This is a genomic window from Acinetobacter sp. S40 (genome assembly GCF_016624705.1).
Taxonomy (GTDB): domain Bacteria; phylum Pseudomonadota; class Gammaproteobacteria; order Pseudomonadales; family Moraxellaceae; genus Acinetobacter.
This window is the reverse complement of the sequence record NZ_JACVTU010000019.1, coordinates 1-41,587: the sequence shown is the minus strand read 5'-3', so window position 1 is coordinate 41,587 and position 41,587 is coordinate 1. Positions and strand designations below refer to the sequence as shown.

Here is a 41,587-nt window from a genome sequence, read left to right as displayed (position 1 = left end):
GTAATGTCCAAAAGCATCCAGTTGAGTGAGATACACCACTTCATCAGCGATTGGACTGCTTCCAGTATCATAGGCATGAGACAACTTTATTTTGAAGCTGCTTCAAATGCTTCTGAACTTATCCCATCGAAATACGAATGACGTCTGATTCGATTGTAAAACATCTCGTTATAATCAAATACATTTGCACGAACCATTTCTCCTATTTTATAGATCCTTTTTTAATTCTTTTTTCAAGCTACTACAAAAGATTCAACAACAGTATTATCACATGAGCAACCGCGCAAGGCCTCTGTGACTCATACTTAGAACCAACTTATGCTTCTGACAGAATCACTACTATATATACTGTGAGCCTTAGTCTGAGTGCATGATCACAGGTTTATTCAGCCTGCGTGCCATACCGCCATTAAAAGTGCATCTAATACGATATCCTTAGCTAGCGTAGGTTTCATTGACCAACCAATGACTTTTCTCAAATATAAATCAATAACCACTGCCAGATATAACCAGCCCGGTCATGCGAATATTATTTATATTAGTCATCTTAGAAATATCATTTCTTAAGGTACCCGGCGTGTTTAACAAACCCTGGACTTGAATGGTTAGGTGGTACAATCTGAGGAAGCACGACCATAGCTTTTATGCGTCTTATATCCTCGAATAGCAACAATGCTATCCCAGCGTGATGCGATGATAACTATAGATGCTTATAACCCACATCGTAAAAAAACGGATAAACAGCTTCATCTTTAAATTCTGGGGTATATTGTTGTCCACTCATAATGTTCCCTCCTATGAAGAAAATAGACTATATTTGTCAAAGAGAGGAATAGCAGTCCAATCCCATCACTTCAGCCAAGCCAATTCATGCATTAAAGCTCTCTTACATCGGATTTAGCCAGTTTAAATTTAGATTTGATGATCATGTCCTGTATTCATCTAAGTTGGAAACTTCATCGCAACTTTGTTTGTTTTTCAGGCCTCTCTAGCTCGAATAATCATGTTAGTCGCTGTAGCATGTGCATATAGCTTACCCTCTTCATCACGTAAATAACCCTCAGAAATCACTAAATTTTTTCCAATATTAATGACCTTCCCTTCAGCAATCAGTTTTTTATTAAATGGCATGGGACGACACATTTTAATCGCTAAATCTGTGGTGCCATAAGCTTCGCCGACAGCCAAGACGGTATGTGTGGCACAGCCTGTCACCGAGTCAAGTACAGTTGCTGCAAAACCCCCATGTACCCCCCCTAAAGGATTGGTATGGCGTTCATCCGCAATAGCTTCAAACACAATTCGCCCTTGCTCAACTTCGAGTGGTTGCATCGGCATAGTTTTGGCAATGCCTGGTGCTGGAAACAAACCTTTGGCAAAAGCTTGCATAATTTCTAATCCTGTCATTTTTTTAAGATCCATAATCACTTATCTCCTGAATCATCTTTTTAAAATTGATAAAAACTACAAGTCTCACTGCATTGAAATAAACCTTTCTATTTAAGCAAGCCTAAACACTATACATAATTAAGTTCTAAAATAGAACTTGATATATGGAAAAATTTTAAGCCTTTGAATCTATTTAAAATTCTTCAATATTTAAGCTTTGAAAAACTAAGATTTAGGCAAATTGGTGATTTTCTTTGTAAATAGTCAAACGATCTACTGAAACAGGCGTTCCCAATAAATATCCTTGTAATTGATGGCAGCCTAACCGACTTAAAATTGCAGCCTGCTGAGGCGTTTCCACCCCTTCTGCAGTTACACATAACCCCAATTTTGTTGCAAGCTGAATAATACTTTCCAAGATAATTTCTTCTTTAGAACCAGGTTCCAGATTAATAATAAAACCACGATCAATTTTAAGTTCATCTACAGGTAAGTCTTTTAAATATAGAAAACTAGAATGTCCTGTACCAAAGTCATCAATCGCGATACGAATCCCCAGTTCACGTAAACGTTCAAAAGTACGAATACTCATATCAATATGTCGCATCGCTGTGGATTCGGTAATTTCTATAATTAAATGATCAGGTTGGATATTGTATTTTTCTATAAGATCTTCGAGTGTAGAAAATAATTTTTTATTTTCAAACTGTATCGCAGAGAGATTAACCGCAATGGGATAAAACGGGACTTCCTTAGCGACCCATTCCTGAATTTGCTTACAAGCCTGTTCAAGCGCCCAATACCCCATAGGCACAATTAAACCCGTTTTTTCAGCGCCATCAATAAACATATGTGGAGTTAACAATCCTAAGGTCGGATGTTGCCAACGGATTAAAGCTTCAACGCCACAAATTTTTTGATTAATCGTAAATTTTGGCTGATAAAACAAAACAAACTGCTGATCATCGACTGCTTTATACAAATCATTAATTAATTTTGACTGACTTTTTGCTTCATTCTGTATGCTAGAGTAATTAAATAAGGTACTGGTATTACGACCCTGTTCTTTAGAGATCAACATTGCTGCATCAGCATTAATCAACAGATCCTGTAAATTGCCACCATGTTCGGGGTACATTGCAATTCCAACACTGGCAGATAAATTAATTTCTTTACCCGTTATGAGATAAGTTTCCTGAACCTGCTGTAAAATATCTTCCGCAAGTTTTGTCGCCTCAGCCACTGTCGTATTTTCAATAATGAGTAAAAACTCATCTCCTCCTATACGTAAAAACTTAGATCTTTCATTAACATACCGATGAACACGATTCGCCATTTGAATCAAAAGTTGATCACCCACATGATGTCCAAAAGCGTCATTCACCGATTTAAACCGATCCAGATCTAAATACAAAAAAGCAATTTTTTGATCGCGTAAACGATGTTCAGCAAAAATAACCTGCGCATAATCAACTAAAAATAGTCGGTTAGGTAATTTTGTAAGGTTATCTTTGGTCGCCAATCCAGCAAGTTCTTTATTTAATTGAGATAGCGCATGATTGCGTTCTTCAAGTCTTAGCTCAAGTACGGCCACGCAAAAACCCGCAACCAAAATTAAACTTGTCACAAAGATAATGGTAAACAAGAATAGTCCCTGACCTGCCTCATAACCCACTAAAATATGGTTAATGTGGCTTGGAATAAAGGTTGTTGCGGCCATTCCCGTATAGTGCATGCCGACGATACTTAAAGCCATCGTGACTGCAATTGCCAATTTTAAACCTGTTTTTCGCTCAATCGCATTCTTATATTTAAAAATGAGAAAAAAAGCCAGTCCAGAACCACTAACTGCTATGAGCACCGAAAATACAACCATCAGGGGATCATAAGCCAGTTGATGCCTTTCAATGACCAACCCCATCATACCTGTATAATGCATGCCTGAAATACCAAGTCCCATCAACACAGAACCGATCACTAAACGTGCCAATGGCAACGTAGGGCGTGAGGTCAGCCAAAGTGCAAATAGGGAAGCAGCAGCAGCGATTACATAGGAAAAAATGGTTAAACCCAAATCAAAAGAATAGCCTTCGGGTAACTGGCAGGCGAACATTCCTACAAAATGCATGGACCAAATAGCAAAACCTAAAATCAGGCTACTAGAAATTAAAATTAATTTTTCAAATTTTTTATAAGTATCTTTAAAAATCAGCTGTTCCATAGAAATAGCAACATAGCACACTATAACAGCGACTAGAACTGAACCGAATACAAAGGTATAGTCATAATCAACATGTACCATACAAAATTTCCATGGTTATTAGATACTTGTTTTTATTTTGAAAGTTAGATAAACAGCTATTTCCCTGCTCATCAAAACCCTCTACACATCAAGTTTTTGACGTTCTTAAACAATACCACTATCACCACGAAGGTCAAGTTTTTTTTATCTTAAAAATCAACAGAATAAAAACACAAATTCAGATGTTTTTATGAATTAAATCACGGGTTTCCATTGAACCTGTGAAAAAGAAAAACCCTGCTTTTTGCAGGGTTTTCACATAATAAAGAAAGAAATTAGTTCTTTTCTTTATCTACGATTTTATTCGCTTGAATCCAAGGCATCATCGCACGTAACTTCGCACCAGTTACTTCGATGCCATGCGCTGCATTTTGACGGCGACGTGCAGTCATTGATGGATAATTCAATGCGCCTTCCTGAATGAACATTTTCGCATATTCACCAGACTGGATACGCTTTAATGCATTACGCATTGCTTCACGTGATTGATCATTGATCACTTCAACGCCAGTCACATATTCACCATATTCAGCGTTGTTAGACACTGAGTAGTTCATATCAGCAATACCGCCTTCAAACATTAAGTCAACGATAAGTTTAAGCTCATGTAAACATTCAAAGTAAGCCATTTCTGGTGCATAGCCAGCTTCAACCAAAGTCTCGAAGCCCATTTTAACCAATTCAACCGCACCACCACAAAGAACCGCTTGCTCACCGAATAAATCAGTTTCGGTTTCTTCTTTGAATGAAGTCTGGATAATACCTGTACGTCCACCACCTACGCCAGAAGCATAAGAAAGCGCAACATTACGCGCGTTGCCAGAAGCATCTTGATGAATTGCGATTAAATCAGGAACACCTGAACCGCGTTGGTATTCAGAACGTACTGTATGACCTGGTGCTTTAGGTGCAACCATGATTACGTCTAGGTCTTTACGTGGAACAACTTGGTTATAAAGAATAGAGAAACCATGAGCAAATGCTAAAGTCGCGCCTTCTTTAATGTTTGGTTCGATCACATCACGATAAAGTTGTGACTGGAACTCATCTGGAGTCAAAATCATGACCAAGTCAGCTTGAGCAACAGCAGCTGGAACTTCAGCAACTTTCAAACCAGCATTTTCAGCTTTTTTCCATGAAGCAGAACCAGCACGTAAACCAACAGTTACGTCAACACCAGAATCTTTCAGGTTAAGCGCATGTGCATGACCTTGTGAACCGTAGCCAATGATTGCTACTTTTTTGCCTTGGATAATAGATAAATCACAGTCTTTATCGTAAAAAATTTGCATCTGCTGTCTCCACTAAAATTTTTTCATTTCCCTTGCTTTACAAGGACAGATCTTTTGTAAACTCCCCCATTACCCTAAGGTAATTTCCTCTTTTATAAAAGGCAGGGAGAGATTGCTAAATAGTTAAAACTTTTTCACCACGGGCAATACCAGATACGCCCGAACGAACAACTTCCAAGATGGTATTTTCAGCAAGTGCATCAATAAAACCATCCAGTTTATCTGTTGTCCCTGCAATCTGAATGGTATAAGTCGTGGGCGTTACATCAACGATTTGCGCACGAAAAATATCCGCAGTGCGCTTAATCTCAGCACGTGCTGCACCCAACGCCTTGACCTTAATCAACATGAGCTCACGTTCGATATGTGAACCTTCTGAAAGATCCACAACTTTTACCACCTCAACCAGTTTATTAAGCTGTTTAGTGATTTGCTCGATCTTGTGATCATCACCATACGTGGTTAATGTCAACCGAGATAAAGTTTCATCTTCAGTAGGGGCGACATTAAGTGTCTCAATGTTATATCCACGTTGGCTAAATAAACCAACCAAACGAGAAAGCGCACCAGCTTCGTTTTCAACGAGTACAGAAATAATATGTCTCATTATGTGCGCTCCCCTTTTCCTAACCACATGTCTTGCATAGACTGACCAGCGATTAACATTGGATAAACATGCTCAGTACGATCAACCATGACATTAATGAACACACATTTATCATTAATTGCCATCGCTTCGGCTAACTTAGATTCAAGCTCATCTGCATGTTCAATTGTAATTCCAACATGACCATAAGCGTCCATGAGCTTAGCAAAGTCAGGTAATGATTCAACATAAGAACTTGAATGACGACCTTCGTAATTCATGTCCTGCCATTGTTTTACCATTCCTAATGCACGGTTATTCAGGCAAAGAATTTTGACATTTAAGCCATACTGCTTACATGTCGATAATTCTTGAATACACATCTGGATAGATGCTTCGCCAGTAATACAAACAACCTGTTGATCTGGGAATGCCAGTTTCGCTGCCATTGCATATGGCAAGCCAACTCCCATCGTTCCTAAGCCACCAGAGTTGATCCATTGGCGTGGACGTTTGTACTTATAATATAAAGCACCAAACATTTGATGCTGACCAACGTCAGAAGTAATAATCGCTTCACTATTAGTAACACGATCCAAGGCTTCGACTACTTGTTGAGGCTTCATGACACCATTTTGTCCAGCCTCGTAACGCAAGCCATGAACTTTTCGCCATTCATTGATTTGAGACCACCAATCAGCAATTGCTTCTGGATTTGGCTTAGACACATTCATTTGTTTGAGTTGGGCTAGCATTTCCTGAAGAACTGGCTCTACCGCTCCCACAATTGGGATATGCGCCATAATTGTCTTAGAAATCGTTGCTGGATCAATATCAATATGAATAACTTTGGCGTTTTGACAGAACTTGGCAGGATTATTGGTCACACGGTCATCAAACCGAGCACCAATCGCCAAAATTACATCGGCATTGTGCATTGCCATATTGGCTTCATACGTGCCATGCATTCCTAGCATACCCACGAACTGTGGATCATCCCCTGGGAACGCACCTAAACCCATTAAGGTATTAGTCACTGGATAACCCAACAAATGCGCCAGTTCAGTCAATAATGCAGAAGCATTGCCCTGAACTACACCACCCCCGGTATAGATCATTGGACGTTGTGCTGAAACCAACTCATCAATCGCTTTACGAATTTGACCAGAATGTCCACGTGAAGGCGGTTGATAAGAACGCATCTTCACTTTTTCAGGATATTCGTATGCAAATTTTTCAGCTGGGTTAGTTGCATCTTTTGGAATATCAATTACAACGGGTCCTGGACGGCCAGAAGAAGCGATATAAAATGCTTTTTTGATAATGGCAGGAATTTCACTGGCGTGACGCACCTGAAAACTGTGTTTAACGATAGGACGGGAAATACCGACCATATCCGTTTCCTGAAATGCGTCTTCCCCAATTAAATGGCTAGCAACCTGACCAGACAAAATCACCATTGGGATTGAGTCCATATAAGCTGTTGCAATTGGAGTGACGGTATTGGTTGCACCTGGGCCTGAAGTGACCAGTACTACACCAGTTTTACCTGTTACGCGTGAATAGGCATCGGCCATATGGCCTGCTGCTTGCTCATGGCGTACAAGATAATGATTGATTTTGTCTTGTTGAAAAAGCGCATCATAAATATGTAAAACTGCGCCGCCTGGATATCCAAAAACGTGTTCAACGCCCTCATCCGCAAGTGCGCGAACGAGCATTTCACCACCAGATAAAAGTTCCAACGTGATTCACCCTAGTCTTTTTGCACCATTTATGGGAGACATAAATAGTGTGTCATTCATTTACTTTCTGCACTGTTATAGCACACATACTTGCAAGTTTTTGCTGTAATAGGAAAAATTTCTAAACTGATAACCGTATAAGTTGTTTCAGCTTCATTAAAGAACTGTTGGGATAAACAGCACTTGAGCAAAATCACCCTCTCGGCTAGAGAGAATGTCCATTACAAACCATGACATTTATTCGAAGGGTGATCGAATAAAGGCATATAAAACTAAAGCGAACATTTTTTATGTTTCAACTATTAAAGTCAAGGCAAAATGTAGGCTTTTTGCCGTTTATTTTTTGTGTGTATATTTTTAAACCAAATTGAATGGGTTTTAATCGATTTATTCACACCATTTGTCGTATTTCCTCTTTTCATTTTTGTTCATTTACCGCAATTTAAATAGTATGATTTAGAGTATTGTCATTTAACTTTATTTACGGCCTTTTTCTTTGTGAAACAAGGTTGTTGTTAATGGAAATTTAGGTTATGAACCAGCAAGTATCGTATCGCCGTAAAGTATATTTTTTAGCGCAAAGCGTTGTTATGGCAACCCTGATGCTTTTTGCCACTCAAAACCATGCAGAACAATATTATAAATGGGTGGATAGCAAAGGCTCAACACACTATACGGCTACCCCTCCACCTAAAGGGTCAAAAAAACAAGGGCAAGTGAATACGTACGGTCATACTCCTCGCCCTACCCAAAACAATGAGTCAAATCATCAGCAAACTCAGCCAAATACAGAAAATGGCAACAAAAACCAGCCAGCAACACCAGCGGTCAATACACCACAGATAACTCCTAAACCAGAACAATCTGCGCCTAGTGTTGCACCAAGAACAAATCAAGCGACCTATTAATTACAGTTAAAACATCCATACATCGACAGGCCCTGATAAATCCTCGGCCTGTTTTTTTAATATTGTGCATAAAATCCGTTGCACAATATGCGCTTTTTTTCTGATTTTGCGCTATGCTGTGCAGCAATATTTTTTAACTTTACATTGTTGTCCTTAATACGTTTATGACTACATCTCACATTGACCCCGAATATCAAGCAAGTGCCATTGAGCCTCAAGTACAAACTGACTGGGAAACTCGCAAGGCATTTAAAGTTGCAGACACTGTTGAAGGTAAACATCGCTATATTCTGTCGATGTTCCCTTATCCAAGTGGCAAACTGCATATGGGGCATGTGCGTAACTATACTATTGGCGACGTGATCAGCCGTTTTCATCGTTTAAAAGGTGAAACTGTTTTACAACCAATGGGTTGGGATGCTTTTGGCTTACCCGCTGAAAATGCAGCGATTGCCCATAAAGTTGCTCCTGCAAAATGGACTTTTGAAAATATCGCTTATATGCGTGACCAATTAAAAAAATTGGGCTTGTCTGTTGATTGGGATCGTGAATTTGCAACATGTACACCCGAATACTATCACTGGGAACAATGGTTATTCGTACAGCTCTACAAGAAAGGGTTGATCTATCGAAAACTTTCAACTGTAAACTGGGATCCTGTAGACCAAACCGTTTTAGCCAATGAACAAGTTGAAAATGGTCGTGGATGGCGTTCAGGTGCATTGGTGGAAAAACGTGACATTCCAATGTACTACTTCCGCATCACCGATTATGCACAAGAATTATTAGATGATTTAGATACATTAAAAGACGGTTGGCCACAACAAGTCTTGACTATGCAGCGTAACTGGATTGGTCGTTCTACAGGAATGGATATTACGTTTCCTTCTGCCGATCCGACAGTTTATGCTGATAGTTTAACGGTTTATACCACACGTGCCGATACTTTAATGGGTGTAACTTATGTTGCGGTTGCAGCAGAACACCCAATGGCTCTCCAAGCTGCTGCCATCCAATCAGAAGCAGGCCATCCAGAACTTGCAGCATTTATTGAAGAATGTCGTATGGGTTCAGTGGCGGAAGCAGATTTAGCCACTGCCGAGAAAAAAGGCATGGCAACGGGTCTGTTTGTGAAGCATCCAATAACTGGCCAAGACTTGCCTGTGTGGATTGCCAACTATGTATTAATGTCATATGGTTCAGGCGCTGTCATGGCGGTTCCTGCGCATGATGAACGTGATTTTGAATTTGCCAATAAGTTCAACTTACCAATTAAACAAGTAATTGATGCCAAAGGTGCCGATGATGCTGAATATTCGGCAACACAATGGCAGGAATGGTATGGTTCAAAAGAAGGCAAACTGGTTAATTCTGCCGAATTTGATGGTTTAGATTTTCAAGCAGCATTTGATGCGTTTCTTGCGAAATTAGAACCAGAATCATTAGCTAATGCTAAAGTTCAATTCCGTTTACGTGACTGGGGTGTTTCTCGTCAGCGTTATTGGGGTTGTCCAATTCCAATGATCAACTGTGAAAAATGTGGTCAAGTCCCTGTTCCAGAAGATCAACTGCCTGTGGTATTACCGACTGATGTCGTTCCAGATGGTTCAGGCAACCCGCTAAATAAAATGCCAGAATTCTACCAAACTACATGCCCAAGTTGTGGTGGCGAAGCACGTCGTGAAACTGATACTTTAGATACTTTTGTTGAATCATCTTGGTACTATGCACGCTATGCATCTCCTGATTTTACTGGTGGTCTGGTTAAGCCTGAAGCAGCACAAAGCTGGCTTCCAGTAAACCAGTATATCGGTGGTGTAGAACATGCCATTCTGCACTTGCTTTATGCACGTTTCTTCCACAAATTAATGCGTGATGAAGGCGTAGTACAAGGCAATGAACCCTTTACCAACTTATTAACGCAAGGCATGGTGTTGGCAGATACCTTCTATCGTGAAGCGGAAAATGGTAAAAAAACATGGTTTAATCCAGCCGACATTCTTTTAGAAAAAGATGAAAAAGGGCGTATTCTTTCTGCGAAGTATTCTGGCGATGGTCAAGAGGTTGTAATTGGCGGACAAGAAAAAATGTCCAAGTCAAAAAACAATGGGATTGACCCACAAGCGATTATTGATCAATACGGTGCAGATACGGCTCGTGTATTTATGATGTTTGCGGCTCCACCTGATCAATCCTTAGAATGGTCGGATGCAGGTGTTGAGGGTGCGAACCGCTTCTTGAAACGGGTATGGCGTTTAGCTGCGGGTTTCTTGGAACAAACTAACCCAGCAATTGCAATTGATACAGCAAACCTTTCTAAAGATGCGCAAGATTTACGCCGCAAAACGCATGAAACCATTCAGAAGGTGAGTGATGACATCGAACGTCGCCATGCATTTAATACGGCGATTGCCGCATTGATGGAATTACTCAATGCCAGCAATAAGTTTGAAACACAAAATGATAATGATGTTGCGGTATTACGCGAGGCCATTACTACTTTATTAACTTTGCTTGCGCCATTTGCACCACATTTGAGTCAAACCTTATTGGCGCAGTTCGGTATCGATTTGGTTCAGACTGAATTTCCTTTGGTTGATGAGTCAGCCCTGACCCGCAACACCCAAACAATCGTGGTACAGGTCAACGGTAAATTACGTGGTAAATTAGAAGTTTCCGTCGATATTTCAAAAGATGATTTATTGGCGCAAGCAAAAGCATTACCAGAAGTTCAGCAATTCTTGACAGGTCCAACCCAAAAAGAAATTGTTGTACCGAACAAACTGGTTAACTTAGTGGTTTAATTTCCATTTAAATGACATCCTCTTCCGAGCGCTTTAGCCTTTGGAGAGGTTGCTGAGGTATAAGACAGCATGCATTTCGCTCAACGTATAGCAGCAGTTATCATCACTTTAGGCTTAAGCGCAAGTCTGGTTGGTTGTGGTTTTTATTTGAAAGGAACCAATCCGACTGCCGCACCGCTAGCTTATCAAAAGTTAAATTTGGTGTTGCCTAAAAAAACAGATGAACTCGAGAAACAGCTCAGTGTTTACTTGGCAGCGAGTGGCGTGCAATTGAGTAATGCCAATGATGCCTATACCCTGCGTGTACTTGAGTACACTCCACGCCGTCAGTTACTTAATGGGAAGTTGACCGAAGTTTTATTACGTTTGACTGTTACCTTCCAGATTGAAGACCATCAAGGTAATCCGATTACCGCACCTCGCACACTAACTGCTGCACGCAGTTATCAGTATGATCTGGCCACAGTGAATACCGAAAATCAGGAAGAGAGCTATCTAGACCATATTGTTATCGATGATATTGCTCAGCAGATTGCGCGCCAGATTGCTGCCAATCGGTTACCCAAAATTACGCCACAGAGTACATCAAACTAGATGTATCTCTTGATTGTTTTATGAAACTGGATTATTTACAAGCATTAAAACGTGTCCAAGAGGCGCGTGGTGCATGGATTTTGCACGGGCAGGAACCATTACTCGAACAAAACTTACTTGATGCATTTCGTAAAAGCTGGCAACAACAGGAAATTGAACGCCAGCGTTATGACATCAGTAGTGTGAATGACTGGAAAACTGTTTTTAATGCGCTAAATAGTTTGTCCTTATTTTCACAGCAACTTGCTATCGAAGTCCATGGCAATATCAAACCCGATGCCAATGGCTTAAAACAACTCAAGCATTATTTACAACATAATGAGTCCAATCTCCTGCTGATAGTCTTACCTAAACAGGATAGCTCAAGCTTGAAATCAGCTTTTTTTCAGACAGTGGAAGCCAATGGTGTCGTGGTTCCTTTAACTGCTACCTATCCTCAAGATCGTCAGCGTATTTTAGGAATTGAAGCAGAAAAGTTGGGAATTCAACTGGATCCTGATGCATGGGCATGGCTCATGCAGCATCATGAACATAACCTATTAGCTGCAAAAAATAGTTTAATGCGAGTGAATGATACCTTTCCAGATCAAAACCTGATTCAGATTGATCAACTTTATGCCTGTTTACAAGATCAATCACGTTATACCACTTATGATTTAAGTGATGCCTTATTGGCAGGCAATCTGGCACAATCCATCAAAATTTTTCAATATCTCGTTGCATCGGGTGAACCAAACAGTTTGATTTTATGGACACTCAGCAAAGAAATGCGGCTTTTAATGCAGTTATTTGAACAGCCACAAAACGCCTTACAATTGGGAATCTGGAAAACCAAAGTTTCCCTCTATCAACAGGCGCTACGACGTTTAAATCCACAACAATTTTTAAGTTGGCCGACACTACTCCTTCATATTGATGCTGCGATTAAGGGAATGTCGAAAGAAAATCCAGAACATTTGATTCAGCAAGGTATTGCGGAACTATGTGGTAAAACGTTGTTTCCGCATTAAAATCATTCTTTACTGTTGCATTAAATCAATAAAAATATTCACGTTTTATCCTTAATTAACTTCTATACTAGTGCCAAATTACGTCAAACTCCAGATATTGCTATGCCAAAAATAAAAGCGTCTAAAATGATTATTGCAGTGGTATGTGTTGCCATTATTGCTGCACTCGCATGGGTATTCCTTAAGCCGAAACAACAACAACCCCAATATATTACTGAAACTGTTTCACGAGGGGATTTGGAAAATACCGTACTGGCGACAGGTACACTAGATGCAACCCGTTTGATTAGTGTCGGTGCACAGGTTTCAGGTCAGGTTAAAAAAATGTATGTGCAATTGGGAGATGAGGTGAAGCAAGGGCAATTAATTGCTCAAATCGACTCGACCACGCAAGAAAACAGCTTAAAAACGGCCGATGCCAATATTAAAAATCTGGAAGCGCAGCGTTTGCAACAAGAAGCTAACCTCAATGAAAAGCAATTGGAATTTCGTCGTCAGCAACAAATGTATGCTCAGGACGCCACCTCAAAAGCAGAATTAGAATCTGCAGAAGCGGCTTACAAAACTGCACAGGCTCAAATCAAGGCACTTGATGCTCAGATTGAATCTGGCAAAGTTACTCGTTCTACTGCACAAACCAATATTGGTTATACCCAGATTGTAGCACCTACCGATGGTACGGTCGTTGCTATCGTGACAGAAGAAGGTCAAACCGTAAACGCCAATCAGTCTGCGCCAACGATTGTCAAAATTGCAAAATTGCAAAATATGACGATCAAAGCACAGGTGAGTGAAGCGGATATTATGAAAGTTGAAAAAGGTCAGCAAGTGTACTTCACCACACTGGGCGATGATAAAAAACGTTATGCGACTTTACGTCAAATTGAACCAGCGCCAGATTCTATTGCCACTGAATCCAGTAGTTCATCTAGCTCTTCAAGTACCAGTAGTAGCAGTGCTATTTACTACAATGCGCTATTTGATGTACCGAATGAAGATGGTAAATTGCGTATTGATATGACGGCTCAAGTTTATATTGTATTAGATTCAGTGAATAATGCGTTATTGGTTCCATCTTCAGCATTATCTAGTCGCCCTGCAAGTGCACAAAATCGCACTCAAACTCAAACTGCTGGTGCTTCTACACCTAGCGCAGAGCACAAACGTGATAAAGACAAAAATACACCACGCCTAGAACGTCTAAATCTTAGTGCAGCACAAAAACAAGCTGTAGAAGATGGCAAGGCCAGTTTAAGTGTAGTTCGGGTGTTAAAGGCGGATGGTTCAGCACAGCCTAAACAGGTATTGATTGGAATCAATAACCGTGTCAATGCCCAAGTGATTGCAGGTTTAAAAGAAGGTGATCAGGTCATTATTGCCGATAGCTCTGATACGTCAGCTGCTTCTGCCAATAGTGGTAATCGTCGTCGTGGACCAATGGGAATGTAAGCATGACTCAACAAGCTTTGCTTGAAGTCAGCAATCTGGTACGAGAGTTCCCTGCTGGCGATAGCACCGTTCAAATTTTAAAAGACATTAACCTGACGATTTATCAAGGCGAATTAGTTGCGATTGTCGGTCAATCAGGTTCAGGTAAATCAACCCTGATGAACATTCTGGGTTGTCTAGATCGCCCGACCAGTGGTAGCTATAAAGTCAGTAGTCAAGAAACTGGTAAATTAGAACCTGATGAACTGGCGAAATTACGCCGTGAATATTTTGGCTTTATTTTCCAGCGTTACCACCTACTTGGTGATTTAACGGCTGAAGGCAATGTCGAAGTTCCTGCCGTTTATGCTGGAGTCAATCCAGCTGAACGAAAACAACGGGCAAGTGCTTTACTTACTGAACTGGGGTTAGGTAGTAAAACTCAGAACCGTCCCAGCCAGTTATCTGGTGGCCAGCAACAGCGGGTTTCTATCGCACGCGCGCTGATGAATGGTGGTGATGTAATTCTTGCCGACGAACCGACAGGCGCTCTTGATTCACATAGTGGGGTCGAGGTAATGCGCATTCTCAGGGAATTAAATGCTGCGGGCCATACAGTTATTATCGTCACCCATGATATGCAGGTTGCTAAAAATGCCACCCGGATTATTGAAATCAGCGATGGTCAAATTATTGCCGATCGTGTCAATACCCCAGAATATGAAAGCGAACTGAATACAGACCCTGATGCAGCACCGGCCCTAGCCAACAAACAATCAAAAGGCAAAAGTGTCTCGGCCTTGCGTTCTGCACTGGATCGTCTTTCTGAAGCATTCCAAATGGCTTTACTGTCCATGAATGCCCATCGTATGCGTACTTTTTTGACCATGTTGGGCATTATCATCGGGATTGCATCCGTGGTAACGGTGGTCGCTTTAGGAAATGGATCACAAAAGCAAATTTTGGAAAATATTAGTAGTCTAGGAACCAATACGATTACTGTGTTTCAAGGAAGAGGCTTTGGTGATAACTCAAAAACTGCGAATTTTAAAACACTCGTTCCCGCGGACGCAGATGCTCTGGCCACACAACCTTATGTCAGTGCCGTTACACCGATGGTCAGTACCTCAAAAACAATTCGTTATCAGGAAAATGAAGCGAACGCGACCATTAATGGTGTGGGCAATGATTACTTTGATGTTAAGGGCTTAACCTTTAAAGATGGACAAAGCTTTGATGGACGTAGTGTCCGTGATCGCACACAGGATGTCGTGATTGACACGAATACCCAAAAACAATTTTTTTCCGATGGGACCAATCCTATTGGTCAAGTTGTGTTGTTGGGAAGTGTACCTGCACGTATTATCGGGATTGTAGAACCTCAAACCAGCGCAATGGGGTCAGATGACACCCTTAATGTCTATATGCCTTATACCACGGTCATGAGTCGTATGCTTGGTCAGACCAATGTGCGTAATATTATTGTCCGGATCAATGATCAATATTCCACCAGTGCTGCGGAAAATGCCATTGTGAATTTATTGACCTTAAGACACGGTCAGCAAGATATTTTCACCATGAACAGTGACAGCATCCGCCAGACGATCGAAAAAACCACCAGCACCATGACGTTACTGGTATCCGCAATTGCCGTGATTTCATTGGTTGTAGGTGGCATTGGCGTCATGAATATTATGCTGGTTTCGGTGACTGAGCGTACTCAGGAAATTGGGGTACGCATGGCTGTTGGTGCGCGTCAAAGCGACATTCTACAACAGTTTTTAATAGAAGCCATTTTGGTCTGCTTAATTGGAGGCGTTTTAGGCGTCCTGCTGTCACTCGGTTTGGGACAGTTAATTAATAAAGTCGCTGCGGGTAACTTTGCCGTTGCTTACTCCACTACCTCTATTGTTGCAGCCTTTGTATGCTCTACTTTAATTGGTGTGGTATTTGGATTTTTACCTGCTAAAAATGCCGCAAAACTTGACCCTGTTGCAGCGCTGGCCAGAGAATAATAGGAAGCATTATGCCATCATTTAAATTAACCGCTTTATGTGCTTTATTGATTGCGTCATCGACATTAGTGGGCTGTGCTGCTGTTGTTAAAACACCCTATCAGGCTCCGGCGATCCAAACGCCTCAGCAATTCCAATATGATCAAGCAAATAAAAATGCTGCATATGACAGCTATGCAGACCGTTGGTGGACATTATTTGGTGATCAACAACTTAATCAACTGATAGATCAGGTGATTGCAAAAAATACTGATCTTGCGGTTGCGGGCATCGCAATTCAACAGGCACGTTTAAAAGCTGGACTAGCAGCTGATCAACAAGGTCCTAGAGTAAGTTCAGGCGTTTCTGCGGGACATCAGATTGACCTTAACTCCGGTGATGACAACTCACAGGGACTCTCTTTAAGTGCAGGAGTCAGTTATGAACTGGATTTATTTGGTAAACTGGCACGTCAAACCGAAGCATCTAAATGGGAAGCTCTAGCGACTGAGCAAGATTTACAGGCAACAGCTCAAACCCTGATTGGAACCACGGCGAAATTGTATTGGCAATTGGCTTATCTAAATGAGAGTCTTGCGACAGCTAAACAAAGTTTAGCAACCTCTGAGAAATTGTACAGTTTGGTAAATAGCCAATATAAAGCAGGTGCCGTTTCAGGCTTGGACCTGACTCAAGCGGAGCAATCAGTACAAAGTCAAAAAGCCAATTTAAGTCAAATTCAGCAAAGTTTGGTGGAAACGCGTACTGCCATTGCCGTGTTGTTACATATTCCTCTACAGCAATTAAATTTACAAGAACCCCAACGTCTGCCGCAAGTTAGCCTACCGCAAATTGCAGCGGGTTTGCCTGCTGATATTCTGTCACGCCGTCCTGACTTAAAAGCATCTGAACTTCGTTTACGTGAAAGTTTAGCCACCAAAGATGCCACTACTGCAAGCTACTATCCTTCGATTAACCTGACAGGAAATCTAGGTTCGAGTAGTACATCCTTGACTGAGCTGATTAAGAACCCTGCCCTGACTTTGGGTGCCAGTCTTAGCTTACCTTTTCTGCAATATAATGATATGAAAAAAAATATTGCAATCAGCCAGTTGGATTATGAAAAAGCAATTATTCAATATCGTCAGACTTTGTATCAGGCATTTGCTGATGTGGAAAATGCACTTTCGGCGCGTACAGAGTTAGATAAACAAGTGCAGCTACAACAGCGTAATCTGGAACTTGCAGAAAAAGCCGAGCGTTTAACGGATGTCCGTTACCGTAATGGTGCAGTAGCCTTAAAAAATGTACTGGATCAACAAGAAACCACCCGTTCTGCACGATTAAGTTTGGTCAATACTAAACAGAGTCAATACAATGCCTATGTCACATTGATGCAAGCATTAGGTGGTTCGCCTATACAGCAATTACCTTAACCTTGATAAATCACTCGATCTGCTGCACCCGAAAAACTGAATATTTTTATTCTAATTTGAAGGGTGCTTTTTTAGGGTTAAAAATAAACTCTGCTAAAGAGTACTGACCTGAAAAATATGATTTTATTTAAAAATCCAGATCAAATAAAAAAATGATGCCGAAGCATCATTTTTTTATTTTATGAATAATATTTTATTCATCATCCATCATTGATGCGCTCATACCCACCGTATTAAAGCCAGCATCAACATACATAATTTCACCCGTAATCCCTGAAGCCCAAGGTGAACACAGGAATAATGCCGCATTACCAACTTCTTCAATAGTGACATTGCGTTTCAATGGAGAAATCTTTTCATTAGCATCAAGCATTTTACGGAATGATTTAATTCCTGATGCCGCTAAAGTACGAATTGGGCCTGCTGAGATCGCATTTACACGAATGCCATCGACGCCCAAACTTGAAGCTAAGTAACGCACACCCGCTTCGAGTGATGCTTTTGCCATACCCATAACATTGTAATTTGGCATAACACGTTCAGAACCTTGATAAGTCAAAGTCAATAAACAGCCCTGACGAACTTGTAATAAAGGTTTGGCTGCACGTGCCATTGCCACAAAGCTATAAGCACTAATGTCATGTGCAATACGGAAACCTTCGCGATCCGTCACATCAGTAAAATCACCATCCAATGTATGTGCAGGTGCAAAGCCAATTGAATGGACAACACCATCCAAACCGTCCCAATGCTTTGCCAATTCTACAAAGGTATGTTCAATTTCAGCGTCTACACCAACATCACAAGGAAATACCAGTGATGAACCAAATTGTGCTGCGAATTCATCAACACGTTTTTTTAATTTTTCATTGGGATAAGTAAACGCCAGTTCTGCACCTTCACGATGCAATGCTTGCGCAATACCAAAAGCGATTGATAATTTACTTGCAATACCAGCAATCAAAAAACGTTTACCAGCTAATAGTCCTTGTGCCATGGGTAACTCACCTGAAAAAATTTATATGCATAATGCCAAGCTTCTAGCCTTTGCGAAATTGCATAATGCACCTTTTTTGCATGTTCATAAAAAAATCGCTCTATTTAGAACGATTTTTTATAGACTTAGACTCAAATACCGATTTTAGTCATTCGACAAAATACCAATCAAACGCAAGAAAGAAATATACATCCAGACCAAAGTAGACAATAAAGCAATGCCACAGACCCATTCAAAAGATTTAGGGGCATGTTGTGCTGCTGCAGATTCGATCAAGTCGAAATCAAGAATCAGATTAAGTGACGCAATCACCGCTACAAATGCTGCAAATCCAATACCGAGCCAATTACTTTCAAAAATATAAGGAATAGCCGAAGAAAAAGCTAAACTCATGACTAATTGGACAACAAATACAATTGCAATTGCAATGGTGGCAGACATGACAACGGCTTTGAACTTCTCAGTCGCCCGGACAATCTGGAACTTATATAAGCCAAACATCACCAATGTGGTCACAAATGTTGCTAATAAAGCCTGTAACGGCGCACCTGGAAATTTCGCCTGAAACATAAACGAAATACCACCTAGAAATGCACCTTCAAATAAAGCATAAGGAACAGCCAATACGGGTGCTTTTGAAGACTTAAAGGTCGCAACCAAAGCCAAAATCAAACCACCGATTGCCCCTACCCATGTGGCTGCAGAAGCAAGCGCAACATTCATGGTCAAAGCACAATAAAAGAACAAGGCTAAACCTGTAATGGCAGCAATAATCGTTAAACCAATTGATTTTTGTACCGCTCCAGCAACCGTCATGGACTGACTAAAGTCACTATAGGTTTCAACCCGAGTTAAAATTGGGTTATTACTTTGCATACTTATCTCATTGTTTTAATAAAATTAATCATATAAACATTGTAAGGGCGTTTTATAAAAAACCAATGTCGCAAAAATTTGTTTTTGTAACAATGTTTAGTGAAAACTGTAAAAAGAGGTGATAAAACACCTCTGATTACTTAGCTCAATTCTCTCGTAATTTTTTTAATTTTTAATGAAAAAGTATTCGCGATAGTATTTCAGTTCAGCAATTGAATCACGTATGTCATCCATCGCCAAATGTGAGGCATTTTTTTTCAAACCACTCATAATTTCTGGACGCCAGCGTTTAGCGAGTTCTTTAACACTTGATACATCCAAATTACGATAATGAAAAAACTGTTCCATTTCAGGCATGAGACGATGCAAGAAACGACGATCCTGACAAATAGAGTTTCCGCACATCGGTGAACTTTTTGGATTAACCCATTTTTTTAGAAATTCAAGCGTTTGTTGTTCCGCATCCTGAGCGGTTAGCTTGCTACGGCGTACACGTTCAATCAAGCCAGATTGTCCATGTTGACGCGTGTTCCATTCATCCATAGCATTTAAAATACGATCTGGCTGATGCACCGCTAAAACAGGGCCTTCTGCCAAGATATTTAAATGATCATCTGTAATAATTGTTGCAACTTCAATAATTTGGTCATTGTCTGTATCTAAACCCGTCATTTCAAGGTCGATCCAGATTAACCGTGTATCTAATGTGCTGCTCATGAATATGAAATCTTAAAGGCTTGAAAAACATCAATAGTAGCAAATTTATTGCATCTTGGCTGTAATTCCATAGTCAGTTCATGCTATTTTTGCCACCTCAAACAGTGGGTTTTAGGAATGAATGGCTCTAATTCGTAAACGGCGCTTAACCGAGCAACAGCAACGCCGCATAGACAAACAACATAAAGCACGACAAGAAGAGGTTGATACGTCTAATGATCTGGAAGGCTTGGTCGTGCAGCACTATGGTCGTCAGCTTGAAGTACAGGCCTTATCTGTTCAGGAACCGCATTCTGAAAAACCAGTTGTTGCTGAAGGGGAACCCGAACCTTTTTGGAAACCGATAGACATCGGTAGCGTCTGGCGTTGTCATACTCGCACCAATCTTGAACTTTTGGTTACAGGTGATCGGGTGAAATGGCAAGCCGATCCCAATACAGGTTTAGGCATTATTACGGCAATTCACCCACGTAAATCCTTACTGACTCGCCCAGATCGCTATCATAAGGTCAAGCCCGTGGCAGCGAATATTAGCCTGATTGTAATTGTAATTGCCCCTTTACCCGAACCTGCCCCTAGTCTGATTGATCGCTATTTGGTTGCCTGTGCAGATGCCAATATTCCTGCACTTTTAGTGCTCAATAAATCTGATTTACTTAAAGACAATGATCCAATTTTAACGTTGCTAGATGAATATAAAACCTTGGGCTATGAAAGTCTGATTTGTCAGGCTAAAGGCGATTTATCTGCTTTACGCGAACGTCTTGATGGTGAAACAGTCGCTTTTGTAGGGCAATCTGGTGTCGGTAAAAGCTCATTAATTAATGCCATCGTGCCAGATGCAGAGCAAAAGACCAATGTCATTTCAGAAAACTCGGCTTTGGGGCAACATACGACGACATCAACTCGTTTAATTCGCTTCGGTAAAAATGGTGCATTGATCGACTCGCCAGGAATACGTGAATTTGGACTCTGGCATTTAAATGCCGACAAAATTCGTGAAGGTTTTCCAGAAATTGCGGCACATCTGGGTCATTGTCAATTCCGTAATTGCACTCATACTCATGAAAAACAATGTGCACTTAAAGCCGCGGTTGCAGCAGGTGAAATTTTACCGCGTCGTCTGGAAAGTTATTTACGTTTAAATGAGGAAATTCAGGATGCGCAACAAAAAAGTTAATTTTCTCGCAAAATTACCCTTGAACTGGTGATTTTGATCACCATGTATATGAGCTATACTCTACGTCAATTTTGAGCTTAATTAGGTGACTTGTGGAACGCTGGTTGGAGTTTATGGGGAATCACCCCTTTTTGTTTGGAATACTTGCTGTTTTAATCGTTTTGTTCTTTGTCTTTGAAGGGCAACGTAACGGCCGCAAGATTTCACCACAATCACTTGGAATTTTAGTGAAAGCTAAAAATGCCCAATTGATTGATCTACGTGATGCAGGTGATTTTCGTGAAGGTCATATCAGCGGTAGCCGTAATATCCCTTATAGCCAACTGACAAGCCATGTTGATGAGTTAAAATCAAGTGATCGCCCATTGGTATTCATTTGTAATTTAGGTCAGGTTGCAGGGAGTGCCCTGCAAAAAGTAGGTCATTCTGATAGTTATCGTCTCGATGGCGGAATTAGCAATTGGAAAGCACAAGGCCTGCCACTGGTAAAAAGCAAAGCCAAAGCTTAAGGAGAAATTTATGTCTGCAAATATCACGATTTACTCGACCACAATGTGTCCGTATTGTGTCCGTGCAAAACAGCTTCTTGAGCGTAAAGGCGTTGAGTATAAAGAAATTAATTTATCCAAAGAAGCACCTGAAGTACGTGTTGAATTGATGCAACGCACCAACCACCGTACTGTGCCTCAAATTTTTATTAATGATCAGTTTATTGGTGGTTTTGACCAGCTTTACGCTTTAGAGCGTGATGGTAAACTCGACCCATTACTGGCCTAAACTCGCTTAAATTGTTAAGGAAAAAAGAATGAGTGAAGAACAACAAACTCAACCACAACTCGCTTTAGAACGTCTTTATACCAAAGACATTTCATTTGAGGTTCCTGGGGCACAGGTATTTACTAAGCAATGGCAACCAGAGTTAAATATCAATCTTTCATCTTCTGCTGAAAAAGTTGATCCAACTCACTTTGAAGTGTCATTGAAAGTAGTGGTTCAAGCCAATAATGATGGCGAGACTGCGTTTATTGTGGATGTCACTCAAGCAGGTATTTTCTTGATTGAAAATATTGAAGAAGAACGTCTTCCATACATTTTGGGCGCTTATTGCCCAAACATTCTGTTCCCGTTCTTACGTGAAGCAGTTAATGATATGGTTACAAAAGGCAGTTTCCCTCAATTGTTGTTAACACCAATCAACTTTGATGCTGAATTTGAAGCCAATATGGAACGTGCTCAAGCAACCGTTGCTGAAGGTCAGGCGTAATCGTCAACTCAAAAAAACCACCAAAAAGGTGGTTTTTTTGTGCCTAGTATTTACTTACCCATCATTTAAATTTTTTGTGATTTTCATTGCGAATATCTAGTAAGTTTTTAGCCTCTACTTTCGCCTGAGCTAATTGATTGTCCTTGACCAAGCCAGAAGTTTTATCAATTTCGGCAACAAGTTGATCAAGTCCAGCCTGATATGCTTTAACCTCAGCACTATTATCTGGCTGATTTTTTAATTTATTTGGTTTGGATTTTTTAGAATCAAGCGCTGCTAACCGCATTTTTGTGAGCGCAGAATTAGCATCATTACCGTTGGTTGATTTATTAAAATCTGCATATGCTGTTGCAATTGTTACCATGTTGTCGTGTAAAGTCGCTGCCGTCGCAAGGTGGCTAAATCCAAAACAACCTAGAAACAATGCACTGAACCATACTTTTTTCATCGGTGCATTTCCTATGTAGTCAATCATTTGACTGCTTAAACATAACCAGATTTAAAAAAAAGAAAAAGCTCCTTTTGTTGGAGCTTTGTCTCAAATCCATCAACCTTAAAACAGGCCATTTAAATTTTGCGTTTTAATGCATCTGCAATCGCGTCGACCAATTGCTGTGAAATTTCCTGCTTAGACGCTTTTTCAAGTTCACGTTTTTTCATATGATAACTCTGTGCAAAAAATACAGTCATGGCATTTTCATCGGATGCAAAACCGATATCCTTACGTGATACATCGTTACAAGCAATCATATCTAGTTTTTTGGCGACAAGTTTTGCCGCTGCATATTCTTCAACATTTTGAGTTTCCGCAGCGAAACCAACCATAAATGGGCGCTGTTGTTGTTGAGCAATAGTAGCAACAATATCAGGATTTTTTATCAGCGAAACTGCTAACTCATCACCTGCTTTTTTAATTTTTTGTTCTGCCACCTGAGCCACGCGGTAATCGGCCACCGCAGCAGTCGCGATAAAAATATCACAACCTTCATCTAGCATTTGCATACTCACATCCAGCATTTGCACAGCTGAAGCAACATTGACACGTTTTACTCCATTTGGGGTATCCAGCGTCACAGGTCCAGCAATTAAGGTCACTTTAGCCCCAGCCGCATAACATGCCGCAGCGAGAGAGAATCCCATTTTCCCTGTACTATGATTTGAGATGTAACGGACAGGATCAATCGCTTCTCGTGTAGGTCCAGCAGTAATCACGACATGCTTACCTGCCAATAAACCAAATTTTTCTGCGATGGCACGTTGCGCTTTATGGAAATATTCACGGACTTGGTAGGCCAACTGTTCAGGCTCAGGCATACGCCCCAAACCGACATCTCCACACGCTTGTGAACCGGCATCTGGCATAATCACATGAATGCCATCTTCCACCAATGTTTGTAAATTACGCTGTGTCGCTTTCGCTGCCCACATTTGCTGATTCATAGCAGGCGCAACCCAAACTGGCGCTTTAGTCGCAAGATACAATGTACTGAGTAAATCATCTGCTAAACCATGCGCAAATTTTGCCAGAGTATCGCAGCTTGCAGGCGCAACCAAAACTAAATCAGCCCACCGCGCCAATTCAATATGCCCCATTCCTGCTTCGGCTTCAGGATCCAGCAATTCGGTATGTACAGGATTACCCGAAAGAGCCTGAAAAGTTAAAGGGGTAATAAATGCCTGTGCACCATGAGTCATGACTACACGTACATCAAATCCATAATCTTTTAAACGGCGGACAATAATGGCACTCTTATAGGCCGCAATACCACCAGTAACCGCTAGAATAATGTTTTTATGAGGAATAACACTTAAATCGAAGCTCACGAACAGCTTACCTTTCTGTTGCAGTGGCGCTCACAATAGCATTAAATACGCACATACCCAAGTAATTGGCTATGAAAATCAGAACTAAAACAATCGATATAAGTGACTTTTATAATGAATAAACCGATTAAATTATGGCCACAACAAGAACGACCTCGTGAACGATTATTGGAACAAGGTGCAAGCAGTCTCTCCGATGCCGAGTTATTGGCAATTTTTCTACGTTCAGGTTCTAGACAACATTCTGCTGTTGAACTGGCTAGACTTCTAATTCAACATTTTGGTTCTCTTAATCCAGTCTTTGATGCATCACAAGAAGAACTCTGCCAGTTCCATGGCATGGGCGCTACTAAATATTCGCAATTGATGGCAGTCAAGGAACTCGGTAGGCGTTATCTCAATAATCATTTTCATCAAGACAATTTAAATCTAGATTCATCACAACTGGTGCTGGACTATTTACGTTATGAACTACAAGGTGAAACTCAAGAAGTCTTTGCGGTATTGTGTTTAGATAGTCAGTTACGCAAGTTACATTTTAAGAAATTATTTTTTGGTTCAACTAATTTTTGCAATATATCGATCAAACAGACTTTACGTTATGCTATTCAACAGCATGCCAGTTGCATCGTGATCGCACATAATCATCCTTTCGGAGACGTGCAACCGTCCCGCGCAGATATTGAAATGACACAGCAATTAAAACATGCTTGTGAAAGCGTAGAAATCGAGCTTATTGATCATATTATTGTGGCTAGACATGCGACTTTTTCATTTGCTGAGCAACAATTGTTCAATTTATAAAATCATGCCACCATGATATTGACAAAGCCTGACCAAGTGGTAAAGATCATAAAAAATTAAATGCCTGCTGAACCATGATTGTACGTGACCAAACCGATATCATAAAATTACTGTTTTCTTGGCGCGGAACAATTTTACCCAAAATTTTACCCGCGCTTGGAGTAGTCATGCTGCTCTCCGCTATTGTGGGTGGGCTTGAATATACGCAGATTTATCATTTCCCAGAACTACCTTTGGTTGGTTTTACTCTGATTGGTGTGGTTCTTTCTATTTTTTTGGGCTTCAAAAATAGTGCCTGTTATGACCGTTGGTGGGAAGGTCGTAAACTATGGGGAGCTTTGATCGCCAATGCACGACATTTTGATCGTGATTGCCGTATTCTTCCTCAAGGCCGCCGTGAACGTGTGATTCAGCATGTTATTGTTTTTGCCAATACTCTTCGTGATCGTTTGCGGCATCAAACCGCCCATCCTACTGAGCTCACAGAAACCACAGGAATGAGCCAACAGGCATTGACTCAACTTTATCAACAACATAATGCGCCACAATACACGCTCAGCCTGATTCAATGGGAATTAATGCAATCACTCAAAGAAGGTGAAATCAGTGATATTATTTACACACAGTTGAATCGCTATGTCGCCGAACTTAGTTTGGTACAAACGGGTTGCGATCGCATTGCCAATACCCCTATTCCTTTCGCCTATTCAGTCTTACTGAATCGTACCGTCTTCTTTTTCTGTTTTATGTTACCTTTTAGCGTTGGCCCAATTTTAGGCTTAGGTACACCGTTATTGGTCGGGATTTTGACCTATACCTTTTTAGGTTTGGATGCATTGAGTACAGAAATTGAGGAGCCATTTGGCACCCAAAGCAATGACTTGCCTTTGGACTCGATGGTACGTTTGATTGAAATTGAATTATTAGGAACCTTGGGCAAGCCCACCCCACCTCCGATTCAGGCACAAGATCATAATTTACTTTAGTAGTGCGTCAACTAATTACTCAATTTTATGACAACAAACTACTTTAGCCACCTATTATTACAATCAAAAACAAGGAAAAGATGTGATCAAAATACTAGGGCGAGCAGATTCAATTAATGTGCGCAAAATCCTTTGGGTCTGTGATGAACTGAATTTAGGTTATCAACGCGAAGATTGGGGACGTGGCTTTCAATCTCCTAAGCAAGCTGAATTTCTGGCACGTAATCCTAATGCAACAATTCCTGTTTTGATAGATGACGACTTTGTTCTCTGGCAATCCAACTCAATCCTGCGTTATTTGGCCAATGCCTATGTGGGTGAGAAGCTCTACCCAACTGACCCTCGAAAACGTGCTTTGATTGACCAATGGATCGACTGGCAAGGAATCGAACTCAATAATAGTTGGGTATATGCCCTCATGCATTTCATTCGACATTCTCCTGAACACCAAGATTCTCAAAAAATTGCTCAAAGTGTTGAATCATGGAATGCAATGATGCTCATATTAGAACAACAGTTAGCTAAAACTCAGGCGTATATCATCGGCGCTGAGTTTTCTTTGGCAGATATTGTTATCGGTCTATCGGTTCAACGTTGGTATTTAACGCCATTTGATAAGCCCGACTGTCCAAATATTAAAGCCTATTATGAATTATTAAGTCGGAGAGCGGCTTTTATGCGCTGGGGAAATAATGGTCAAAACTAATCATCAAATTTCGTGTTGATTTTAAAAATTAACGAAAACTTTCCCAAATTCCCTGTTGCCCTGTCCTCGGTACAGGAGTATTTCCTAATTTAATCCAAGGCATATTGTCTCCATGAAAATCACTGCCAATTGATACTTTTAAATCGAGTTGTTCAATCATTCGGTCCACCATTTGCCGGGTCGATAAAGACTCAATATTTGGGGGCAATTCGATCGCATCACCTTTGAGCTCAGCAAATAGCTCAATTAAATAACGAACATTCGTTGCCGATAAGTCATAACGGGTGGGATGTGCCAAAACCGCATAGCCCTGACTTTGATGAATAATTTGAATGGTATCTGCCAAACTCAAACCATCAAACTTCACAAAAGCACGTTTTCCTTCTTTTATAAATCGATCAAAAGCCTGTTGTGGACGTGACACTATTCCTTTTTCAACCAATGTTTTAGCAATATGTGTCCGGGTAATTCGATCAGCCTCATTATCCACTTGAGCAAGTACATCTTCATAAATATCCTGCCCTATACAGCCTTTGAGTAAGTAACAGATTTGTTTGGCACGTTCTGCACGAATCTTTTTTTGTATCGCAAGTGCATCAAGCAAAGGTTCAGGTTGCTGCATATCCAGCGCTACAATATGTACACCATAACTTTTTTTAGTGGCTGGACGTGACCATTGACTGGAGATTTCTACACCAGAAATAATTTGAATATCATAGTGTTGAGCGGTTTCTCTGACCTGTTCAAGACCATCCATAGTGTCGTGATCCGTCAAGGCCAGCATGTGAATACCACAATCAACCGCTGATTTGACCAACGCATCTGGTGACAAAGTTCCATCAGAAATATTGCTATGTGTATGTAAATCTATGCCTTGCATCTTTATACTATGCCACTTCGTTGATCCAGTTTAGATACTCTAACATGAAAGCACTTTTAGACTTTGTGCCCCTCATTATTTTCTTTTATTTATATAAAACCGTCGATCCCAAAGATACACACCATCCGCTCTTACAATTGATTGGTTCTGCTGGGGGGGTGGATAACAATAATATTCTAGTCGCTACGACAGGTCTGATTATTTCCATGCTGATTATTTATGGGGGATTATTTGTTACACAAAAATTTCGTCTGGAAAAACAACAATGGATTGTGTTGTTTATGACAGTGATTTTTGGCGGTATTACCCTTATGTTAAGTGATGATTTTTATATTCGTTTAAAGGCCGTCATTCTCAATCTAATTTTTGCAGGCGCTTTTTTGCTTTCACCGTTCTTTAGTAAAGATGGCAAACCATTGATTCAACGTTTATTTGGCCCTATTTTCGAATTAACCGTTCAAGGCTGGAAAAACCTGAACTTTGCTTGGGCTGCCATGTTTATTGTAATGTCGTTATTGCATTGCTTTTTTGCATTTATTTTCATGCACGGTAAATATTGGGGTGAATTTACGGCTTTCGGTGACATGATTGTCATGTTTTCCTTTATCATTATTCAGTTTATTGTATTACGTAAATACTTTAAATCACCCGATGCCTAAAAATCACCTAAAGACTGAGATCGACCATGCCATTATTTGTAGTCACCTGTACCGACAATGACGGAACCTTAGAAAAACGTTTAGCCATTCGCCCTCAACATATTGAACGACTACAAAAACTGGATGACGAAGGCCGTCTAATTGTGGCAGGTGCCATGCCAAAGGATCCTGCTAACCCACAGGCTGGTTTTTATGGCAGCACCATTATTGTTGATTTTGACAACCGTGAAGCACTGGATACATGGCTCAAAGATGAACCTTTTTTGCTAGAAGGTGTTTATGGAAAAATTGAAGTCAAGCCATTTAATAAAGCGTTTCCGAAAGAGTAAGAATATGTCCGCTATGCCGAAAACGCTTATTGTATTATCACTACTCTGCTCAACCGCATGGGCTGTTGAACCCGTGCCAGCTGCACCTGCGCTGACAACATCGACAGTCACTACCAATGCTGCTGTTACGACTGAGCCAAATCCAGTTTCAACCAAGCCTTTAACTGCTGAACAAATCGCAAAAGCCAAAGCAGAGCAGGATGCGAAAATTAAAGCACTCGTCAAAGATCAGGCGGGACGACTCAAACAACTGGAACAGGCTAATCTGGATGCTTTGACTCAAAATCAGGAATTACAATTAAAAAATGATAATTTGCTGGTTCAAGTTCAAGTCTTACAAAGTGAACGTAGTGCCCAAATGTTCCTGTATGGTGGGGCAACTATGGGCGTGGGCGTACTCCTTGGATTTTTGATTGCTAGTTATATTCATACCAAACGCCGTCGCCAATGGTAAAATCATTACTTGAATAAATTTTAAAGGTTTTTCAGGTGACAGCATCTACGGGTATCCAAACAGCTGAACTGGATTGGGAATGTGTCGATGGTATTGATATTCCAATTTCCAGACAGTTTGGTGATGTTTATTTCTCCAAAGCCAATGGTTTACTTGAAACCCGACATGTCTTTTTAAATGGCAATGATCTAAATACACGTTTAAGTCAATTACAACCTTTTCAGTATTTCTGTATTGGTGAAACAGGTTTTGGGACTGGTTTAAATATTTTAACGTTGTGGCAACTTTGGCAACAAGTACGGTCAGATAATCATAGCCATTTACATGTGATGAGTGTTGAGAAATATCCTTTAAGCAAAACCGATTTGATTCGTGCATTAAATGCATGGCCTGAACTCAAACCTCTTGCAGATCAATTAATCGCACAGTATCCCCTGCCCATCGCAGGCTGTCATCGTTTGAGCTTTCCTACAGAACGTTTTAGTCTGGATCTCTGGCTAGGTGATGCACATGATGTTTTTCCAGTGATTGAAAAAACCAAAGCAGTTGATGCATGGTTTCTGGATGGATTTGCGCCTTCATGCAATCCCGAACTCTGGGAAGAAAATGTTTTAAATCATCTTGTACGACTTTCAGATATCGGGACGACTTTTGCATCATTTAGTGTTGCGGGAGTACTTAAACGTGGTCTGAAAAAGCATGGTATTACGATTTCCAGACCCAAAGGTTTTGGTCATAAACGTGAAATGCTAAAAGCCAGATGGAATCAGTCTGAAAAAATAATGCCCCCAATAGAAGGTCATGAGCTTACCTCTTCATTGGAACCGCAGCAAATTGCGATTATTGGCGCAGGAATCGCGGGTTTAACGGTTGCATGGACTCTTGCTCAACGTGGTCATCAAATCACAATCTATGATCAAGATAAGCCACTTTCAGGCGCATCCGGTAATCCCTTGGCGTTGCTGAATCCCAAACTGTGTCCGATTGAACAGGCACATCATCATTTGATGACTCTAACATGGCAGTATGCTCTAAATTTTTATCCAAAATTTAAGGCGTTCCGTGCAATTCAGGTCAACCAACTCGCACAGAAAAATCCAGAAGAGTTACTTCGTCTAGCCGAACAATATCCAGCAGCAGTATTACAAGCACAGACCGCAAAAGAAAGTACCTTTACTACCGCATATTCTAGCTTAAAGCTGACTCAAGCAGGTGCTGTTGTACCGCACCAATTACGTGATCAAATTCTGCAACATCCCAATATTCAGCTTAAAATCGCAAGAGTTAGCCAATTACTCAACGATAACGAAAAGATTCAGTTGATACGGGATCAAGAATATTTAATCCAAGCAGATCAAGTGGTGGTTTGTTGCGCCAAAGCCAGTCAGAATTTATTTGTGCATTATCCCAAACTCAAGCCTATACGAGGTCAAGTCAGTTGGCTTAATAACAGCAACAATCTCTTGAGCAACGATCAAGCTTACAGTTATGGGGGCTATTGTATGCAGCTCGATTCTGAACATCTAATTTTGGGAGCATCCTTTTCTCCCAATCGGGAAGATGACGATGTATTATCAAAAGACCATGTGCATAACTTTGATTTAATCCACAGCGTATTTCCAGAATATGCTGAACAATTGCCTGATCCCACTGTTTGGCAAGGACGTGCTTCAATCCGTGCACAAAGTGCTGATTATTTTCCTTTACTTGGTCAAGTTGAGGAAAATTCTAAAATATTTACTTTTGCTGGCTTAGGTTCTAAAGGATTTTTATTTGCACCGCTTTGTAGTGAAGTGTTGGCTGCATTGATGTTACATGAGGCTTGTCCCATTCCCGCCCCTTTATTGCAAAAACTAAATCCGCGTCGTTTTTTCAAAAAACTTAAAGTCAAAAAACCCTATTTTGGAACTTCATCTTTGCCGAGTGAATCATCCGATTGTTCTTTATAACACACTCATAATGAGGTTAATGTTTATAATGACACTACAATAAAAAAGCACCCGAAGGTGCTTTTTTATCAGTTGCCCTGTTCTAAAGGCAAACCAGCATCTTTTGCAGCACGGGTTCCACCCATCAAAATGACATATTCCCGTTCAGCATCAAAACCATCAAGTAATTCTGCCGCGCGAGGTGCTTTACTGCCACCACCACATAGAATATAAATTGGCTGATCCGCAGCCACCTGAGTCAGACTATCGGTCTTTAAATCATTAATCGGTTGATTTATCGCACCTTTAACATGCCCTTCAGCATATGATTTTGCGTCACGGACATCCCAGATAATGGCATTTTCTGGGAACTCAAATGTCGTAATTTCTTGTTTACGGATCATTGCGCACTCCTTTGATGTAAACAACACTTGGCAAATGAAGAAAACATCCCTAGCATCTCAGATATTCTTTCACTTTGCAAAGGTCTATGTTATGCCATCTTTCGATATTGTCTCTGAATTAGAGTTATTTGAAGTCAATCACGCTGTTCAAAATACCCAAAAAGAGATTGCAACACGTTTTGATTTTCGTGGACAGGATGTTTCCATTGAACTCAATGAAAAATCTAAAGAGATTAAAATTAGTACAGAAAGTGATTTCCAATGTGAACAGGTCTATAACATGCTGGAAAATCACTTTTATAAACGTAAAATTGATGTACAAGCATTAGACCCGCAAAAAGCAACAGCTTCAGGGAAGCACGTAGTACAAGTAATTAAACTAAAAGATGGACTTGACTCAGATACTGCAAAAAAAATTAATAAAGCCATTAAAGAAAGTGGCATCAAAGTGCAATCTTCTATTCAGGGAGACAAAATTCGCGTGACCGATAAAAAGCGTGACACTTTACAACAAGTCATGGCTTTTTTACGTGAACAGCAATTTGGAATTCCATTACAGTTTAATAACTTTAAAGATTAATTTCAGCGCTGTTATTTTTACACAGGATGCACTATGTCACAGGCCAATCGCTTATCAAAACTGGTGAAAGCCACGTCAAAATTTCCGAAAAGTATTCGTAGTACGCTTTGGAGTAAAGCGTTTGGCCGTATCGTGCCCATGGTTGGAACAGCCAATATTCGTTATCTGGAAGTTGATCAGGATCATGTTATCGTACGTCTGGAAAATCAGCGCAATATGCAAAATCATATTAAAGGTGTACATGCAGCTGCAATGGCGCTATTAGCTGAAACTGCGACGGGTTTTTTAACAGGATTACATGTACCTGATAATCGAATTTTGCTGATCAAATCGTTACATGTCGATTATTTAAAAGTGGTACAAGGTGGTTTAACCGCAACCGCAACTTTATCATCTGAACAACAAAAATTTATTGGTGACAATGAAAAAGGAGAATTACTTATCCCTGTCACAGTGATGGATGATGGCGGTAATGAACCAATTCATTGTGAAATGTTGTGGGCTTGGTTACCTAAACGCGTAAAATAAATGACTAGGCCCAGCGTTGATCTGGGCTTTATTTTTTAAAACGATTAAATAAAATCTTCAACGATAGAAACCACTTCTTTTAAATAGTAAGCATCTACTTCATCAAAGCTATTTAATACATCACTATCAATATCCAACACTGCAACACATTCCCCCCCTAGCATTATCGGCAAAACAATTTCAGACTTCGAGGCTGAGCTACAAGCAATATGTCCTGGAAACTGGTCCACATCTGGGACGATAATGAGCTGCTTTTGCTGCCATGCTGTACCACATACTCCCCGTCCTTTTGCAATACGAGTACAAGCGATTGGCCCCTGAAATGGTCCCAATACCAATTCATTCTCTCTCACCAGATAAAATCCAATCCAAAACCAGTCAAATTGTTGTTGGAGCGCAGCACAGATATTGGCAAGATTAGCAATCGTATCACTTTCATCTGCCACAATTGCTTGAATTTGTGGAATTAATCCCTGATATTGTTCAGCTTTATCACCTTGTTGTAATGATAATTCTTCTGCCATGATCATGATCCAAATCAAAACATTGTAGCGGATGAAATAATATGACTTTTAGTAATTTATATGAAAAGTAAATAATTGAATATTTTTAGTTCAACTCGAACCCATAAAAAATCCAGCCTAGGTGCTGGATTTTTTACCAATAACAATTTTTAAAGCAGCTTAAGCGGCCAGAAATTTTTGCTTCACTTCTTCGGGAATAACACGTTTATTCCCTTTTACATCCACCGCCACAAAAGTAAAAACACCTTCCGTGACCTGTTTAGCAGGACGCGAATCGTCATGGCTGTCCCAAACTTCAATCTGCATTTGAATAGAAGTATTTCCCACCCTCAAAATTTTGGTATAGCAACTAATCACATCACCCACTTTAACGGGAACTAAAAAAGTCATCTGATTAATCGAAATGGTCGCACAGCGTCCCTTACTGAAACGCTCTGCATGAATTGCTCCAGCCAAATCCATTTGTGAGACAATCCAGCCACCAAAAACATCACCACTCCAGTTGGTATCGGCAGGCATTGCAATGGTTTGAAGGGATAAAGTTCCTTCAGGCTTTTTGAGAGATTCTGACACATTAACTCCGAGCTTGGGCTTGTAATTGCTGATCCAGCCACTGCTGTAATTCACTGGATCGAAGCGCGCCACTTATTCTACCAATTTCCTTGGTTTTATTCATCAAAACTAGAGTGGGAATGCTACGAACATGGAAAGCCTGACTTAAACGTGGTGAAGCTTCTGTATCGATTTTGGCAAAAATAACATGGGGATTCTTTGCCGCAACCTGAGCAAAATGTGGTGCCATCATTTTGCATGGACCACACCAGTCCGCCCATAAATCAATCAAGATAGGTAAATCACTGTTGCTGACATAATGACTAAAATTTTCCTCGTTCAATTCGATCGGTGCTAATGGAATAAGAGCGGCATGGCATTGACCACATTTGGGATCTGCAATTAGTTTTTCTGCTGGAACCCGATTTTTAGCACGACAGCTTGGACAAACGATAATCATATTACGCCACTCCAGTATATTGATGTAAAAATTCTAATTGGGTTGCTACTGCTTTTTCAAACCATTTCCCATGATAAATATCAAAATGATACATATCCCATTCATGATAAGTCACAAAAGGCGCAATATTGGTTGCAGCTTCTCGGCTAGAGTCAATTGGAACCAGACTATCTTGTTTTGCTACAATCAATAAAACGGGGATATTAATTTCTCTAACATTTTGTATAGGCCGATAGCGAATTAGCTGAAATAATGCACGGGCTGGAACCTCTCCACTCCAATAATAGTCAGGGTTTACAATGGATAAATACCCCTGATAACTATCATTCGTGGGAAAAAATGAAAGTTGTTGCTGTGCGACTACAGGGAGTGTCCTAGGGCTTAATCCTACTTTTGAACCCATATAATCCTGACTTGATTGCTTTAAAGCCTTTGGTAATTGCTGAATAGGATAAATCTTGGCAGTTTCAGCGCCATCCACAAAAGGAACTTGTACCATAATTGAAGAAATATTTTTTAATTCACTAGCAAGATTAAGCACATAGCCCCCACTCAACCCCGTTCCCCAAAGTACAATACGCCGCTGATCAACCAACTTACAACCACTCATATATTGAATAACTGTTTTCCAGTCTTCAAGTTGATCCTTAAGAGAAACAAGTTCTCTCGGTTTTCCCGTGCTTCCTCCCCAATAACGATAATCAAATAATACAACTGCATATCCAGCCTGAGCAAACTTTTGAGCATATTGAATAAGTTTAAACTGACGTAATGCAGCAAATTCATGCGCCATAATAATCACAGCAGGCTTTCTATCTGATTTTGGACGATAGAAATCTGCAGCAATGGTCTCTTGACCAATAGGGACATACAGCGGCTCAACTGTATAAGCGTGCATACGCGCTCCAATGCGTTATATTTTGGTTATCGGTAGTTATATATTTTAAAAGCACACTTTAATGTGACAGGCTGCTTAATGGTATGATACAGCATAAACGTTTTTTAAAATTTTGGAGTGACGAAATGACGGATAATGTTGGTTTTGCAGGTCAAATTGGCCCAGAACACGTCGAACAAGTGGTCGAAAAAGGCTTTAAATCCATCATTAATAATCGACCAGATCTGGAAGGTGGCCCAGAGCAACCTACCAGCGCACAAATTGAAGAAGCTTCGCGTAGCGCTGGTCTGGACTATGTGTATCAACCTGTCGTTGCTGGTCAAATTACAGAGTTGGATGTCCGCACTTTTGCCAATCATTATAATGAATTACCAAAACCGATTTTAATGTTCTGTCGCACAGGTAACCGTTCAAATAATTTGTATCAGCTTGCTAAACAAATGGATTTACTGGATGACTAAATTTTTATGTTTTAGCCTAGTATGCTTTTGTATGGCATTCACTGCTTGTAGCACGATGAATGTACGTCCTACAGCCAGCGTGATGGTGGGAACAGGAATATAAAAAAACAGCGCCGAAGCGCTGTTTTTTTATATTTATTTTATGGACACGTTGTATTGGTACCATATGGACTTGTTAAGTTCGGTCCATAGCTACCGTCAGTACTATAATCTGACTTCAATGGTGCTAGCCCTAGATTATAAACTGTCCGATTTGGAAGCGATGCAACGGTAGAAGAGGCGCCAACCTGTACATTGAGCCACTGTGCATAGATTTTTGGATAACGAATTACAAAATCAAATTTTCCTTCTGCGTCTGTCGTATATGTTGCAGTCGTACCTTGCCCCAAGAAAGTTGGGACTTTCACAGGAATATTGATTACTTCATTATTTGTAATCGGTGACCCTGATGCATTCACAGGACAGTATGCTGTTGGATGAATCACCCAGTCTTCTTTTTGATTTCCAAGTGCATCTGTAATTAGATCCCAAGAATATTTACCTTTAAGATAAAAAACGGGCGCAATATCCATTACAACTTCTTGTTTTGCCAAAGGCTTTCCATCAAAATCTGTTACACTAACCGACATATTACGTGTGTAATATACCCCGTCACTTGAAGTTCCCACTTCCGTTGGATTTACCCCAATTACAATAGAAGCTACTGGATTTTCAACTACTGCTTGTACGATATCGATACGTGAAATTTGAGTTGCAGTGAGATAGCCAGTCTCATTAAAACTTGCATTTAAGCGTAAATCATCGTTTGCAAAAGTAGCTGCACTGTAATTCATGTTACGTGCTGTTTCATCAACCTTAATTTTGAAGACAGCTTGTCCATTTGCATCCGTTGTCAATCCTGATGGGCCTACGATAAGTGCTCCATTGATATTAAAATTATCAATACCTAGCGTTATGTACTGATTGGCTACACCACCGCCATTTTGGTCAACCAATGTGACTGTCACATCTGAAGTATCATTACGAACATTAAGCGTTGGTTTAGCAGAGGAAATACGTAATGAATAGCGTGCTGGTTGAGTTGATGGCTTAAAAACATTTAAACGAGAAATCTGAGTTGCAATCTCTCCATCTTCATCAGTATAAGTTGCAGCTAGTTCAATACCACTGGCAATCAGTAAATCTGCATCAACTGTCTTACCATCTACTCCAACAGAAAAGAAAGCATTCCCATTTGAGTCAGTTTTTAAAGTTTGCGGTGCACCACTTGTATTCGAAGAGGCACTGCTGCCAGGATTACCAATGATGATTCCAGCTGAATTATTTGCAGCTAATGTTACTGATTGGTCTCTAAGTGGTTGATGATTCTTATCCAATAAGGTGACTGTCACAATCGCTCTATCACCCTCAACGCTTAAATTAGTTTTTGCAGGCGTGATTGTAAGGCTATTCTGATTCACCATTTCAAAAACAGTAAAATTAATTGTAGTCTCTAACTTTTCGCCTTTAGGATTCGTGATATATCCTTTAACTTGGATTCCGTTATCTATGAGAGCTTGTTTTGCTGGATTAGCAATATCCTTAGGAATAATAACTGAAACAGAAACCATTCCATTTGCAGACGTGAGGACTGAATCATTACTAAGTTTGACCCCTGCTGCAATAGCCTCAGGATTTAAAGATAAATTTACTGGATAACCTGTATTTGCACCCAATTCATCCTTAACTGCAACATTGACCTGATATGTTTTACCTATATTCAAATTGCCTAAACTCAAATAAGTTATATCGGAGGTTAAACGTAAATTGACTGAATCTTTCGGAATGGCAACTTGAATATTACCCGTTTGCTGAATACGATCACCATTATTTTGATTGGCTCCTACAACCGCAAAACCAATACCATTTTTAATTAAGCTAGCATCGTATTGACCTTCAGCCACTTTTACTGTGAATGTAGCTTCACCTTTACTATTGGTGGTTAATGCTGTATCAGACAAAGATGCACGAGAACCAGCCAAATTTGATAGAGCTATCGCAAGTGGCGTATTAGCGATTGTATTACCGTTTGCATCTTTAGCAACGACTTTTACCTGCACTTCACCACCCAATACAGAAACTGTAGGTTCATAACTAAAGCTAAGGTTTGCCAGATCAGGAATAACCACGGCTGGCTGGCTAATATCAATCTTACGGGCAATAGTATAGGCTGAACCATCTTTACGTGTCCCTTGAATCGCGACAGTAATACCATTCGCAATAAGATTTGCAAGCTCAGTGTTATTATTGGCCTTCACTTTTAAGTCAAATTTAGCTATACCATTCGCATCTGTTTGAAGAGCTGAGGCACTTACAAAACTCACGCCATTGCTGATTGCGGCATCATTAAGACCAACTCCAACTTTCTGACCAGTAAAATTCTTTCCATCCGTCCCTGTCGCTTTTACAACAACTTGTAGCGTTTGTTCAACACCGGAAGCTAATACCATACTTCCAGGCATATCTACATTCAAATAATCTAAATCGATAGTGCCTTGATCGGTTGGGGCTTTAAAGTTTAAAGTGGTAGTTTGTTGCGCATTGCTTGAATTTGATTGGGCCGTAATACGAATTCCATTGGCTACAAGTCGTTTTTGTACATCACTGCCATTGGCTTTATATTGATAAACAAATGTTGCATACCCCGTATCATCGGTATTCTTGGATGCTTGACCTGTAAGACTGAGCCCTAAAGATTGAAGCTCTGCGGTAGACAATGCAGGAAGAGACACTGAAATATTTTCCCCTTTTAATGCACTTCCTTTTACCCCAATTGCTTTTACCTTAACGTTAATAGTCTGATCTTGTGAATAATCAAAAGCACTATTAATCGGGTCTATTGCTAAATATCCAACACCTTCTTCAGATTTTTCTTCATCTTCAACTGCAATTTGAACAGCACTTGTTAAATTATTGTCAGACTTAAACGTTGCAGTAATCCCTGCCTGAACTAAAGCCGCAACAGCGACATCCGTTTTAGCGTTAGTATGTAAAGTATAGGTAATATAGCCATTTGTTGCAGTACTAAAATCTTTCTCAGCGCTTCCATCGAAACTAACTCCGTTTGAAGTCGCTTCACTGTTCAAACTTAAAGTTAATTTGCCTTTAGTTGCAGCTTCACCTTTATTATTAATACCTTTAACTGTAATCGTAATCTGATCATTTTTAGCATTTATTTTATATGAAGAAGCAATTTCTAAACGCTGTAAAGCAAGCTGATCAATTGCACTCGTATCTGCTGTAATAACGCTAATTGTGTCTTGAGCAAAAATTTCTGCATTATCTGAATATATTGCTTTTAAATTAATGCCCTGTTGAGTCAAAGCAACGGGATAACTTGAATTTGCTTGCAATGTAAATAAAGCATATCCATTTGCATCTGTTATTGCTTCAGATTGGTTAATAGTCACTCCATATGCATCACTTTTATCTGTGAAGACAAGTTTAACTTTTTTATTTGCAAGAGCTACATCATTACTGTTTTTGGCGCGTACTTTAACAGTCGTTGTTCCATTTTGTGCAACAATTGGTGCATCTGCTTTAATTAACTCAAGCTTTTGAACAACTTGAGAAATATCCTTAAAAGTAATTGATCCAGAGACTGTTTTTTCTGCTTTATTCTCATCAATCAATTTAAAACTCAAAGATTGGGATGTAGATACAAGTTTCTGAATCTCATCAGTACTTAAATCAGAATTCGCGACAATTGTGAATTTTGCCTTTCCTTGACTATCCGTACTAACATTAGAACCTGTAGCTATAGAAAATTTTCCCTGCATTTCTAGTGGAAGAGTTAAAATAATAGACTCTCCAGCTTTTATACCACCATTTTTATCTGTCACAGTTGCAGTAATATCCGTAGAGCCTTGTGGTAAATTCAATACCACTCCTTGCTGAATATTAAGATTATAATCGCTAACAATAGTACTGGTTTTCTTAATATTTAATGTATAACTTTGCTTGATCGTTGTACCATCAACTACAGCAGTTAATTGCACTTTTCCAGACGAAGCTGTAAGGGTGGGAACATTAATTTCAAATATTGCAATACCATTATCACCTGTAGAAACTAAAGAAGCTTTACTTGTTACACCAATGTTATCACTATCAGAAATTGCTAATCTAACTTGTTTATTAGCAATTCCACCCTTATCAGCATTAAGCACTTGCACAGCAATTTGAACAACAGAATTATCATTTGCCTGTTGAAGATCAATGCCATTTGAATCTTTTAATTTAATATCTATACTTTCAGCTACGGTAGAGCTATCAGTTGAAGAGTTGTTGCCTCCTCCATTACTATTATTATTTGAACTATTACTAGATTGGTTATAATAACCATCGCTACCGCCACCACCACAAGCAACTAATGCCAAAGATGATGCTAAAACTGTCGATTTAACCCCTAATTTTCTCAAATTAGCTAAATAAGTCATAGTATTTTCCATTTTATATAATATATGTTGCCACCAAAAAAACATGGATGGCCTTTTATACGAAAATTTACTCAAATTAACATAATTTATCAATCTAATCCTGACACAAATTACTAAAACTTTTCATTAACAATTTTGACCAATGATTTTTTAATTAAATTTTTATTTTCTTTTATTATGAATAGAAATTTTTTTCGGATTTAATATGTACGATCTCATCATTATCGGTGCAGGCACAGCAGGTATCAGTGCATACAAAGAAGCAGTTAAATATACCCAAAATATTTTAGTCATTAACGACGGCCCATGGGATACTACTTGCGCTCGTGTCGGCTGCATGCCAAGTAAAATACTCATTTCTTCCGCTAACCGGCTTTATGATAGCAAGCATATTGATCAAGTGGGAATTGCAACTGAATCATCATTTAACGCTTCTCATGTAATGTCACATGTCCAAGCATTAAGAGATCGTTTTACTACAGCAACCATTAAAGATGTACAAAGTTGGCCAAAACAGCATAAATTATCTGGAAAAGCCAGATTCATCAATTCCAATACAGTTGATGTCAATGGAAAACATTATCAAGCTAAGTCTTTCATTCTTGCAGTTGGTTCGACACCTATAGTCAACCAAGAATGGAAAAATATTCTAAAAGATCGTTTTATTACTTCAGATGAAATATTTGAACTCAAAAAACTTCCGTCCTCTTTAGCAGTCATCGGAAGTGGAGTGATTGCAATTGAATTGGCTCAAGCTTTTTCAAGATTAGGGGTAAAAACTGCTATTTTTGCACGTAGTAAACGTATTGGAATTCTATCAAGTCCAAATTTACAACAACAAGCACAGCAACTGCTTTCTAAAGAGCTTGCTATTTATTTTGAAACATTACCTTCAAAAGTAAGCATAAATGATCAAGGAGTCGAGTTAAATTTTCGATACGACAAAAAAGAAGAAATAGGAAATTTTGATTATTTATTAAATGCAACAGGCCGTACAAGTTTATTAGACTCCTTAAATCTTGATAAAATTGATCCACAATTTTGTGATGTAAAAAGGCTTCCCATTCATCCTCAAACAAAACAATTAGCAAATTTACCTATATTTATTGCAGGAGATGCGCATACAGACACACCTCTCCAACATGAAGCAGCACATGAGGGCCGAAAATTAGTACATAATTGCCTAGATTATCCACAAGTTAAAACCGTCAAAAATTTAACACCTTTGGGTATTGTTTTTTGCTCTCCAGAGATGGCCATTGTTGGGCAAAGTTACAAACAACTTCAAGACAAAAATATTGAATTTATAACTGGCTATGCCTCTTATGAAAAACAAGGCCGTGCTTTAGTCTTAGGTAAAAATACGGGGGGGGCTGAAGTTTATATCGATAAAAAAACACGAAAATTACTAGGCGCTGAACTCTTTATATACTCAGCTGAACATTTAGCACATTTACTTTGCTGGATGATTGGCACAGGAATTACGTTGGATGAAATTTTAGAGCAACCTTATTATCATCCAACGCTAGAAGAAGGTTTACGTAGTGCATTTAAGCATACTAGTCGTCAATTAAATGGATTATAAATTTCTGAATTACTTGTCATGAGAACGT

40 protein-coding genes and 1 pseudogene are annotated in these 41,587 nt (G+C 39.8%); 22 read left to right on the top strand and 19 right to left on the bottom strand.

The window, feature by feature from the left end:
* Window positions 1-86: 86 nt before the first annotated feature.
* From IAE19_RS16685 to IAE19_RS15305, 6 genes and pseudogenes are all read right to left on the bottom strand, one after another.
* Window positions 87-515, bottom strand: a pseudogene (locus IAE19_RS16685) (DDE-type integrase/transposase/recombinase); the annotation flags it as partial.
* Between the two features lie 463 nt (window positions 516-978).
* Window positions 979-1,422 (bottom strand): PaaI family thioesterase, encoded by a 444-nt coding sequence (locus tag IAE19_RS15325; protein WP_200461781.1) that lies wholly within the window; start codon window positions 1,420-1,422, stop codon window positions 979-981.
* Window positions 1,423-1,621: 199 nt separating this feature from the next.
* Window positions 1,622-3,691: an EAL domain-containing protein gene (locus IAE19_RS15320; RefSeq protein WP_200461780.1), complete on the bottom strand. Its 2,070-nt coding sequence runs from the start codon at window positions 3,689-3,691 to the stop codon at window positions 1,622-1,624.
* A gap of 275 nt (window positions 3,692-3,966) precedes the next feature.
* Complete coding sequence (ilvC, locus tag IAE19_RS15315) at window positions 3,967-4,983, bottom strand: ketol-acid reductoisomerase (RefSeq protein ID WP_200461779.1); 1,017 nt, start codon at window positions 4,981-4,983, stop codon at window positions 3,967-3,969.
* Window positions 4,984-5,098: 115 nt separating this feature from the next.
* Window positions 5,099-5,590, bottom strand: coding sequence for an acetolactate synthase small subunit (ilvN, locus tag IAE19_RS15310; RefSeq protein ID WP_200461778.1), 492 nt, complete (start codon window positions 5,588-5,590; stop codon window positions 5,099-5,101).
* Window positions 5,590-7,314, bottom strand: a complete 1,725-nt coding sequence (locus IAE19_RS15305; protein ID WP_200461777.1) for an acetolactate synthase 3 large subunit — start codon at window positions 7,312-7,314, stop codon at window positions 5,590-5,592. The genes ilvN and IAE19_RS15305 overlap by 1 nt, the downstream gene beginning before the upstream one ends.
* Before the next feature lie 533 nt (window positions 7,315-7,847).
* On the opposite strand from IAE19_RS15305, the gene IAE19_RS15300 reads away from it, so the two are divergent.
* From IAE19_RS15300 to IAE19_RS15270, 7 genes are all read left to right on the top strand, one after another.
* Window positions 7,848-8,222 (top strand): DUF4124 domain-containing protein, encoded by a 375-nt coding sequence (locus tag IAE19_RS15300; RefSeq protein WP_200461776.1) that lies wholly within the window; start codon window positions 7,848-7,850, stop codon window positions 8,220-8,222.
* Between the two features lie 164 nt (window positions 8,223-8,386).
* A complete protein-coding gene (gene leuS, locus IAE19_RS15295) occupies window positions 8,387-11,026 on the top strand; it encodes a leucine--tRNA ligase (RefSeq protein ID WP_200461775.1) in 2,640 nt (879 codons plus the stop codon).
* Between the two features lie 69 nt (window positions 11,027-11,095).
* Window positions 11,096-11,620, top strand: a complete 525-nt coding sequence (lptE, locus tag IAE19_RS15290; protein ID WP_200461774.1) for an LPS assembly lipoprotein LptE — start codon at window positions 11,096-11,098, stop codon at window positions 11,618-11,620.
* Between the two features lie 20 nt (window positions 11,621-11,640).
* On the top strand, window positions 11,641-12,630 hold the full coding sequence (gene holA, locus IAE19_RS15285) for a DNA polymerase III subunit delta (protein WP_200461773.1): 990 nt from the start codon (window positions 11,641-11,643) through the stop codon (window positions 12,628-12,630).
* A 102-nt stretch (window positions 12,631-12,732) separates the two neighbouring features.
* Entirely contained in the window at window positions 12,733-14,079 is a 1,347-nt protein-coding gene (locus IAE19_RS15280) for a MacA family efflux pump subunit (RefSeq protein WP_200461772.1), read from the top strand.
* 2 nt (window positions 14,080-14,081) lie between these two features.
* Window positions 14,082-16,073 carry a MacB family efflux pump subunit gene (locus IAE19_RS15275; RefSeq protein WP_200461771.1) on the top strand — a complete coding sequence of 664 codons (1,992 nt, stop codon included), beginning with the start codon at window positions 14,082-14,084 and terminating at the stop codon, window positions 16,071-16,073.
* 11 nt (window positions 16,074-16,084) lie between these two features.
* A complete protein-coding gene (locus IAE19_RS15270; protein WP_200461770.1) occupies window positions 16,085-17,488 on the top strand; it encodes an efflux transporter outer membrane subunit in 1,404 nt (467 codons plus the stop codon).
* 193 nt (window positions 17,489-17,681) lie between these two features.
* On the opposite strand, the gene IAE19_RS15265 is transcribed toward IAE19_RS15270, so the two are convergent.
* The 3 genes from IAE19_RS15265 to orn form a co-directional block, all read right to left on the bottom strand.
* The gene (locus IAE19_RS15265; RefSeq protein WP_200461769.1) at window positions 17,682-18,485 is read right to left on the bottom strand and encodes an enoyl-ACP reductase; all 804 of its coding nucleotides are present in this window, start codon (window positions 18,483-18,485) and stop codon (window positions 17,682-17,684) included.
* A gap of 144 nt (window positions 18,486-18,629) precedes the next feature.
* Window positions 18,630-19,361, bottom strand: coding sequence for a Bax inhibitor-1/YccA family membrane protein (locus IAE19_RS15260; protein WP_200461768.1), 732 nt, complete (start codon window positions 19,359-19,361; stop codon window positions 18,630-18,632).
* A 165-nt stretch (window positions 19,362-19,526) separates the two neighbouring features.
* Entirely contained in the window at window positions 19,527-20,078 is a 552-nt protein-coding gene (gene orn / locus IAE19_RS15255; RefSeq protein WP_200461767.1) for an oligoribonuclease, read from the bottom strand.
* Between the two features lie 121 nt (window positions 20,079-20,199).
* On the opposite strand from orn, the gene rsgA reads away from it, so the two are divergent.
* From rsgA to secB, 4 genes are all read left to right on the top strand, one after another.
* Window positions 20,200-21,258 carry a ribosome small subunit-dependent GTPase A gene (rsgA, locus tag IAE19_RS15250; protein ID WP_200461766.1) on the top strand — a complete coding sequence of 353 codons (1,059 nt, stop codon included), beginning with the start codon at window positions 20,200-20,202 and terminating at the stop codon, window positions 21,256-21,258.
* A 92-nt stretch (window positions 21,259-21,350) separates the two neighbouring features.
* Window positions 21,351-21,767 carry a rhodanese-like domain-containing protein gene (locus IAE19_RS15245; RefSeq protein WP_200461765.1) on the top strand — a complete coding sequence of 139 codons (417 nt, stop codon included), beginning with the start codon at window positions 21,351-21,353 and terminating at the stop codon, window positions 21,765-21,767.
* 10 nt (window positions 21,768-21,777) lie between these two features.
* Window positions 21,778-22,035 carry a glutaredoxin 3 gene (gene grxC, locus IAE19_RS15240; protein ID WP_200461764.1) on the top strand — a complete coding sequence of 86 codons (258 nt, stop codon included), beginning with the start codon at window positions 21,778-21,780 and terminating at the stop codon, window positions 22,033-22,035.
* A 28-nt stretch (window positions 22,036-22,063) separates the two neighbouring features.
* Window positions 22,064-22,522, top strand: a complete 459-nt coding sequence (secB, locus tag IAE19_RS15235; protein WP_200461763.1) for a protein-export chaperone SecB — start codon at window positions 22,064-22,066, stop codon at window positions 22,520-22,522.
* Window positions 22,523-22,583: 61 nt separating this feature from the next.
* Here secB and cybC read toward each other — a convergent pair whose 3' ends face one another.
* Window positions 22,584-22,970, bottom strand: coding sequence for a cytochrome b562 (gene cybC / locus IAE19_RS15230; protein WP_200461762.1), 387 nt, complete (start codon window positions 22,968-22,970; stop codon window positions 22,584-22,586).
* A gap of 119 nt (window positions 22,971-23,089) precedes the next feature.
* The gene (coaBC, locus tag IAE19_RS15225; RefSeq protein WP_200461761.1) at window positions 23,090-24,346 is read right to left on the bottom strand and encodes a bifunctional phosphopantothenoylcysteine decarboxylase/phosphopantothenate--cysteine ligase CoaBC; all 1,257 of its coding nucleotides are present in this window, start codon (window positions 24,344-24,346) and stop codon (window positions 23,090-23,092) included.
* Window positions 24,347-24,460: 114 nt separating this feature from the next.
* Here coaBC and radC point away from each other — a divergent pair, with 114 nt between their 5' ends.
* Window positions 24,461-25,150: a RadC family protein gene (gene radC, locus IAE19_RS15220; RefSeq protein WP_200461760.1), complete on the top strand. Its 690-nt coding sequence runs from the start codon at window positions 24,461-24,463 to the stop codon at window positions 25,148-25,150.
* Between the two features lie 46 nt (window positions 25,151-25,196).
* Here the strand turns inward: radC and IAE19_RS16765 are convergent, their stop codons facing one another.
* Complete coding sequence (locus IAE19_RS16765; RefSeq protein WP_265092553.1) at window positions 25,197-25,319, bottom strand: hypothetical protein; 123 nt, start codon at window positions 25,317-25,319, stop codon at window positions 25,197-25,199.
* Between IAE19_RS16765 and IAE19_RS15215 the strand changes: the two genes are divergently transcribed.
* Together IAE19_RS15215 and IAE19_RS15210 are read left to right on the top strand one after the other, a co-directional pair.
* Window positions 25,261-26,136 (top strand): bestrophin family protein, encoded by an 876-nt coding sequence (locus tag IAE19_RS15215; RefSeq protein ID WP_227611165.1) that lies wholly within the window; start codon window positions 25,261-25,263, stop codon window positions 26,134-26,136. The genes IAE19_RS16765 and IAE19_RS15215 overlap by 59 nt on opposite strands.
* A gap of 82 nt (window positions 26,137-26,218) precedes the next feature.
* Window positions 26,219-26,842: a glutathione S-transferase family protein gene (locus IAE19_RS15210; protein ID WP_200461758.1), complete on the top strand. Its 624-nt coding sequence runs from the start codon at window positions 26,219-26,221 to the stop codon at window positions 26,840-26,842.
* A gap of 28 nt (window positions 26,843-26,870) precedes the next feature.
* Here the strand turns inward: IAE19_RS15210 and IAE19_RS15205 are convergent, their stop codons facing one another.
* On the bottom strand, window positions 26,871-27,722 hold the full coding sequence (locus IAE19_RS15205) for a PHP domain-containing protein (RefSeq protein ID WP_200461757.1): 852 nt from the start codon (window positions 27,720-27,722) through the stop codon (window positions 26,871-26,873).
* Between the two features lie 44 nt (window positions 27,723-27,766).
* Between IAE19_RS15205 and IAE19_RS15200 the strand changes: the two genes are divergently transcribed.
* The 4 genes from IAE19_RS15200 to mnmC are packed head-to-tail and all read left to right on the top strand — an operon-like array spanning window position 27,767 to window position 31,113.
* Window positions 27,767-28,381, top strand: coding sequence for a septation protein IspZ (locus IAE19_RS15200; protein WP_200461756.1), 615 nt, complete (start codon window positions 27,767-27,769; stop codon window positions 28,379-28,381).
* A 26-nt stretch (window positions 28,382-28,407) separates the two neighbouring features.
* Window positions 28,408-28,710 (top strand): YciI family protein, encoded by a 303-nt coding sequence (locus tag IAE19_RS15195; RefSeq protein WP_200461755.1) that lies wholly within the window; start codon window positions 28,408-28,410, stop codon window positions 28,708-28,710.
* A gap of 4 nt (window positions 28,711-28,714) precedes the next feature.
* Entirely contained in the window at window positions 28,715-29,164 is a 450-nt protein-coding gene (locus tag IAE19_RS15190) for a hypothetical protein (protein WP_200461754.1), read from the top strand.
* Window positions 29,165-29,199: 35 nt separating this feature from the next.
* Window positions 29,200-31,113: an FAD-dependent 5-carboxymethylaminomethyl-2-thiouridine(34) oxidoreductase MnmC gene (mnmC, locus tag IAE19_RS15185; protein WP_200461753.1), complete on the top strand. Its 1,914-nt coding sequence runs from the start codon at window positions 29,200-29,202 to the stop codon at window positions 31,111-31,113.
* A 68-nt stretch (window positions 31,114-31,181) separates the two neighbouring features.
* On the opposite strand, the gene IAE19_RS15180 is transcribed toward mnmC, so the two are convergent.
* A complete protein-coding gene (locus IAE19_RS15180; RefSeq protein WP_200461752.1) occupies window positions 31,182-31,496 on the bottom strand; it encodes a rhodanese-like domain-containing protein in 315 nt (104 codons plus the stop codon).
* A gap of 91 nt (window positions 31,497-31,587) precedes the next feature.
* On the opposite strand from IAE19_RS15180, the gene IAE19_RS15175 reads away from it, so the two are divergent.
* Together IAE19_RS15175 and IAE19_RS15170 are read left to right on the top strand one after the other, a co-directional pair.
* Window positions 31,588-32,076, top strand: coding sequence for a YajQ family cyclic di-GMP-binding protein (locus tag IAE19_RS15175; protein ID WP_200461751.1), 489 nt, complete (start codon window positions 31,588-31,590; stop codon window positions 32,074-32,076).
* 33 nt (window positions 32,077-32,109) lie between these two features.
* Entirely contained in the window at window positions 32,110-32,604 is a 495-nt protein-coding gene (locus IAE19_RS15170; RefSeq protein ID WP_200461750.1) for a DUF4442 domain-containing protein, read from the top strand.
* A 44-nt stretch (window positions 32,605-32,648) separates the two neighbouring features.
* Here IAE19_RS15170 and IAE19_RS15165 read toward each other — a convergent pair whose 3' ends face one another.
* The 4 genes from IAE19_RS15165 to IAE19_RS15150 all read right to left on the bottom strand — a co-directional run bounded on the left by IAE19_RS15165 (window position 32,649) and on the right by IAE19_RS15150 (window position 35,038).
* Window positions 32,649-33,128 (bottom strand): GAF domain-containing protein, encoded by a 480-nt coding sequence (locus IAE19_RS15165; RefSeq protein ID WP_200461749.1) that lies wholly within the window; start codon window positions 33,126-33,128, stop codon window positions 32,649-32,651.
* Window positions 33,129-33,287: 159 nt separating this feature from the next.
* A complete protein-coding gene (locus tag IAE19_RS15160) occupies window positions 33,288-33,701 on the bottom strand; it encodes an acyl-CoA thioesterase (protein ID WP_200461748.1) in 414 nt (137 codons plus the stop codon).
* 1 nt (window position 33,702) lies between these two features.
* Window positions 33,703-34,140: a thioredoxin TrxC gene (gene trxC, locus IAE19_RS15155; RefSeq protein ID WP_200461747.1), complete on the bottom strand. Its 438-nt coding sequence runs from the start codon at window positions 34,138-34,140 to the stop codon at window positions 33,703-33,705.
* 1 nt (window position 34,141) lies between these two features.
* Window positions 34,142-35,038 carry an alpha/beta hydrolase gene (locus IAE19_RS15150; protein ID WP_200461746.1) on the bottom strand — a complete coding sequence of 299 codons (897 nt, stop codon included), beginning with the start codon at window positions 35,036-35,038 and terminating at the stop codon, window positions 34,142-34,144.
* 125 nt (window positions 35,039-35,163) lie between these two features.
* Here IAE19_RS15150 and IAE19_RS15145 point away from each other — a divergent pair, with 125 nt between their 5' ends.
* Window positions 35,164-35,499: a TIGR01244 family sulfur transferase gene (locus IAE19_RS15145; RefSeq protein ID WP_200461745.1), complete on the top strand. Its 336-nt coding sequence runs from the start codon at window positions 35,164-35,166 to the stop codon at window positions 35,497-35,499.
* 140 nt (window positions 35,500-35,639) lie between these two features.
* On the opposite strand, the gene IAE19_RS15140 is transcribed toward IAE19_RS15145, so the two are convergent.
* The gene (locus tag IAE19_RS15140; RefSeq protein ID WP_200461744.1) at window positions 35,640-39,974 is read right to left on the bottom strand and encodes an Ig-like domain-containing protein; all 4,335 of its coding nucleotides are present in this window, start codon (window positions 39,972-39,974) and stop codon (window positions 35,640-35,642) included.
* Window positions 39,975-40,179: 205 nt separating this feature from the next.
* Between IAE19_RS15140 and IAE19_RS15135 the strand changes: the two genes are divergently transcribed.
* On the top strand, window positions 40,180-41,559 hold the full coding sequence (locus IAE19_RS15135; protein WP_200461743.1) for a dihydrolipoyl dehydrogenase: 1,380 nt from the start codon (window positions 40,180-40,182) through the stop codon (window positions 41,557-41,559).
* Window positions 41,560-41,587 lie beyond the last annotated feature (28 nt).

What these genes read in the sequence shown, in the direction of transcription:
- holA (WP_200461773.1), top strand. Translation starts at nt 11,641, where the DNA reads ATGAAACTGGATTATTTACAAGCATTAAAACGTGTCCAAGAGGCGCGT.
- rsgA (WP_200461766.1), top strand. Translation starts at nt 20,200, where the DNA reads ATGGCTCTAATTCGTAAACGGCGCTTAACCGAGCAACAGCAACGCCGC.
- ilvN (WP_200461778.1), bottom strand. Translation starts at nt 5,590, where the DNA reads ATGAGACATATTATTTCTGTACTCGTTGAAAACGAAGCTGGTGCGCTT.
- IAE19_RS15140 (WP_200461744.1), bottom strand. Translation starts at nt 39,974, where the DNA reads ATGACTTATTTAGCTAATTTGAGAAAATTAGGGGTTAAATCGACAGTT.
- IAE19_RS15275 (WP_200461771.1), top strand. Translation starts at nt 14,082, where the DNA reads ATGACTCAACAAGCTTTGCTTGAAGTCAGCAATCTGGTACGAGAGTTC.
- IAE19_RS15200 (WP_200461756.1), top strand. Translation starts at nt 27,767, where the DNA reads ATGAAAGCACTTTTAGACTTTGTGCCCCTCATTATTTTCTTTTATTTA.
- IAE19_RS15280 (WP_200461772.1), top strand. Translation starts at nt 12,733, where the DNA reads ATGCCAAAAATAAAAGCGTCTAAAATGATTATTGCAGTGGTATGTGTT.
- IAE19_RS15205 (WP_200461757.1), bottom strand. Translation starts at nt 27,722, where the DNA reads ATGCAAGGCATAGATTTACATACACATAGCAATATTTCTGATGGAACT.
- cybC (WP_200461762.1), bottom strand. Translation starts at nt 22,970, where the DNA reads ATGAAAAAAGTATGGTTCAGTGCATTGTTTCTAGGTTGTTTTGGATTT.
- IAE19_RS15265 (WP_200461769.1), bottom strand. Translation starts at nt 18,485, where the DNA reads ATGGCACAAGGACTATTAGCTGGTAAACGTTTTTTGATTGCTGGTATT.
- IAE19_RS15165 (WP_200461749.1), bottom strand. Translation starts at nt 33,128, where the DNA reads ATGGCAGAAGAATTATCATTACAACAAGGTGATAAAGCTGAACAATAT.
- IAE19_RS15260 (WP_200461768.1), bottom strand. Translation starts at nt 19,361, where the DNA reads ATGCAAAGTAATAACCCAATTTTAACTCGGGTTGAAACCTATAGTGAC.
- leuS (WP_200461775.1), top strand. Translation starts at nt 8,387, where the DNA reads ATGACTACATCTCACATTGACCCCGAATATCAAGCAAGTGCCATTGAG.
- IAE19_RS15170 (WP_200461750.1), top strand. Translation starts at nt 32,110, where the DNA reads ATGTCACAGGCCAATCGCTTATCAAAACTGGTGAAAGCCACGTCAAAA.
- IAE19_RS15195 (WP_200461755.1), top strand. Translation starts at nt 28,408, where the DNA reads ATGCCATTATTTGTAGTCACCTGTACCGACAATGACGGAACCTTAGAA.
- IAE19_RS15320 (WP_200461780.1), bottom strand. Translation starts at nt 3,691, where the DNA reads ATGGTACATGTTGATTATGACTATACCTTTGTATTCGGTTCAGTTCTA.
- IAE19_RS15190 (WP_200461754.1), top strand. Translation starts at nt 28,715, where the DNA reads ATGTCCGCTATGCCGAAAACGCTTATTGTATTATCACTACTCTGCTCA.
- IAE19_RS16765 (WP_265092553.1), bottom strand. Translation starts at nt 25,319, where the DNA reads ATGACTACTCCAAGCGCGGGTAAAATTTTGGGTAAAATTGTTCCGCGC.
- IAE19_RS15175 (WP_200461751.1), top strand. Translation starts at nt 31,588, where the DNA reads ATGCCATCTTTCGATATTGTCTCTGAATTAGAGTTATTTGAAGTCAAT.
- grxC (WP_200461764.1), top strand. Translation starts at nt 21,778, where the DNA reads ATGTCTGCAAATATCACGATTTACTCGACCACAATGTGTCCGTATTGT.
- secB (WP_200461763.1), top strand. Translation starts at nt 22,064, where the DNA reads ATGAGTGAAGAACAACAAACTCAACCACAACTCGCTTTAGAACGTCTT.
- IAE19_RS15145 (WP_200461745.1), top strand. Translation starts at nt 35,164, where the DNA reads ATGACGGATAATGTTGGTTTTGCAGGTCAAATTGGCCCAGAACACGTC.
- ilvC (WP_200461779.1), bottom strand. Translation starts at nt 4,983, where the DNA reads ATGCAAATTTTTTACGATAAAGACTGTGATTTATCTATTATCCAAGGC.
- IAE19_RS15180 (WP_200461752.1), bottom strand. Translation starts at nt 31,496, where the DNA reads ATGATCCGTAAACAAGAAATTACGACATTTGAGTTCCCAGAAAATGCC.
- IAE19_RS15150 (WP_200461746.1), bottom strand. Translation starts at nt 35,038, where the DNA reads ATGCACGCTTATACAGTTGAGCCGCTGTATGTCCCTATTGGTCAAGAG.
- lptE (WP_200461774.1), top strand. Translation starts at nt 11,096, where the DNA reads ATGCATTTCGCTCAACGTATAGCAGCAGTTATCATCACTTTAGGCTTA.
- trxC (WP_200461747.1), bottom strand. Translation starts at nt 34,140, where the DNA reads ATGATTATCGTTTGTCCAAGCTGTCGTGCTAAAAATCGGGTTCCAGCA.
- IAE19_RS15300 (WP_200461776.1), top strand. Translation starts at nt 7,848, where the DNA reads ATGAACCAGCAAGTATCGTATCGCCGTAAAGTATATTTTTTAGCGCAA.
- orn (WP_200461767.1), bottom strand. Translation starts at nt 20,078, where the DNA reads ATGAGCAGCACATTAGATACACGGTTAATCTGGATCGACCTTGAAATG.
- IAE19_RS15135 (WP_200461743.1), top strand. Translation starts at nt 40,180, where the DNA reads ATGTACGATCTCATCATTATCGGTGCAGGCACAGCAGGTATCAGTGCA.
- radC (WP_200461760.1), top strand. Translation starts at nt 24,461, where the DNA reads ATGAATAAACCGATTAAATTATGGCCACAACAAGAACGACCTCGTGAA.
- IAE19_RS15270 (WP_200461770.1), top strand. Translation starts at nt 16,085, where the DNA reads ATGCCATCATTTAAATTAACCGCTTTATGTGCTTTATTGATTGCGTCA.
- IAE19_RS15325 (WP_200461781.1), bottom strand. Translation starts at nt 1,422, where the DNA reads ATGGATCTTAAAAAAATGACAGGATTAGAAATTATGCAAGCTTTTGCC.